The sequence below is a fragment of the Anaerococcus sp. C0059F3 genome (genome assembly GCF_056590475.1).
The window spans coordinates 114,848-172,518 of sequence record NZ_JBWPWE010000003.1 but is presented as its reverse complement, the minus strand read 5'-3'; the positions used below and the strand labels follow the sequence as shown (position 1 = coordinate 172,518).

General features: G+C 32.6%; 56 protein-coding genes and 1 tRNA gene (2 of these 57 running past the window's edge). 48 read left to right on the top strand and 9 right to left on the bottom strand.

Annotated elements, in window-relative coordinates:
* The 6 genes in view from AC1EJ5_RS03230 to AC1EJ5_RS03205 are tightly spaced (at most 11 nt apart) and all read left to right on the top strand, a layout consistent with a single transcriptional unit that may run on beyond the window.
* Window positions 1-384: the 3' portion of an ATP synthase subunit C gene (locus tag AC1EJ5_RS03230; RefSeq protein WP_209772114.1), read on the top strand. The gene continues 48 nt to the left of window position 1, outside the view; only the last 384 of its 432 coding nucleotides appear in the window; the start codon falls outside the window, past its left edge; the stop codon is at window positions 382-384.
* A 1-nt stretch (window position 385) separates the two neighbouring features.
* On the top strand, window positions 386-622 hold the full coding sequence (locus AC1EJ5_RS03225; RefSeq protein WP_223420418.1) for a V-type ATP synthase subunit F: 237 nt from the start codon (window positions 386-388) through the stop codon (window positions 620-622).
* A gap of 11 nt (window positions 623-633) precedes the next feature.
* Window positions 634-1,239 (top strand): ATPase, encoded by a 606-nt coding sequence (locus AC1EJ5_RS03220; RefSeq protein ID WP_223420417.1) that lies wholly within the window; start codon window positions 634-636, stop codon window positions 1,237-1,239.
* Entirely contained in the window at window positions 1,223-2,965 is a 1,743-nt protein-coding gene (locus AC1EJ5_RS03215; protein ID WP_308749157.1) for a V-type ATP synthase subunit A, read from the top strand. The genes AC1EJ5_RS03220 and AC1EJ5_RS03215 overlap by 17 nt, the downstream gene beginning before the upstream one ends.
* Window positions 2,966-2,969: 4 nt before the next feature.
* Window positions 2,970-4,343 carry a V-type ATP synthase subunit B gene (locus tag AC1EJ5_RS03210; RefSeq protein ID WP_223420415.1) on the top strand — a complete coding sequence of 458 codons (1,374 nt, stop codon included), beginning with the start codon at window positions 2,970-2,972 and terminating at the stop codon, window positions 4,341-4,343.
* Window positions 4,336-4,962, top strand: coding sequence for a V-type ATP synthase subunit D (locus tag AC1EJ5_RS03205; protein ID WP_223420414.1), 627 nt, complete (start codon window positions 4,336-4,338; stop codon window positions 4,960-4,962). The genes AC1EJ5_RS03210 and AC1EJ5_RS03205 overlap by 8 nt, the downstream gene beginning before the upstream one ends.
* Window positions 4,963-4,994: 32 nt before the next feature.
* Here the strand turns inward: AC1EJ5_RS03205 and AC1EJ5_RS03200 are convergent, their stop codons facing one another.
* Window positions 4,995-6,161: an FtsW/RodA/SpoVE family cell cycle protein gene (locus AC1EJ5_RS03200; protein ID WP_223420413.1), complete on the bottom strand. Its 1,167-nt coding sequence runs from the start codon at window positions 6,159-6,161 to the stop codon at window positions 4,995-4,997.
* Window positions 6,162-6,262: 101 nt separating this feature from the next.
* Here AC1EJ5_RS03200 and nth point away from each other — a divergent pair, with 101 nt between their 5' ends.
* The 12 genes from nth (at window position 6,263) to AC1EJ5_RS03140 (ending at window position 16,899) form a co-directional block, all read left to right on the top strand.
* Entirely contained in the window at window positions 6,263-6,907 is a 645-nt protein-coding gene (nth, locus tag AC1EJ5_RS03195; RefSeq protein ID WP_223420705.1) for an endonuclease III, read from the top strand.
* A complete protein-coding gene (locus AC1EJ5_RS03190; RefSeq protein ID WP_479814488.1) occupies window positions 6,900-7,742 on the top strand; it encodes an HAD family hydrolase in 843 nt (280 codons plus the stop codon). The genes nth and AC1EJ5_RS03190 overlap by 8 nt, the downstream gene beginning before the upstream one ends.
* Window positions 7,735-8,193, top strand: a complete 459-nt coding sequence (locus tag AC1EJ5_RS03185; protein ID WP_479814486.1) for a tRNA (cytidine(34)-2'-O)-methyltransferase — start codon at window positions 7,735-7,737, stop codon at window positions 8,191-8,193. The genes AC1EJ5_RS03190 and AC1EJ5_RS03185 overlap by 8 nt, the downstream gene beginning before the upstream one ends.
* Window positions 8,194-8,204: 11 nt before the next feature.
* The gene (gene trxB / locus AC1EJ5_RS03180) at window positions 8,205-9,131 is read left to right on the top strand and encodes a thioredoxin-disulfide reductase (protein ID WP_479814484.1); all 927 of its coding nucleotides are present in this window, start codon (window positions 8,205-8,207) and stop codon (window positions 9,129-9,131) included.
* Between the two features lie 66 nt (window positions 9,132-9,197).
* The gene (gap, locus tag AC1EJ5_RS03175; RefSeq protein ID WP_223420409.1) at window positions 9,198-10,205 is read left to right on the top strand and encodes a type I glyceraldehyde-3-phosphate dehydrogenase; all 1,008 of its coding nucleotides are present in this window, start codon (window positions 9,198-9,200) and stop codon (window positions 10,203-10,205) included.
* Between the two features lie 49 nt (window positions 10,206-10,254).
* The gene (locus tag AC1EJ5_RS03170) at window positions 10,255-11,451 is read left to right on the top strand and encodes a phosphoglycerate kinase (RefSeq protein ID WP_311486188.1); all 1,197 of its coding nucleotides are present in this window, start codon (window positions 10,255-10,257) and stop codon (window positions 11,449-11,451) included.
* A 9-nt stretch (window positions 11,452-11,460) separates the two neighbouring features.
* Entirely contained in the window at window positions 11,461-12,213 is a 753-nt protein-coding gene (gene tpiA / locus AC1EJ5_RS03165; RefSeq protein WP_479814481.1) for a triose-phosphate isomerase, read from the top strand.
* A 21-nt stretch (window positions 12,214-12,234) separates the two neighbouring features.
* Window positions 12,235-13,527 carry a phosphopyruvate hydratase gene (gene eno / locus AC1EJ5_RS03160; protein WP_223420406.1) on the top strand — a complete coding sequence of 431 codons (1,293 nt, stop codon included), beginning with the start codon at window positions 12,235-12,237 and terminating at the stop codon, window positions 13,525-13,527.
* Window positions 13,528-13,633: 106 nt separating this feature from the next.
* The gene (gene secG, locus AC1EJ5_RS03155) at window positions 13,634-13,861 is read left to right on the top strand and encodes a preprotein translocase subunit SecG (protein ID WP_223420405.1); all 228 of its coding nucleotides are present in this window, start codon (window positions 13,634-13,636) and stop codon (window positions 13,859-13,861) included.
* A gap of 56 nt (window positions 13,862-13,917) precedes the next feature.
* Window positions 13,918-16,038 carry a ribonuclease R gene (rnr, locus tag AC1EJ5_RS03150; RefSeq protein WP_479814478.1) on the top strand — a complete coding sequence of 707 codons (2,121 nt, stop codon included), beginning with the start codon at window positions 13,918-13,920 and terminating at the stop codon, window positions 16,036-16,038.
* A complete protein-coding gene (gene smpB / locus AC1EJ5_RS03145) occupies window positions 16,019-16,459 on the top strand; it encodes an SsrA-binding protein SmpB (RefSeq protein WP_223420403.1) in 441 nt (146 codons plus the stop codon). Before rnr ends, smpB begins: the two co-directional genes overlap by 20 nt.
* Window positions 16,460-16,464: 5 nt before the next feature.
* Window positions 16,465-16,899, top strand: a complete 435-nt coding sequence (locus tag AC1EJ5_RS03140) for a GNAT family N-acetyltransferase (RefSeq protein ID WP_479814476.1) — start codon at window positions 16,465-16,467, stop codon at window positions 16,897-16,899.
* A gap of 47 nt (window positions 16,900-16,946) precedes the next feature.
* On the opposite strand, the gene AC1EJ5_RS03135 is transcribed toward AC1EJ5_RS03140, so the two are convergent.
* The gene (locus AC1EJ5_RS03135) at window positions 16,947-18,134 is read right to left on the bottom strand and encodes a M20 metallopeptidase family protein (protein ID WP_479814474.1); all 1,188 of its coding nucleotides are present in this window, start codon (window positions 18,132-18,134) and stop codon (window positions 16,947-16,949) included.
* An 81-nt stretch (window positions 18,135-18,215) separates the two neighbouring features.
* Here AC1EJ5_RS03135 and AC1EJ5_RS03130 point away from each other — a divergent pair, with 81 nt between their 5' ends.
* Together AC1EJ5_RS03130 and AC1EJ5_RS03125 are read left to right on the top strand one after the other, a co-directional pair.
* The gene (locus AC1EJ5_RS03130; RefSeq protein ID WP_479814472.1) at window positions 18,216-19,127 is read left to right on the top strand and encodes a serine hydrolase domain-containing protein; all 912 of its coding nucleotides are present in this window, start codon (window positions 18,216-18,218) and stop codon (window positions 19,125-19,127) included.
* 1 nt (window position 19,128) lies between these two features.
* Window positions 19,129-19,431, top strand: coding sequence for a DUF4298 domain-containing protein (locus AC1EJ5_RS03125; protein WP_479814470.1), 303 nt, complete (start codon window positions 19,129-19,131; stop codon window positions 19,429-19,431).
* 38 nt (window positions 19,432-19,469) lie between these two features.
* Here the strand turns inward: AC1EJ5_RS03125 and AC1EJ5_RS03120 are convergent, their stop codons facing one another.
* From AC1EJ5_RS03120 to AC1EJ5_RS03110, 3 genes are all read right to left on the bottom strand, one after another.
* Entirely contained in the window at window positions 19,470-20,207 is a 738-nt protein-coding gene (locus tag AC1EJ5_RS03120; RefSeq protein ID WP_223420398.1) for an ECF transporter S component, read from the bottom strand.
* A 175-nt stretch (window positions 20,208-20,382) separates the two neighbouring features.
* Window positions 20,383-20,458 (bottom strand) — tRNA-Lys (locus AC1EJ5_RS03115).
* Window positions 20,459-20,515: 57 nt separating this feature from the next.
* Entirely contained in the window at window positions 20,516-21,391 is an 876-nt protein-coding gene (locus AC1EJ5_RS03110) for a C39 family peptidase (RefSeq protein WP_311480050.1), read from the bottom strand.
* Between the two features lie 126 nt (window positions 21,392-21,517).
* Here AC1EJ5_RS03110 and AC1EJ5_RS03105 point away from each other — a divergent pair, with 126 nt between their 5' ends.
* Window positions 21,518-22,018, top strand: a complete 501-nt coding sequence (locus AC1EJ5_RS03105; RefSeq protein WP_348938316.1) for a QueT transporter family protein — start codon at window positions 21,518-21,520, stop codon at window positions 22,016-22,018.
* 45 nt (window positions 22,019-22,063) lie between these two features.
* Here AC1EJ5_RS03105 and AC1EJ5_RS03100 read toward each other — a convergent pair whose 3' ends face one another.
* Together AC1EJ5_RS03100 and AC1EJ5_RS03095 are read right to left on the bottom strand one after the other, a co-directional pair.
* Window positions 22,064-22,339 (bottom strand): metal-sensing transcriptional repressor, encoded by a 276-nt coding sequence (locus AC1EJ5_RS03100; protein ID WP_348936897.1) that lies wholly within the window; start codon window positions 22,337-22,339, stop codon window positions 22,064-22,066.
* 3 nt (window positions 22,340-22,342) lie between these two features.
* Window positions 22,343-24,874 (bottom strand): heavy metal translocating P-type ATPase, encoded by a 2,532-nt coding sequence (locus AC1EJ5_RS03095; protein ID WP_479814467.1) that lies wholly within the window; start codon window positions 24,872-24,874, stop codon window positions 22,343-22,345.
* Window positions 24,875-24,962: 88 nt separating this feature from the next.
* On the opposite strand from AC1EJ5_RS03095, the gene AC1EJ5_RS03090 reads away from it, so the two are divergent.
* From AC1EJ5_RS03090 to AC1EJ5_RS03035, 12 genes are all read left to right on the top strand, one after another.
* Window positions 24,963-25,232: an acylphosphatase gene (locus tag AC1EJ5_RS03090; protein WP_479814465.1), complete on the top strand. Its 270-nt coding sequence runs from the start codon at window positions 24,963-24,965 to the stop codon at window positions 25,230-25,232.
* A 37-nt stretch (window positions 25,233-25,269) separates the two neighbouring features.
* Window positions 25,270-26,592, top strand: coding sequence for a MurT ligase domain-containing protein (locus AC1EJ5_RS03085; RefSeq protein ID WP_479814463.1), 1,323 nt, complete (start codon window positions 25,270-25,272; stop codon window positions 26,590-26,592).
* Between the two features lie 5 nt (window positions 26,593-26,597).
* The gene (locus tag AC1EJ5_RS03080) at window positions 26,598-27,230 is read left to right on the top strand and encodes a type 1 glutamine amidotransferase (protein ID WP_479814503.1); all 633 of its coding nucleotides are present in this window, start codon (window positions 26,598-26,600) and stop codon (window positions 27,228-27,230) included.
* Between the two features lie 12 nt (window positions 27,231-27,242).
* Entirely contained in the window at window positions 27,243-27,557 is a 315-nt protein-coding gene (locus AC1EJ5_RS03075) for a YerC/YecD family TrpR-related protein (RefSeq protein ID WP_223420703.1), read from the top strand.
* 54 nt (window positions 27,558-27,611) lie between these two features.
* Complete coding sequence (locus AC1EJ5_RS03070) at window positions 27,612-29,807, top strand: ATP-dependent helicase (protein ID WP_479814461.1); 2,196 nt, start codon at window positions 27,612-27,614, stop codon at window positions 29,805-29,807.
* Window positions 29,808-29,809: 2 nt separating this feature from the next.
* The gene (gene ligA / locus AC1EJ5_RS03065) at window positions 29,810-31,813 is read left to right on the top strand and encodes an NAD-dependent DNA ligase LigA (RefSeq protein WP_479814459.1); all 2,004 of its coding nucleotides are present in this window, start codon (window positions 29,810-29,812) and stop codon (window positions 31,811-31,813) included.
* A gap of 1 nt (window position 31,814) precedes the next feature.
* Window positions 31,815-32,093 carry an Asp-tRNA(Asn)/Glu-tRNA(Gln) amidotransferase subunit GatC gene (gene gatC / locus AC1EJ5_RS03060; protein ID WP_479814457.1) on the top strand — a complete coding sequence of 93 codons (279 nt, stop codon included), beginning with the start codon at window positions 31,815-31,817 and terminating at the stop codon, window positions 32,091-32,093.
* A gap of 8 nt (window positions 32,094-32,101) precedes the next feature.
* Entirely contained in the window at window positions 32,102-33,514 is a 1,413-nt protein-coding gene (gatA, locus tag AC1EJ5_RS03055) for an Asp-tRNA(Asn)/Glu-tRNA(Gln) amidotransferase subunit GatA (RefSeq protein ID WP_479814455.1), read from the top strand.
* Window positions 33,504-34,922 (top strand): Asp-tRNA(Asn)/Glu-tRNA(Gln) amidotransferase subunit GatB, encoded by a 1,419-nt coding sequence (gene gatB / locus AC1EJ5_RS03050; protein ID WP_308749076.1) that lies wholly within the window; start codon window positions 33,504-33,506, stop codon window positions 34,920-34,922. The genes gatA and gatB overlap by 11 nt, the downstream gene beginning before the upstream one ends.
* A gap of 134 nt (window positions 34,923-35,056) precedes the next feature.
* Complete coding sequence (locus tag AC1EJ5_RS03045; protein WP_308749077.1) at window positions 35,057-36,235, top strand: NAD(P)H-hydrate dehydratase; 1,179 nt, start codon at window positions 35,057-35,059, stop codon at window positions 36,233-36,235.
* Window positions 36,236-36,237: 2 nt separating this feature from the next.
* Window positions 36,238-37,356, top strand: a complete 1,119-nt coding sequence (gene alr / locus AC1EJ5_RS03040) for an alanine racemase (RefSeq protein ID WP_479814452.1) — start codon at window positions 36,238-36,240, stop codon at window positions 37,354-37,356.
* Window positions 37,346-37,696 (top strand): type II toxin-antitoxin system PemK/MazF family toxin, encoded by a 351-nt coding sequence (locus tag AC1EJ5_RS03035; protein ID WP_223420384.1) that lies wholly within the window; start codon window positions 37,346-37,348, stop codon window positions 37,694-37,696. The genes alr and AC1EJ5_RS03035 overlap by 11 nt, the downstream gene beginning before the upstream one ends.
* Before the next feature lie 58 nt (window positions 37,697-37,754).
* Here AC1EJ5_RS03035 and murC read toward each other — a convergent pair whose 3' ends face one another.
* The gene (gene murC / locus AC1EJ5_RS03030; RefSeq protein ID WP_479814450.1) at window positions 37,755-39,152 is read right to left on the bottom strand and encodes a UDP-N-acetylmuramate--L-alanine ligase; all 1,398 of its coding nucleotides are present in this window, start codon (window positions 39,150-39,152) and stop codon (window positions 37,755-37,757) included.
* A 148-nt stretch (window positions 39,153-39,300) separates the two neighbouring features.
* Between murC and rpiB the strand changes: the two genes are divergently transcribed.
* From rpiB to AC1EJ5_RS02985, 9 genes are all read left to right on the top strand, one after another.
* On the top strand, window positions 39,301-39,744 hold the full coding sequence (gene rpiB / locus AC1EJ5_RS03025; RefSeq protein WP_479814448.1) for a ribose 5-phosphate isomerase B: 444 nt from the start codon (window positions 39,301-39,303) through the stop codon (window positions 39,742-39,744).
* A 42-nt stretch (window positions 39,745-39,786) separates the two neighbouring features.
* Window positions 39,787-40,506, top strand: a complete 720-nt coding sequence (gene deoD / locus AC1EJ5_RS03020; RefSeq protein WP_479814446.1) for a purine-nucleoside phosphorylase — start codon at window positions 39,787-39,789, stop codon at window positions 40,504-40,506.
* Window positions 40,507-41,892: a bifunctional UDP-N-acetylglucosamine diphosphorylase/glucosamine-1-phosphate N-acetyltransferase GlmU gene (glmU, locus tag AC1EJ5_RS03015; RefSeq protein ID WP_479814444.1), complete on the top strand. Its 1,386-nt coding sequence runs from the start codon at window positions 40,507-40,509 to the stop codon at window positions 41,890-41,892. It abuts the gene before it with no gap.
* A 2-nt stretch (window positions 41,893-41,894) separates the two neighbouring features.
* Window positions 41,895-42,878 carry a ribose-phosphate diphosphokinase gene (locus tag AC1EJ5_RS03010; protein WP_223420379.1) on the top strand — a complete coding sequence of 328 codons (984 nt, stop codon included), beginning with the start codon at window positions 41,895-41,897 and terminating at the stop codon, window positions 42,876-42,878.
* On the top strand, window positions 42,878-43,465 hold the full coding sequence (gene pth, locus AC1EJ5_RS03005; protein WP_308749082.1) for an aminoacyl-tRNA hydrolase: 588 nt from the start codon (window positions 42,878-42,880) through the stop codon (window positions 43,463-43,465). The genes AC1EJ5_RS03010 and pth overlap by 1 nt, the downstream gene beginning before the upstream one ends.
* The gene (mfd, locus tag AC1EJ5_RS03000) at window positions 43,458-46,946 is read left to right on the top strand and encodes a transcription-repair coupling factor (RefSeq protein ID WP_479814441.1); all 3,489 of its coding nucleotides are present in this window, start codon (window positions 43,458-43,460) and stop codon (window positions 46,944-46,946) included. Before pth ends, mfd begins: the two co-directional genes overlap by 8 nt.
* Entirely contained in the window at window positions 46,946-47,992 is a 1,047-nt protein-coding gene (locus tag AC1EJ5_RS02995; RefSeq protein WP_308749084.1) for a peptidylprolyl isomerase, read from the top strand. The genes mfd and AC1EJ5_RS02995 overlap by 1 nt, the downstream gene beginning before the upstream one ends.
* Entirely contained in the window at window positions 47,964-48,872 is a 909-nt protein-coding gene (locus AC1EJ5_RS02990; RefSeq protein ID WP_311480083.1) for a SurA N-terminal domain-containing protein, read from the top strand. Before AC1EJ5_RS02995 ends, AC1EJ5_RS02990 begins: the two co-directional genes overlap by 29 nt.
* 81 nt (window positions 48,873-48,953) lie before the next feature.
* Window positions 48,954-49,232 (top strand): HU family DNA-binding protein, encoded by a 279-nt coding sequence (locus AC1EJ5_RS02985; protein WP_209772003.1) that lies wholly within the window; start codon window positions 48,954-48,956, stop codon window positions 49,230-49,232.
* A 59-nt stretch (window positions 49,233-49,291) separates the two neighbouring features.
* On the opposite strand, the gene AC1EJ5_RS02980 is transcribed toward AC1EJ5_RS02985, so the two are convergent.
* Window positions 49,292-51,034, bottom strand: coding sequence for an Rqc2 family fibronectin-binding protein (locus AC1EJ5_RS02980; RefSeq protein ID WP_479814438.1), 1,743 nt, complete (start codon window positions 51,032-51,034; stop codon window positions 49,292-49,294).
* 93 nt (window positions 51,035-51,127) lie between these two features.
* On the opposite strand from AC1EJ5_RS02980, the gene gmk reads away from it, so the two are divergent.
* The 6 genes from gmk to rpsB form a co-directional block, all read left to right on the top strand.
* Complete coding sequence (gene gmk, locus AC1EJ5_RS02975; RefSeq protein WP_209771996.1) at window positions 51,128-51,727, top strand: guanylate kinase; 600 nt, start codon at window positions 51,128-51,130, stop codon at window positions 51,725-51,727.
* Window positions 51,727-51,912 (top strand): DNA-directed RNA polymerase subunit omega, encoded by a 186-nt coding sequence (gene rpoZ / locus AC1EJ5_RS02970; RefSeq protein ID WP_223420372.1) that lies wholly within the window; start codon window positions 51,727-51,729, stop codon window positions 51,910-51,912. Before gmk ends, rpoZ begins: the two co-directional genes overlap by 1 nt.
* A 4-nt stretch (window positions 51,913-51,916) precedes the next feature.
* Complete coding sequence (gene coaBC / locus AC1EJ5_RS02965; protein ID WP_479814436.1) at window positions 51,917-53,089, top strand: bifunctional phosphopantothenoylcysteine decarboxylase/phosphopantothenate--cysteine ligase CoaBC; 1,173 nt, start codon at window positions 51,917-51,919, stop codon at window positions 53,087-53,089.
* Between the two features lie 4 nt (window positions 53,090-53,093).
* A complete protein-coding gene (priA, locus tag AC1EJ5_RS02960; RefSeq protein ID WP_479814434.1) occupies window positions 53,094-55,460 on the top strand; it encodes a primosomal protein N' in 2,367 nt (788 codons plus the stop codon).
* Window positions 55,461-55,826: 366 nt separating this feature from the next.
* On the top strand, window positions 55,827-56,927 hold the full coding sequence (gene ftsY, locus AC1EJ5_RS02955) for a signal recognition particle-docking protein FtsY (protein WP_479814501.1): 1,101 nt from the start codon (window positions 55,827-55,829) through the stop codon (window positions 56,925-56,927).
* Between the two features lie 130 nt (window positions 56,928-57,057).
* Window positions 57,058-57,671 carry the 5' portion of a 30S ribosomal protein S2 gene (gene rpsB / locus AC1EJ5_RS02950; protein ID WP_311480095.1) on the top strand. Its footprint extends 223 nt past the window's final position, so the window shows 614 of its 837 coding nt (coding positions 1-614); it begins with the start codon at window positions 57,058-57,060; the stop codon falls past the right edge of the window.

Here is a 57,671-nt window from a genome sequence, read left to right as displayed (position 1 = left end):
ATTTATTCAGGTTTATACTTATTAAAGAACAATGAAGACCCATCAAAAGCAAAAATTTCTAAAGCATTAAAGATGAATTTATTTACCTTTGTGCCAGTTATGTTAATGATAGTTGTACTTATGATTCCATCTGCTTCAAAAGCTGCAGAAGGTGCAGCTACAGCTCAAGCAGCATCTGATGGACTTAAATATATAGGTGCAGCTCTTTCAACAGGTCTTGCAGCTATTGGTACAGGATATGCCGTAGGTACAGTTGGTTCTGCAGCTCTTGGTGCTATTTCTGAAGACCAATCTATCCTTGGTAGGACAATCATATTCGTAGGTCTTGCCGAAGGTATAGCTATCTTTGGTGTTATCATTTCAATCATGATCCTAAACGCATAAGATGAAAGCGAAGATTTTAACAGATTCAAATAGCTTGTTAACAATGTTTAGACTTGGTGCGATTGAAGGAGAATTAGTTTCTACTAATAATTTTGAAAAAGTTTTTGATAAATCAATCGATGATGAGAATCTTGCGATATTAATTGTAACTAGATCTGTTTATCAAAAAAATTCTATCAAAATTGATAATTTTAGGAAAGATAATTCCATGCCTTTGATAGTTACCATTGATGGCTGAAAGGATATAATATGCTAGATATAGAAGCAAAATTATCAAGCTTTAGAAAGATGGTTTGGGATGAAGAAAAGGAAAAAACTGACCAAGAATTATTCCAATCCACTGAAAGAAATTCTTCATTTTTAGATAGTAAAAATGAGTCCCGCAAGGAAGATTTTGAGAAAAAAGTTAAAGATAGGGATGTATTTCTAGAAATAAGAAAAAATGAAGAGATTTCTAAAATTAGCCAAGATGAAAAAAATAGGTTTTTTGCTTATAAAGAGCAATTGCTTGATGATTTTTATGAAAAATTAACAGATAAATTGAAAGCCTATAGGAAGACAAGCGATTATAAAGATAAGCTTCAAAAGGAAATAGAAGGCAAAATTAAAAGCCTAGGCCTAAATGAAGATGAGATTATAGTTGCTGTTGTAGATGAAGATTTAAATTTGATTGATTTTAAGCATACAGAAAGTATCGAAAAAACAAATATCGGAGGCTTTATGCTTATTGATATCAATAAGGAATTTAGATATAACTTTACTTATAGGCAAAAAATTAGAGAAAATAAGTATGAATTTGGTAAAAAACTATACCAAGTTCTTGAAAGTGAGAGTTTTAATGAATCCAATAATTAAGACAATAAATGGGCCAGTAGTTTATGCCAAAAATGCTAGGAGTCTTAAGATAAAAGAGATGGTCTCTGTTGGAGGATTAAAGCTAATTGGCGAAGTTATATCAGTTGACGGTGATATAGCTACAATTCAGGTATATGAAGATACTTCAGGCCTTAAGGTCGGCGAAGATATTATTTCAACATCCATGCCCTTATCAGTAAGGTTAGGTCCGGGTCTACTCGGTAATATGTTTGACGGCATTGAAAGACCGCTTAAGGATATTATGGACAAACACGGGGCCTTTATTCCATCTGGAATTGGTTTTGATAATCTTAACCTTGAAAAACAATGGGATGTAAAGATTAAGTTTAAAGTAGGCGATAAGATAAAAAAATCTGATATCTACGCTACAATCAAAGAAACTGAAGTTATAGATCACAGACTTTTATCAAATGTTGAAGGCACTATAATCGAAGCTAAGGAAGACGGACTTTATAGGCTTGAAGATACTATTTTAAAGGTTGAAAATGATGAAGGCATCCATGAGCTTAAACTTTATCAATACTGGCCAGTTAGAAATCCAAGACCGGTTAAAAAGGCTTTAAGTCTTAAGAATTTACTTGTAACAGGTCAAAGAGTTTTGGATGTATTTTTCCCAATTGCTAAGGGTGGTACCGTTGCAATTCCCGGCGGATTTGGTACAGGAAAGACCATGCTCCAACACCAATTAGCCCAATATTCTGATGTTGATATTATTGTTTACATCGGTTGTGGAGAGAGGGGAAATGAGATGACTCAAGTTCTTGAGGAATTCCCTGATCTTATAGATCCAAATACTGGCAAGGACCTTATGCAAAGGACAATCCTTATCGCAAATACTTCCAATATGCCGGTGGCAGCGAGGGAAGCTAGTATCTATACAGGTATAACTATTGCTGAGTATTATAGAGATATGGGCTATGATGTTGCCCTTATGGCTGACTCTACATCTAGGTGGGCAGAAGCTCTTAGGGAAATATCTGCAAGGCTAGAAGAAATTCCGGCTGAAGAAGGTTACCCAGCTTATCTTGCATCTAGGCTTTCGAAGTTTTATGAAAGAGCAGGATATTTTGAAAACCTAAACGGAACTAAGGGATCGGTTACCTTGATTGGTGCGGTTTCTCCATCTGGTGGAGACTTTTCAGAACCTGTAACAGAAGCTACAAGACGTTCAGTAAATGTATTTTTAGGTCTTGATAGAAAACTTGCTTATTCTAGACATTATCCAGCTATAAACTGGCTTACATCTTATACAAACTACCTAGATAAGATAAGAGATTTTTATAAAGAAACCTATAATTCAGATATCATTGGCGTAAGAAATAAATTAATGAATGTTCTAATTGATGAAGAAGAAGTTAAGTCAATTATGATGCTTGTTGGATCTGATGCCCTATCAGATGAGCAGAAGAATATACTTGATGTAGCAAGTTTAATTAGGAATGGTTTCTTGCAACAAAATGCTTATAATGATACTGATAAGTATGTACCAGTCAAAAAGCAAATAATGATGCTAGATGTCATTGAAAAGTACTATGACCTAAGTAAGGCGGCTTTAAAAGATAATATTTCATATGATAAATTTTATAGCTCATCTTTATTAAATGACATAAGCCAAATGAAATACAACGTAGAAAATGATAAGATTGAAAAACTTAATGATCTAAGTTCACAAATTGAAAATCATTTTGCAAGAGTTAGGGGGTAGGCTATTGAGAAAAGAATATACTAAAATTAAAAAAATTGAATCATCAATAATTGAAGTTGAAAAAGTTTCTGATATAGCTTATAACTCCCTAGTTTCTGTTCACGCAGAGGGGATGGAATTTGTTGGTTCTGTTGTAATGGTTAATGAAGATACTGTTACAATTGAAGTTTATGCCAATACTGATAACTTTTCTATAGATGATATAGTTGTTAGTTTCCATGAAAAACCACTTGAATTACCATTGAATGAAAATATCTTAGGAAGAACTTTCAATGGTATAGGTGAGCCTATAGATAATGGCGGCGATATTTATTCAGACGAAACATATCCAGTTGAAGGCCTTGCCTTAAATCCAGTTGCGAGAGAATACCCAAGAGACTTTATACAAACAGGAATTTCTGCTATAGATACACTTACAACCCTTATCCGTGGCCAGAAGCTACCTATATTTTCAGGATCTGGTCTTCCTCATAACGAGATAGCAGCGCAAATTATTAGGCAAGCAAAACTTAAAACAGACGAAGATTTCGCTTTTGTTTTCGCTGCTATGGGAATTAAAAAAGACGAAGCAATGTTCTTTGAAGATGCTTTTTCAAAGGCAGGTGTAAAAGATAAGTTAGTTATGTACCAAAACTTGGCAGATTCTCCAATTATGGAAAGACTTCTTGCACCTAAGTGCGCTCTTACAGCTGCAGAATATTTAGCCTACAAAAAAGGCTATCACGTTCTTGTAATAATCACCGATATGACTTCATATTGTGAAGCTTTAAGAGAAGTATCTTCAATAAGGGGCGAAATCCCATCAAGGAAGGGCTATCCAGGTTATCTTTACTCTAACCTTGCAAGTCTTTATGAAAGAGCTGGCATGATTGAAGGTGTTAAGGGATCAGTAACCCTTATTCCAATTTTAACAATGCCAAACGATGATATAACCCATCCAGTACCTGACCTTACAGGATATATTACAGAAGGCCAAATTGTTATTGATAGGGGTCTATCAAGCAAGGGAGTTTATCCTCCAATTAACGTCCTTCCTTCATTATCAAGACTTATGAAAGATGGTATTGGTGAAGGATACACTAGGGCAGACCATGAAGACGTAATGAACCAGCTTTATGAGTCATATTCAAAGGTAATTGATGTAAGAAATATTGCCCAAATTGTAGGTGAAGAAGACTTATCAGAAATAGATAAAAAGTACCTTGAATTTGGTGAAGTATTTGAAAATAAATTCCTAGCCCAGGGACAAAATGAAAATAGGGAATTAGAAGAAAGTCTAGACCTTGCTTGGGATATATTAAAAATTCTACCAAGGACTGAACTACACAGGGTATCTGAGAAAAATCTTGACAAATTTATAGGTAAGATTGATGAATAATGACGCTATAGCAAGCAAAGCGAATTTAATAAAAGCCAAGGATGAACTTAAGCTTCTAGAAGTCGGTCTTGATATTCTTGACAAGAAGAGAAAGGCCTTGATGAATGCTCACGACAGCAAAATTAAGGATAGGGACAATTTAAATATTAAAGTTAATGAAACCATGGCCAAGGTAAGCCACAGTTTTAACAAGGCGTTAGCCAGTATTGGTGAGGAAAAGCTAGAAAACCTTGCAGGCCTTATTCCTATTGATAATTCTATTAAATTATCCACAAGTAAATTTATGCAAACAGATATAGCAGAGATTGAGTTTGAAGATAAAAAATTAACTCTTTCTTATTCGTTTTATCAGACTAATGCCTTGTTGGATAAGGCTTTGATTGACTTTAATAAATTAAGGTCTGATCTTTTTAAACTCGCCGAGCTTGATAGTACAATAAATAACCTAGAAATTGAGATTAGAAAAGCTAATAAAAAAGTAAACAGTCTAGAAAAGATTCAGATACCAAATAAAACTGATTTAATAAAGAATATTTCTCAAAGCATAGAAGAAAAAGAAAGAGAAGAATTCTCAAAGACAAAAATTGTAAAGAAAAATAAAGAAAAAAAGTCATCGTAGAATATCTACGATGGCTTTTTACTTGCTATAATTTATTTTCTTTTTGACGGTCTTACCATATTTACTTCAAGAGGTGTTACAGTATCATAGTCGATTATTCCATCATCATATTGATTTTTCTGCATTGATGCTGATAGGGCAAAGCCGATACAAACCAAAATTAAAAGTTGGAAGGTACCACCGTTTGAGAAAAATGGAAGTGGTATACCTGTTACAGGCATTATACCAATGGTCATACCAACATTTTCAAAAATGTGGATAAAGATTAATCCAGCTATTCCTGTTACAAGAAGACTTATAAAGGTGTTATTTGATGATTTTGCTATGGCAATTAACCTCAAAATTAAAATTGTGAATAAGGCAATCATTATAATTGCACCAATAAAACCTAATTCTTCAGCCAATACTGAAAATATAAAGTCAGTTTCTTTTTCGGGTATATAGCCATATTGGGATTGGCTTCCATTTAGATAGCCCCTGCCATTTATCATGCCGGATCCTATTGCGATCATACCTTGTTGTTGTTGCCAGTTTGATCCTGATGTATCTCTTGAAGGATTTAGGAAGTTTTCAATTCTGTCGGCCCTGAAACCACTTAAGTTCGCGAGAAGAAAAAGGCCTAGTCCAATTCCAGCTAATGCAAAAATTCCTATCCATTTCCAAGAAAGTCCTGCAACAAATATCATTGCAGCAATGAAAAATACATACACCATGGCTGTACCAAAGTCTGGTTGGAGCAAGATTAAACCGATAGGTATTCCAATGAAAATAATCGTACCAAGCAAGACGAGTGGTGTATTAATAGAATACTTATATTTGTCTAAAAAAGCGGCAAGTGACACAATCAAGACAATTTTACATATTTCAGCAGGTTGGAATGAGAAAGATCCAAAATAAATCCAAGACCTAGCTCCCCATTCATCTAGGCCTCGACCAATGGCTAAGGTTATACCCAAAAGACCAAACATACCCGCATAATATACCCTATAGGGTTTTTTAACAACATCTAAGTCCAAGGTACATATTATTGCGATAAATATGAACCCTAAAATTGTCGAAAATATTTGTGTCTTAATTGACGCTAGTCTTCCACCATAGGCAGAATATAGTACAATGAGGCCATATATAGACAAGGCCAATGTTGAAATTAATAGTAGGATATCAAAATCCTTGAAATTTTTCTTTTTTAAATTAAACATTATATCACTCCAGTTCTTATTTATTATATAACAGAAATTGGGCAAATACAATTTTAGCAGGTAAAAATAAGACTAGTATAATATTAGAGAAGGTTGGTGATATTATTTTAAGTAAGAAAAAGATAGGAGAGGTCCTAGAATTATTAGATAAAATGTATCCTGATGTTGATCGTTCAATGCTGGATTTTACAACTCCGTTTGAGTTATTAGTGGCAACAATACTTTCTGCCCAAGCTACAGACGTCAGTGTAAATAAGGTGACTAAGGAAATGTTTAAAGTTGCCAATACTCCAGAAGACTTTGCTAATATGGATATAAAAGAGCTTGAAAATCACATTAGGACTATTGGAATATATAGAAATAAGGCGAAAAATATTAAGGCAGCAAGCAAGATTTTGATGGAGGATTACAATTCAGTTGTTCCTGCTGATAAAAAGGAATTGCAGAAACTTCCAGGAGTGGGGCGAAAAACAGCTAATGTAGTGTGTGCTAACGCTTTTGGGATCCCATCAATAGCTGTAGATACCCATGTTTTTAGGGTTTCAAATAGGATTGGACTGGCTGATGCTAATAATGTTGATAAGACTCAAGATCAGTTAGAAAAAAATATCGATGAATCTAGGTGGTCAAAAACTCATCATCAAATTATAAGCCATGGCAGGGCTCTTTGTAAGGCAAGAAATCCTCTATGTGAAGAGTGTGAGATAAATAAATTGTGCCAATACTACAGGAGGATTCATGATTAAACTATTTGCTTTTGATATAGACGGAACTTTGCTAGATAATACTTCAAAAGTTACAGACGAAAGCAAGAAAGCTCTAGCAAAGCTTGATGATGCTGGAATAAAGGTTGTTCTTGCTAGTGGAAGAGTTTTTCCATCAATAAAATATAACCAAAAATTGTTAGAAATTTCAGGACCTATTGTGGCAACAAATGGTAGTTTAATAAGTCTTGATGGTAGGGAAGTATATAAATCTTATTATATAGAAGAAAGACTACTAAAAAAATTATATGAATTTTGCCTAGATTATAAAATGGATCTTCATTTTTATGATGAAGAAAATTATTATACAAATAGATTAAATTTGGACAGGATAAAGCATCTAAAAATAGATAATGATTTTGGGATGAATTATCAAGTAGATTTAATAATCAAAAATGATCCAGTTTCATATCTTATCAATCAAGGGAAAAAGGCTATTAAATTTCAAATATCTGGCATAGATGAAAAAGACATGGCTAAAGAAAAAATAATAGATTTATTAGAAAAGGAGTTTGGAGAAGATTTATATATAACGGCTTCTGGAGATTCATTACTAGAGATTGGTAATAAAAATGCAACAAAGTGGACATCGATTGAAGAGATTTGTGATAAACTGGGTATATATACAAATGAAGTTGCAGCCATAGGCGATGCTTATAATGATATTCCAATGGTCAAAGGAGCAGGGCTTGGTTTTGCTATGGGAAATGCAAAGGACAAGCTAAAAGAAGTGGCAGACGTAATTGTAGCAGACAATGAATCTGGTGGAGCTTTGGAGGCTGTAAATTATGTTTTAGAGGCAAATAAAAATGTTTAACATTGTTTTACTAATGCCAGAACATCCTGGAAATGTCGGCAATATTGCAAGAACTTGTGTTTTAACAGAATCAAGACTTCATTTGGTTAGACCTTTTAAATTTAATTTATCAGATAAATATTTAAAAAAGGCAGGAATAGACTATTGGGAATATGTAGATTTAGTTATCCACGATAGTCTTGATGAATTTTTGGAATATTTAAAAGATAAGAATTTCTATTTAGTTGAGACACCAAGTGAAAATAGATATGTTGATGTTGATTTTAAAGATGGTGACTATTTGATTTTTGGCCGTGAAAAGGAAGGTATAGACGAAAAACTCCTTGAAGCATATAAGGAAAAAATCATAACTATACCAATGACACCAAAGATAAATAGGTCTTTAAACTTAGCAAATTCGGTTTCTATTGTTTTGTACGAAGCCCTAAGACAAGTAGATTTTAAATTTTAATAAGGAGATATATGTACGATATAATTATTATTGGCGGTGGTCCTGCTGGTTTATCTGCAGGCTTATACGCCGGAAGAAGTAAGTTAAAAACTTTGATCATAGAAAAAGATGTGGCTGGAGGCCAAATTTCCGGTACAGCCTTTGTAGAAAACTACCCAGGGTCAATAGAAAATCCTACAGGGATGGGACTCTCTGAAAGAATGGAAGAACAAGCAAAAAAATATGCAGAAGTAGTTTTTGAAAATGTAAAAGAAGTTAATCTCGATGGTGAAATAAAAACTGTAAAGACTGATTCTAATGAATATCAAGCTAAGGTTATTATAATTTCTACTGGTGCTAGACATAGGAATCTTGGTGTGCCAGGAGAAAAAGAATTTGCAAATAGGGGAGTTTCATACTGTGCAACTTGTGACGGACCTTTCTATCAAGGCCTTGACATATATGTTGTAGGTGGAGGAGATTCTGCCTTAGAAGAAGCAAATTACCTTACTCGTTATGGAAAATCTGTAACAATCATCCATAGAAGGGATGAATTTAGAGCAAGCGGCGTTGTCGTAGATAATGTAAAAAACAATCCAAAAATAAAGTTTGAATACGATAGCGTAGTTAAAGAAATCAGAGGTGATAAAGAAGTAGATGAATTAGTCTTAGAAAATGTAAAGACTAAGGAAGAAAAAATCATTAAAAATGAAGATGGTTCACCAATAGGAGTATTTATTTTCGTTGGTAATATCGCCCAAACAGAAATTTTTGAAGGTAAGATTAAAATGGAAAATGGGTATATAATTACTGATGAGGATATGAAAACCGACATCGAAGGAGTCTTTGCAGTAGGAGATACTAGGAAAAAAACTGTAAGACAAGTCGTTACTGCAGCAAGTGACGGCTGCATTGCAGCTGTGGTTGCTAACAGGTATCTGGAGAGCAAATCCTGGTAGATATATTGACAAAGTAATAACAAAATGTATATTAATAAATGTAGAAAGAATTTTTAGGAGGCAATAATGACAACAAGAGTAGCAATTAACGGATTTGGTAGAATTGGACGTCTTACCTTAAGAAGAATCGCAGCAGTAGAAGATAATATTGAAGTAGTAGCAATTAACGACCTTATTGACAAAGAAGGTTTACTATATGCTTTCAAATATGATACTGCTCAAGGTAGATTTGATGGTGAAGCCGAATTAACAGAAGACGGATTTAAAATTAATGGTAAAGACATCAAAGTTTTTGCTGAAAGAAATCCAGAAGATCTTCCATGGAAAGATTTAAACGTAGATATCGTTCTTGAATGTACAGGATTCTTTACAGAAAAAGAAAAAGCTGAGGCTCACATCAAAGCTGGAGCAAGAAAAGTTCTTATTTCTGCACCAGGTAAAGGCGATATGAAAACAATCGTATTTGGTGTAAACCACGAAATACTTGATGGCTCAGAAACAGTTGTTTCAGGCGCAAGCTGCACAACAAACTGTCTATCACCAATGGTTAACGTACTATTAAAAGAATTTGGATTTGTTTCAGGACAAATGTCAACAATCCACGCATATACAGCAACTCAAGCTATCCAAGATACACCAGCTAGTAAAAAAGACCTTAGAGGCGGAAGAGCAGCAGCTCAAAACACAATCCCAGCTTCAACAGGTGCAGCAAAAGCTGTTGGTAAAGTACTTCCAGAAGTAGAAGGTAAAATAGATGGATCAGCTCTAAGAGTTCCAACAATTACTGGCTCTATTACTGAACTTTATTCTGTACTTGAAAAGAAAGTTACAGTTGAAGAAGTAAATGCAGCTATGAAAAAATATTCTAACGATGCTTTCGCATACGAAACAGATGATATAGTTTCAAGTGATATTATCGGTTACCCAGCAGGTTCTATATTTGATTCACAACTAACAAAAATAGTTGAAGGAGCAAACGGAACACAAGTTGTTAAGACTGTTGCTTGGTATGATAACGAAATGGGATACGTATCTAACTTAGTTAGAACACTTGATTATCTAGCAAATCTTTAAGAGTATTAAACAGGCGAGATAATATCTCGCCTTTTTTACGAGGTGAATAATGAATAAAAAAACAGTAAAAGACTTAGATGTAAAGGGCAAAAAAGTTCTTGTAAGAGTGGACTTTAACGTACCTTTATCAAAAGAAGAAAAGGGAAAAATAGCAGACGATGCTAGAATTAAAGCAGCAATCCCTACAATTAACTACCTATCGGAAAATGGAGCTAAGGTCATTCTTATGAGCCACCTAGGTAGACCAAAAGGAGAGGCTAATCCAGAATTTTCTTTAAAACCAGTTGCTGATTATCTAGCAAATGAATATAAAGATAAGTTTACTTTTATACCAAGCGATCTTGTTGTGGATGAAAAAGTAAAAGAAGAAGTAAATAAACTTGAAGACGGTCAAATTGCCCTACTTGAAAACACAAGATATAGAAAAGAAGAAACTAAAAATGGTGAAGACTTTGCAAAAGAATTAGCATCACTTGCTGATTTATATGTAAATGATGCCTTTGGTACAAGCCATAGAGCTCACGCTTCAAATGTTGGTGTAGCTAGCATCCTTCCTTCTGCAGTTGGTTTCTTAATTGAAAAAGAAATCGAAGTTATGGGCAAGGCCCTAGAAGCTCCTGACCATCCATTTGTATCAATCTTAGGTGGTGCTAAGGTATCTGATAAGATTGGTGTAATCGAAAACTTAATTACAAAAGTTGATACTATCCTAATTGGTGGTGGTATGGCTTATACATTCCTAAAGGCTATGGGCAAGGAAATAGGAAAATCACTTCTTGAAGAAGATAAGATGGACCTATCTTTAGAATTAATCGAAAAAGCTAAAGCTAATGGGGTAGAGATATTACTTCCAGTTGATGTTGTTATCGCTGATAAAATTGAAGCTGGCGTTGCTACTGAAATAGTTGATATAGACAATATCCCAGTAGACAAGGAAGCACTAGATATCGGACCAAAAACAGCAAAACTTTTTGCAGATAAGATAAAAGAAGCTAAGACAGTTGTATGGAATGGACCAATGGGTGTATTTGAAATAAAAGAATTCTCAAATGGTACCAATGAAGTTGCTAAAGCTCTAGCTGAATCAGACGCTGTAACTATTGTGGGTGGCGGAGATAGTGCACTTGCTATTGAAATGGCTGGCCTAAAAGATAAGATAACCCACGTATCTACAGGCGGTGGAGCAAGCTTAGAGTTCCTAGAAGGTAAAGAACTACCAGGAATAACTGCAATCGAAGACAAATAAGGAGTCAAAATGCGCAAACCAGTAATAGTTGGCAATTGGAAGATGAATAAGACACCTAGTGAAGCGAGACAACTTCTAGAAGAAGTCAAAGCTTTAGATCTTGTTTCAAGTGTTGAAGCAGGATTTTGTGTACCAGCCATAGATTTACTTGTAGCTCAAGAAGTTCTTGAAGGTACAAATATTAATTATGGTGCAGAAAATATGTATTTTGAAGAAAGCGGAGCATATACAGGTGAAATATCTCCACTAATGCTTAAAGATGTTAAGGCAAAATACGTAATTATCGGTCACTCTGAAAGAAGAGAATACTTCAAAGAATGTGATTGCCTTGTAAATAAAAAGGTAAAATCAGCTCTCGCACACGACTTAGTTCCAATTCTTTGTGTTGGTGAAACTCTTGAAGAAAGAGAAGAGAACAAACATGAAGCAAAGGTTAAAGAACAATTAACAAAGAATTTAAAAGATGTAAGCGAAGCAGATATTGAAAAAGTAATCATCGCTTATGAACCAATTTGGGCAATAGGTACAGGTAAGACCGCTTCAGCAGAAGATGCTGATGATATGTGTGGTTTTATTAGAAACTTTATCAAAGAAACTTACAGCGAAGCTGCTAGTGAAAAAATTAGAATCCAATATGGTGGTTCAATGAAACCATCAAACGTAAAAGAATTACTTGCCAAAGAAAATATTGACGGTGGTCTAATAGGTGGAGCAAGCCTTAAAGCAAGTGATTTTGAACAATTAGTTAATTTTAAAAAATAAAAAAATTATAAGGAGAAATAAATGAGCTTAATTACAAGTGTATACGCAAGACAAATTATCGATTCAAGAGGAAACCCAACTGTAGAAGTTGAAGTTGAAACAGAACTTGGCGGTTTCGGTAGAGCTGCAGTTCCATCAGGCGCATCTACAGGTGAATGGGAAGCTGTAGAACTTAGAGACGGCGACAAGGACTACTTCCAAGGAAAATCAGTTCTTAAAGCTGTTGAAAATGTAAATGAAATTATCGCTGAAGAACTTGAATATAACTTTGACGTTACTGATCAAATCGGTATTGACAATGCTATGATCGAACTTGACGGTACAGAAAACAAAGGCAAACTTGGAGCTAACGCTATTCTTGGTGTATCTCTTGCAGCAGCAAAAGCAGCAGCTGATGAACTTGGTATGCCATTATATAACTACATTGGAGGAACAAACGCTAAGCTTCTTCCAACACCAATGATGAACATCCTAAACGGTGGTGAACACGCAGATAACTCAGTTGATATCCAAGAATTCATGATTTTCCCACTTGGTGCTGAAAGCTTTTCACACGCTCTTCAAATTGGTACAGAAGTATTCCACAACCTAAAATCAGTTCTTTCAAGCAAAGGCTATAACACAGCTGTTGGTGATGAAGGTGGATTTGCTCCAAACCTTAAATCAAACGAAGAAGCTCTAGAAATCATCTGCGAAGCTATCAAAGCTGCTGGATATGAACCAGGAAAAGATGTTTATATAGCTATGGACTGTGCTTCATCTGAATTCTACAACAAAGAAGACGGTAAATACCACCTTGATGGAGAAGGTACAGTTAAGACAGAAGATGAAATGATTGACTGGTTAGAAGAATTAGTAAATAAATATCCAATTATCTCAATCGAAGACGGTCTTGATGAAAACGACTGGGAAGGTTGGGCAAAACTAACAGAAAGACTTGGAAAGAAAGTTCAACTTGTTGGTGATGATTTATTTGTTACAAACACAAAGAAACTTGAAAAAGGTATAGCTGAAGGCGTAGCAAACGCAATCCTTATCAAGGTTAACCAAATCGGTACTCTTACAGAAACATTAAATGCAATTGAAATGGCTAAAGAAGCTGGATATACTGCAATAGTTTCTCACAGATCTGGTGAAACTGAAGATACTACAATTGCTGACCTTGTAGTAGCTGTAAACGCAGGCCAAATCAAAACAGGTGCACCTTCAAGAACAGACAGAGTTGCTAAATACAACCAACTTCTAAGAATAGAAGATGAACTTTGGGATGATGCTAGATTTAAAGGCCTAGACGCTCTTTACAACCTAAAATAAGATGATTTTTAAGGACTTGTTTCTAAGGAAGCAAGTCTTTTTTAATAAATATTGAAATACAAGGCAATTTGTGGTATTATAAAACAGTATGAACGGAGGTGTCTATATGTCAAATTTGCTTGCAGTAATTATGATGATTGCATCAGCAATAGTTATAGTTGCAGTTACATTACAAGATCCTAAAACTGACGGGCTAGGAGCTTTGTCTGGAACAAAGACAAATGTTTTTGGTAAAAGTGCACATAAATCAAAAAATGAAATGCTAGACAAGGTTGTTATTTTTGGAGGAGTACTTTTATTTTTAGGAAGTATAATATTTATAGCAATAAATTAGGAAGGGGTCAAGGGTTTTGACTCCTTTTTTTATTAGGAGTCGTAAGGAGAGTAGATATGAATATAAAAGAATTAATATTAAATTTAATATACGATGACGACTACATACCTATGACCTTAAAGGAATTAGAAATTTATTTAAAAGCTGATAGATACACAAGATCAGCTGTGAAGGACATTGTAGACGAACTCGTTAATGAAAATAAAATAAGAATATCAAATAAAAAAAGAATCATGCCTTTAACAGATGATGAACTTAATCTTATTGGTAAGATATCAATGGCAGCTGGCGGCTATGGATTTTTTATTTCTGATAATAAAGACTTTGACGATGTTTATATCTCAAGAGATAGGCTAAATGGGGCCCATAATAATGACAAGGTCAGGATCAAAATTATTAGACAAAAAGAAACAGCAAAGAATGCCGAGGGCGAAGTTTCTGAAATTTTAGAAAGAGCTAATGAGGAATTAATTGGGACATATCAAGCGAGCAAAAAGTTCGGATTTGTAATAGTTGATGATAGGTCTCATACTGATGATATATATATAGTTAAAAATAATTCACTAGGTGCAAAAAATGGAGACAAAGTAGTTGTCGAGATTATTTCATACCCAAAAACAGGCAATCCTGAAGGAAAAATAATTGAAATAATTGGCGGTAAGAATGATAAGAATATAGATGTTTTATCGATAATAAGACAAGAAAAAATCCCTACTGAGTTTTCAAAGCAAACAAAGAAAGAACTTTTGTTTATAGGTGATGAGGTAGGGGATGAAGAACTTATAGGTAGGACTGACCTCAGCGAACTTTTTACAGTAACAATTGACGGCAGGGATTCAAAAGATTTTGATGATGCCATCTCTATAGAAAAAAATGAAGACAATTATGACCTTTATGTCCATATAGCTGATGTTAGCCATTACGTAAAAAGACATACAGCTCTTGATGATGATGCCTATGAAAGGGGTAATTCTACTTATCTTTATAATATAGTTATCCCTATGCTTCCAGAAAAATTATCAAATGGTATTTGTTCTCTAAATCCAGGTGAAATCCGACTTGCTATTACTGCAAAAATGACTATTGATAAGAAGGGTAAGGTTGTAAATAATAATTTTTATGAATCTTTCATTAAATCTGATAAGAGACTTGTTTATGACGATGTAAATGACTTTTTAGAAGGTGATAATGATATCTACGATGATGAAATCCTAAAAGAAAAATTAAGGCTTTTTAATGAACTTTATAAAATTTTAAGAAAATCAAGAGAAAATCGTGGATCAATAGACTTTAATTTTGAGGAAAGCCAAATCGATGTATCAGAAACTGGTAAAGTTTTAAATATTGAAGCTCTTGAAAGAGGACCTGGTAATAAGATGATTGAAGAATTCATGCTTATAGCCAATGAAACTGTAGCAAGTTTATTTGCCTATATGGATTTTCCTTTTATTTACAGGATCCACGAAAAACCAAGCGAAGAAAAACTTGATGGCTTTAAAAGAGCCTTAAATGCCATGGGATATAATATAAAGGGAAATGACCTACACCCAAAAGATTTTCAAAACATCTTAAAAGAAGTAGAGGGCAAGAAGGAAGAAAAAATCATTAATATGCTCATGTTAAGGACTATGAAGAAGGCTAAGTATGCAAACTATAATGATATACATTTCGGTCTTTCTACCAAGTTCTACACCCATTTTACAGCCCCTATAAGAAGGTATCCTGACCTAATAGTTCATAGGATACTAAAATATTTCATAGAAAATAAATTAAATAAGGTAAATCAAACGAGTCTTGAATCAAATCTTGAACAAGCTGCTGATCATCTATCAATTACAGAAAGGCGAAGCGAGGAAGCCGAAAGAGCTGTAGAAGATTTAATGAAGTGTAAATATATGACACGTTTTATTGGAGATATCTTTGATGGTAGGATTTCATCTATCACTGAATTTGGTATGTTCATAGAACTTGAAAATACAGTAGAAGGCTTATTTATGTATAAATTTTCTGACCATAGATATGACTTTATAGAAGACAGTCTGAGAGCCTTTGATGTTGATTCTAAGAAATATTATTCAATCGGCCAAGAAGTTAGGATAAAAGTTATAAATGTAGACCTAGTTAAAAGAGAAATAGACTTTTATTTGGAGGATGAAGATGAAATTATTAGCCAATAATAAAAAAGCCTTTCATGATTATTTTATAGAAGAAAAATACGAGGCAGGACTTGAGCTAAAAGGAAGCGAAGTAAAATCTATAAAAGCTGGCAAGGTTTCGATTAAAGAAGCTTTCATTTCTGACCGAAAGGGTGAAATGTTTGTTTATGGTATGCATGTGACTCCATATACGGAAGGATTCGATAAGATAGACCCAACAAGGACTAGGAAACTTTTGCTCCACAAAAAAGAAATAAATAAATTAATAGGCAAAAAAACAGTTGACGGTTATACCCTAGTACCACTTAAAGTTTATGAAAATAATGGTCTAGTAAAGATTGAAATTGCACTTGCCAAGGGTAAAAAAATGTACGACAAGAGAGAATCAATCAAGAGAAAAGACGATAAGAGGCGTATGGAAAGAGCCCTTAAGAATTACTAAAAATTATGAATTATATTAGAATGAGCGAAAAAGATTTGGATATTATTACAAGTCTTTACGTAAGATACTATAATGAAAATGAAGATGGAACTTGGACTTTTGAGAAAGCCTACAAAAGGATTAGGCAAGTATTGCTTACTTCTGACTCTTATTGCCTAATTCAAGAAGTTAATGGCCTCTATACAGGATTTTTGATGGGCTATATTAAAGAATATGATGATTTAAAATCTTATTTCCTAGAAGAAATCGTAGTTTTTAAAGATTATCAAAATAAAGGACTTGGGACCTTATTCATTAGTGAACTTCAAAAGCAATTAATGAATAGGGACGTAAGTATGATTGAATTAATGAGCGTAAATGATGCCAAGCACTTAAATTTTTATGAAAAATTTTCATTTGAGAAGTCAAGTAACCTCTTAGTTATGAGTAAGTTTATATAAAAAAGTCCTCTATTTAGTAAAGACTAAGTAGAGGAATTTTTATTCTATTACAAATTGTTTAAATACATATAACAAACGTCGGCCAAAAGACCGCTGCCAAGATACAGTGTATCTTCATATATATCAAACTTAGAAGAATGATGAGGATATGTTTGGCCATCAGAATGTGGTTTTAGATTATTTAAGGAAATGTAAGTTCCTTTTGCTTTTTTTAAGAAAAAGGCAAAATCGTCAGCACCCATTGTTGGATTTTTAAGATTAATCACTTTATCAATTCCAAATAGATTTGTTGCAGTCTTCAATACAAAATCTGTGAAATCATCATCATTAATTAATGATGGGTAGTATCTTTTATAAGAGAATTCCGCCTTAGCCCTATAAGCTTGGGCAATATTTACCGATACTTCTTTCATCCTACTTTCTAAGAAATCTCTAGTTTCATCGTTAAAACACCTAACAGTTCCTTCTTCGAAGACGTGATCAGGAATAACATTTTGGTTAACACCTCCATGAATTTGACACACAGATATTAAAGCAGGGTTTAGAGGGTCAATCTCTCTTGAAATTATCTTATAAAAGGCATTGTTAATCTCGCTTATAATTGATATAGGATCTATAAATGATTCTGGCCTAGCTCCATGACCACCCTTGCCAATAATTTTTAAGGTGAAAGCATCCATACTTGACATCATTTCGCCTTTTTTAATAGCGATAGTTCCTTTCGGGTATTTTCCAAAAAGTCCTCCTTCATGGATAGCGATGACCCTATCGACCTTAGGATTTTCCATACAGCCTTCATTAATCATAGGTTCTGCACCACCGGGAATTTCCTCACCTGGTTGGAAAAATACCTTGACTAAGCCTCCTAATTTGTCCTCGTTCGCCTTTAAAAGTTCACATGCACCTAATGCCATGGCAACATGTCCATCGTGACCACAGGCGTGCATAAGGCCCTTATGGAGGGATTTAAACTCCAAATCAGTTTCCTCTTTGATTTCTAGACCATCCATATCAGCTCTGATTGCTATACATTTGTCCTTGTGATTTCCAATATAGGCAACAAGAGCATTACCACCGATGAGTTTATCATAAGAGATTCCCATTTCATCTAATCTTTTACAAATATAAGCACTTGTCTTCGGAAGATTTAATTCAAGCTCTGGTATTTGGTGAAGTCTTCTTCTATCATATATTATTTTATCTTCAATTTCTTTTGCTAGTTCTAAAAAATTCATACCAATCTCCTGGTTTTATTATAACACATTAGTATTTCTTTATTTAGAAAATTTGTCTTGTATAGTAGAAGAGAGGTAGAAATGAATATTAGAAATATAAATAAAATTGAAATGGATTCTCTTATAATTTTTTCCAAAGATGAGGGAATTTTATTTGAAAAAACTAATGAAGAAAAAATTAATATAAGGTCAATTGCTAAGTTTGTAACTAGCCTTGCTTGCGGTATTCTAATGGACAAATCAAATGGTGATTTTAATGAGGATACACTTATTTATGATATTTTAAAGGATAAAGTTAAAATTTCTAATAAGAAAAATCTTCCAAAGCTTAAAAATATACGTGTCAAAGATTGTCTGACCCACACCATGGGTTATAGAGATATAATTTTAATGAGTAAGGATATAGGGGATATGAATAAGGATACACTCATAGAATATGCCTTATCATATCCTTTATATTTTAAGCCAGGTGAAGAGTTTTTATATTCTAATGCAGGTTATTATGTACTCTCAGCGGTTATGCAGGAATATCTCGGTTATGACTTATATGATTTTATAAATGATAATCTATTTAAAAAATTAGGAATTGATAATTCACGCTGGGACAGGTATGGAAAGTACCTTGTAGGTGCTAGCAAATTATATTTAAGTGCGGATGACCTTTTAAAGCTAGGAATTTTAGTAATGAATGATGGAGTCTACAAAGGAAAAATGGTAGTGTCTTCTGAGTGGATAGAGAAGATTTCTAGTAAAGTATATAAAAACGAAAAGGATTATGAAGATCAATTCTATTTATCAAATGATTATTATGGCTATGGACTTTGGAGTGGTAAGGATGGAGTGACATATGCATCAGGAACTGGCGGTCAATATGTTATTTTTTTAGAAAAAGAGGGTATTATCATAGTGACTTGTAATGGAGGATACCCAAATAAGGTACCGACCACTAAAAATCAACTTGATTCTATTATAAAAAGCGTAAGAGAGGAATAAAATGGATTATAATTACTTAATTAAACACACTGAAACTTATGAAAATTATAAGGAACTTTTGGTAAGAGTTAACGAGATTTTAGATAAACTAGAAAGTGATAGGGAAGATTTTGATAAGCTTGTAGAATATTACTACAGTGATCAATTTCAAAAAGATTACGATGACTCAAATCAAGGCAAGATAGATTCTTCAATTAACCAAGGAATTTTAACTGAAGATGCCATATATGATCTTATGGGCGATGATTATTACCTTGCCTTAAGATTTTTAGACCTTGCTAATAAAATGATTCAACAAAAATAAAAAAATGCACTCAAGCTTAGGGCGAGAGTGCATTTTTCTTATCTTCTTCTTTTGCTAAATGAAGTAACAACAGCGCTTGCTACAAGGATTGCAACAATAGCTTCTGGTATAGCGTTGGTGACAAAAGCAGAAAAAATAGTTTTTGCTGCAAGATCTGGACTTATACCAATAGCTTCAGCATATTTTTGCGCATATAGGATATAAATTAGACCTAGAACTAAACCTGAGTTGGTTAGAGTTCCCATAAATGAACTAACAGCTATGGCAAAATTTGCCTTTTTATTTTTGACAGATAAGTAAAGCATAGTACAAGCAATTAGTAAAAATATAACTGAAAATATTTTATTTATTAATGCTACTTCTGTCATAAAGGACTTTATGGTTACATAGCTAAGGATAATTACAATTACAGACCAAAAAATATTCATAAATAAACGAAGTTTATTATTATCCTTATCCTTAAGAGCCTTGTAGATTAGTCCAGTGACCACACCGATCAATATTCTAGGTAATATAGAAATAAGCGGGTTATAAAAGACGAAAGATATTGGCCCTGGTCTAGTCATTGCATTAAATAGAGAGAAAAAACCAAATATCATGCCAACTAGTCCGCCTACAACAGGTCCTTGAAGGATGCCCGCAATTATAACAGGAATATGTAAGCTAGTTATAGATAGCATGCCTAGAGGTATAAATCCTAGGGGAGTTAGGCCAAGCATTATAACAATTGAGCCCAGAATACCAACAGTGGTGAGATTTTTTGTTTCTAATTTCATTAATTCCTCCTAAATCTCAAACTTTCTTATATTATACGACGAAAAATGAAAAGTAAAGGCCTAATTGATAAAAAATTAATAATTTATTTTAATTTATAAAATTAGAAATTTTCAAAATGAATTCTAAGAAAATAAAAACAAAAAAAGAAGGCGATTGCCTTCTAATTTTAATATTTGGTGCACCATCAGGGATTCGAACCCTGGACGCCCTGATTAAGAGTCAGGTGCTCTACCAGCTGAGCTAATGGTGCATACTTTCTGTTGACTACCTTTATAGTATAACACCATATATAGCTTGTGTCAAGTTTTTATTTAGAAAATTTCCAAATTTTTAGTATTTGATCTGAGATATCGTTATAGTCCCATTCTATGATAGAATTTTTCACGCTATTTGGATCATTTATAATAAATTTGCCGTCCTTATAGGAATCAATTACTAATATATGGCCATAGAGAGTAAAGTATCCTCTACCAACAGATATTAATAAGGGACCTTCTTCTAGTGCCTTAATCATTTTATCCTTATCTAGGTTAACGTCCTCGACTTTCACCTTGTATTCTTTGGAAATGTGATCAATAAATGCCCAGTCCATGCCACCATCATTCATAAATTTGGAAGCTTTCTTAGCCATCTCATTTGGATAGATTAAATTACCTGTCATCCTTGACATAATCATAGCCATTGATGTTGGTCCACAACCTGAAATACCGATATTGGTAGGGTAAAGTGTATCATAGGCCCATCTATTATCCCATTGGATAAAATATGGGGTTTTTCTTTTTAGCTTTACAGATTCACCCTTATAAAAATTGAAGTCGGTAAAATTATGGTTCTTATTGTATACGAATTCTATAGTATCTGGATCATTACCAGTTAAATATGCGTCAACATTGTCCAGATTATAAAAATTATCATAGACCCACTCGGCTTTTTTGTCTTTCTTTGCTGCCTCTTCAACATTTTTTATTAAATCTTCTTTAACTTCAGATTTTTTCTTTGGTTTAACTTCGTATGTAAAGTCCAAGAAATCTTTTCTTTTAAAGGTGTCGCTGGCTAGGGATTTTAAATCTTCAATTATTTTTACACTTTCTTCATCTATAAAGCCTTTGATATCAATATCAGGTCCTTTGGAACAAGATGTAAGGCTAAATAAAGATAAAAGTACTATTAATAGTTTTTTCATACTTACATTTTACTAGAAATAAATTTTGCTTCAATTAAATAAAACTTTAAAATTTTTATTTTTAGTATATAATATACGGGTAATGTTTCTTGGCACCCATTACTAAAAAAAATCAAGGAGAAAAAAATGAAAGAAAAGTTTATTAGTTTAGACGATACTAATTTTTTAGTTAAGTCTGCAGGTGTAGCAGCTTTATATGCTGTATTGACACTTTTATTGCCAGTTGCGTCCTATGGTCCAATTCAATTTAGGTTTAGTGAAATTTTGGTACTATTAGTATTTTATAACAAGAGATTTATACCAGGACTTGTTTTAGGATGTGCTATAGCAAATTTATTTAGTCCAATGATGTTATTTGACGTCGTATTTGGGACACTTTCATCATATATAGCTTTTATATTAATGCAAAGAGCTAAAAATCTATACGTTGCATCAATATTTCCAGTTTTATTAGTTTCAGTACCTGCTATTGGAACTTGGCTAATCTTAGCTAGTGATGAAGTATTTTTCGTACTTTTGATGCAATTTATGTTAAGTGAATTCGTTATGGTTTCAATTATCGGTGTATTGTTATTTAAGATACTTGAAAAAAATGAAGGATTCATGTCATATATATATAATTTTTAAGAAAAAACTCCTCCAGCCAAATAGGCTAGGGGAGTTTTAATTATATTAGATCTTGTTTAGTTTATCGATTATTTTTTCAATCTCTTCAATTTTTTCTTTGATGTCTTCTTCATTTTCTTGCTTAAGACTATCATAGACGCAATGTTCAAGGTGACCTCTTAAAACATCTTTATTTATGTTTTTTAGAATTGAAATTGAGGCCATAACTTGATTAGATATATCAATACAATACCTATCGTCTTCTATCATTTTTATCAAACCATCAATTTGACCACTGACAGTTTTTAACTTTCTGATAGTTTTATTTTTATCAGCCTTCATTTACTACTTTTGAAGACCCTTATATTCGTAACCTGCTTCGTTAATTGCATCACTAACTACTTTTTCATCAATATCACCTTGGTAAGAAACCTCAGCATTTTTATTATCTAAGTTTACAATAACTTCATTTACGCCATCTATTTCTTCTAAAGCGTTTTTAACATGCTTAGCACAGTTATTACAGCTCATTCCATCAACATTTACAATCATTTTTTTAATTTCGTTCATTTCATTCTCCTTTAAAATTTCGTTTTTATTATCTGTTTCATTAGAATATGTTTCTGACTTTGACTTAAATCCTCTAAGCCTAAGTGAGTTTAGACATACAAATACTGATGAGAAACTCATTGCAAGTGAAGCAAACATTGGATTTAAAGTTAGACCAAATTTTGGATACAAGAGACCTGCAGCGAGAGGGATTAGGATAATATTATAAAAGAAAGCCCAGAATAAGTTTTCTTTTATAGTTTTTATTGTTGCCCTTGATAAGTCAATTGATTTTACAAGGTCTAGCAGACTATTCTTAACCAAAACTACATCGGCAGAATCAATTGCAATATCTGATCCTTTGCCAATAGCGATACCAATATCAGCTCTTGCGAGGGCTGGGGCATCATTTATACCGTCACCAACCATTGCAACTTTTTTATCTTCTGCTTGGAGTGTCTTTACAACCTTATCCTTATCTTGCGGAAGTACTTCAGAAAATTTTTTATCAATATTTAAACTTTTCCTAATGGCTTCTGCAGTAATTTCATTATCTCCAGTAACCATGGTAATTTCGAATCCTTCTTTTTTTAGAATATCAATAGCAATTTTAGAAGAATCTTTAGCCATATCTTTTGCTGCGATTAAGCCTATAACTTCTATATCATTAGCAAAATACATTGAAGTCTTGCCATCTTTGGAAAGTTTGTTGTTTAGTTCTTGATAATTATCTAGATTTATATTATTCTCTTCCATAAGCCTGAGGTTACCAGCATAATAAAGATTATTATCAATTTCCCCCTTAATACCTCTTCCAACAATAGATTCGAAATCATCTACTGGTAGGAGCTGTATGTTTTTTTCTGCTGCATAAGTATTAATAGCATCAGATAGGGGATGTTCTGATAAATGCTCTAAAGATGCTGCAATCTCTAAGAAAGATTTTTCATTAATTTTTGTAATTATATCTGTGACAACTGGTTTCCCTTCAGTTATTGTTCCTGTTTTATCAAGTAGGATTGTATCAACCTTATGAAGGTTTTCTAGACTTTCAGCATTCTTAAATAAGAGTCCAAGCTCTGCTGACTTACCAGTAGCAACCATGATTGCCATTGGTGTTGCAAGTCCAAGTGCACATGGACAAGATATAACAAGAACTGAAATCATAAGATTTAGTGCAAATTCAAAGTCTTTGCTAATTATATACCAGCTTATAAATGTAATTAATGAAATAATAATTACAGCAGGTACAAAAATTGCAGAAATTTTATCGGCAAGTTTTGCAATAGGTGCCTTAGTCTCATTAGCCTCATTTACAAGGCTAATAATCTGGGAGAGTGTTGTATCTTCTCCAACTCTAGTTGCCATAAATTTAAAGGAACCTTGCCTGTTGATAGTTGCAGAAATTACTCCATCTCCTATAGTTTTGCTGACTGGAATTGATTCGCCTGTGATAGCTGCTTCGTCAACTAGGGAAGAGCCTTCTGTAATTTTTCCATCGACAGGTATTCTCTCACCGGGCCTTATAACAATAATGTCCCCTTTTTCTATATCAGCAGAGTCAATCTCAACTTCTACATTATTTCTAATTACTCTTGCTCTTTCTGGAGCCAGGTCCATTAGGTTTTTTAAAGAAGCCTTGGTTTCTCCCTTACTTCTTGCTTCAAAATATTTTCCTAGCGTAATCAATGTAAGAATCATTGCTGAAGATTCAAAATATAGGTTATGCCTGTAAGCATCTATTGTTTCAAAATCACCTAGTCCTGCAGCATGTGCCATTCTCATAATTACAAAAATACCATAAACTAAAGCCGATGATGATCCAAGGGCTATAAGAGTATCCATATTTGGATTTCCATTTTTAAGGGACTTAAATCCGGAAACAAAGAATTTCTTATTTACAAATATTACAGGAATAGTTAATAAGAATTGAACAAAGGCATTATTTATAGCACCTTGACTTCCTACTAAAAAACTTGGAATAGGTAGACTTATCATCGGTCCCATTGAAATATACATTAGGATAATCATGAAGAAAAAGGATACCTTTAGCCTAAACTTTGTATTATCTTCTTCAAGTTCTTTTAAGTTTTCCTTTTCATTTTTAAAAGAATTTTCATTATTTTTAAGCCTAGCCTCATAGCCTGCTCTTGAAACTGCTTCAATTATATCGCTATCTGAAATTTTATTTGGATCGTATTCTACACTCATTGATTCATTTATAAGGTTTACATTCACTTCATTAACACCAAGTTTTTTCACAGCCCTATCTACAGCTGCCTGACAAGAAGCACAAGTCATCCCATAAACGTCAAATTTTTGTTTCATTAAACCTCCTTTCACACCCCTAGGGGGTATATATAAACTATATTTACTGAATATATTTTGTCAAGTATAATGTATTAAAGGAGTAAATATGAAAAGATACCATATTATTTTTAAGGGTAGGGTCCAAGGAGTAGGTTTTAGGTTTCAAGTAAAAATGCTAGCGGATAGTCTAGGTGTTACGGGAACTGTTAGGAACATGTATGATGGTAGTGTAGAAGTTTGTATCCAGGGAAATAAAAATCAGCTTATGAATTTTTTTAAAGGACTTGAAAATATAAACTTTGCACTCATAGACAGCAAAAATATTCATGAAGTTTCTGTAATAGATGGAGAATCTGACTTTCAAATAGTTTATTAATATTGAAATATTGGTAAAAAAAGGATATAATAGTTGCATGAGTTTAAAAAGCAAATGGGTTAAAGTATTAGCCAAATCAATTAGAAGTACATTAAAGTTATTTAATAGGAAAGCAACATCCCTACCTGGTTATATAGCTTATAAATTAGATAAGGACATATTAAAGGAATTATCTAAAAATACTAAGTTTATATTTGTTACAGGTACGAATGGCAAAACAATGACAACCCACTTTTTAGTATCTATACTAAGAGAACATTATCCAATAGTTTTGACTAATGAGTCTGGATCAAATATGGTTCAAGGAATAATCACTTCCCTACTTGATAACCCTGCTGATAAGGAGACTGTAGCAGTTCTTGAAGTAGATGAGGCAAACATAGTTAGGATTGGTAAATATATCAAGGCTGATTATGTTGCACTTACAAATATTTTCAGGGATCAGATGGATAGGTTTGGCGAGATTTATAATATATTAGATAAGATACTAGAAGGTCTCGACCTTATGCCAAATGCAAAAATAATTGCTAATGGAGATTTACCAGTTTTCTCATATGATAATTTAAAAAAGTTTGATCCAATTTATTTTGGAATCAGAGCTGATGAAAACAAAGGCTATGATAAAGATGCTGAATTCAACTCGGATGGTATACTTTGTCCATCTTGTCACAGCGTACTCAAATATAGGACAGTAAATTATTCTTCCTTGGGAGATTTTTCTTGCCCTAACTGTGATTTTAAATCGCCTGAAATAAGGTATGAAATAGAAAAAATCTCAAGTCTTGATCCTAATCATTCTAAGTTTGAAATTTCTGGCAAGCCATATGAAGTTAATGTTGGCGGGGTTTATAATATTTATAACGCCCTGACAGCTGTTTCAGTTGCCTATGAATTAGGACTTACTTATGAAGAGATATGTAGGGGATTAAAAAAACAAAAAAATGTCTTCGGTAGGCAAGAAAATGTAGATATTTTAGGTAAAAATCTTGTCATTAATTTAGTTAAAAATCCTACTGGGTTAAACCAGGTTATAGATCTTGTTATGCTTGAGGAAAAACCAGTTAGTCTTATTTGCTTGTTAAATGACAATTACGCTGATGGACTTGATGTAAGTTGGATTTATGATTCGTATTACGAAAAACTAAGAAATTTAGATATAAGAGATGTATATGTATCTGGCAAGAGAAAAAAAGATATGAAAAGAAGACTTGAAATAGCGGAGATTTTTGAAGGTGAGATTAAAGAATTTGATTATGAAGAAGAAATAAAAGACCTTATCAAAAATGCGAAGACAGATAATATTTACATCTTATCGACCTATACAGCTATGCTTAAGTTAAGGGAGGTGCTTGCCTTATAAGAAAGATAAGAATATGCCACCTATATGGTAACCTTTTAAATACCTATGGAGATGTTGGAAATTTAATGGCTTTTGAGTATGAACTTAAAAAAAAGGGTATAGATTCTGAAAGAAAGATTGTATCAATTGGCGATGATTTCAAAGCTGAGGATTATGATTTCGTATTCTTTGGTGGCGGCCAAGATTATGAGCAGTCAATAGTAAAAGATGATCTTCTAAAAAAAAGAGAGGAACTTGTTAAATATATAAATAACGATGGATTATTCCTTGCAATTTGCGGAGGATATCAACTTTTGGGTAAGTATTATTATAACGCCGAAGGTGAGAAAATTGAAGGCTTAAATATCTTTGACCACTATACTTTAAATCAAGATTCCAAGAATCGTTTCACAGGTCAGATAAAAATTTATGTAGAAAAATTTGACGAAACTTGTTTGGGATTTGAAAATCACGGCGGAAGAACATTTTTATCTGAAAATCAAAAACCATTTGGAACTGTAATTGAAGGAAATGGCAACAACGGAGAAGATAAAACTGAAGGTTTTATCTATAAAAATACTATTGGGACATACTTGCACGGTCCGATTTTAGCAAGAAATGAGAATTTGTGCAAAAAAATCATAGAAATAATTTTATAAGGAGCAAATATGATGAGTGAATCAAAACTAAGAACACAAGAAGCAGATGAATTATTTGAAGCAATTTTAATGCTCAAAGACGTTGAAGAATGTTATCAATTTTTTACTGATATATGTACAGCAAGAGAAATTCAATCTATTTCTCAAAGACTTCATGTAGCAAAACTACTTAAGATTAGAAAAACATATTCAGTAATTGAGGAAGAGACTGGAGCATCAACAGCAACTATATCTAGAGTTAACAGATCTCTAAACTATGGTGCAGGCGGTTATGACCTAGTTCTTGAGAAACTAATTGAAAAAGATTTGAAAGAATCAAAAGAGTAAGGCCACTTACTCTTTTTTTATGGTATAATGTTATGGTTAAGGAAGGATGTGTAGATGAATTTAGATAGGTTAAATGATAGGCAAAAAGAAGCTGTTTTACATAAGGATGGACCTCTTTTGGTTTTGGCAGGAGCTGGAAGCGGGAAAACTTCCGTCCTTACATCGAGTATTGCCTACAAAATAAAAGAAGAATCTGTAGATCCTAGAAATATATTAGCCATTACCTTTACTAACAAGGCTGCAAACGAAATGAAAGAAAGGGTAAGTAATCTACTTGATATGGATGTATCATATCTATGGATTGGGACATTTCATTCAATATGCGCCAGAATCCTTAGAATGAATATAGATAAGATTGGTTATTCAAATAATTTTACAATTTATGATACACAAGACCAGAGAACTCTTATAAGGGATATTATAAAAGAATTGGGATATAAGGATGATATAAATCCAAGGCTTGCTCAGAGCATCATTTCTAATGCTAAAAATAAGTCTTTAAGTCCTGCAGATTTTTTAAAAATGAATTTCTATATGCAAAATGCTGATGAAATCGCAGAAATTTTCAAAGTATATGAGAAAAAGAAGTATGAATACAACGCTTTAGACTTTGATGATTTAATAGAAAAAGTTTTAGATCTTTTTGCTAAAGATAGAGATACACTTAAATACTACCAAGATAAATTTGATTATATTTTTGTAGATGAATTTCAGGATACAAATAACTCCCAATATGAATTAATAAAATTTATTTCTGGAAAGAAACAAAATGTAGTTGCAGTTGGTGATGCTGACCAATCAATTTATTCTTTTAGAGGAGCTGATATTAGAAATATTCTGAATTTTGAAAAAGACTTTTTAAATACAAAAATTATCAAGCTTGAACAAAACTATAGGTCTACATCAAAGATTTTAAATGCTGCAAATGAACTAATTGCAAATAATTTAGAAAGAAAAGAAAAAAATCTTTGGACAGATAAGGGCGATGGATCAGATATCATATACAAAGAGACATCTGTAGAAAGCGAAGAAAGTAAGTTTGTGATAGATACAATCAAAGATCTATTAAAAGAAGGCCATAAAGAGAGTGATATTGTTATTCTTTATAGGACTAATGCCCAATCAAGACCTTTTGAAGAAGCTTTATTGAAAAATCTAATTGACTATAAGGTGGTTGGTGGACTTAAATTCTACGACAGAAAAGAAATCAAAGATTTAATTGCCTACCTAAATATTTTGGTAAACAGCAAGGACGATGTAAGCCTAAAAAGGATTATTAATGAACCAAAACGTGGGATTGGCGATAAGTCTATCGAGCAAATCGAAAAAATTGCAACTAGCCATGGCATTTCTATGTTGGATTTGATAATAGATCCAAATTTTTCAGTACTTTTAACAGGCAGACTAAGAAAATTAACAGATAAATTTTATAAGCCTCTCGAAGATATTTTTAAAAATGTTGATAAGTATCAGATTGTGGATCTAATTAATGATGTACTTGATAAGACTGGATATTTAAGAACTCTTGAAAAATCACTTCTTGTAGAAGATAGAGCAAGAATTGACAATATTAATGAGTTTATTTCTTCCGCAGCTGACTATCAGGAGTCAAATCCTGGAGACTCCCTAAGAGATTATCTAGAAAATCTCTCCCTTTTGTCAGAAATAGATAAGACTGAAGAAAGTCTAGAATCTGTATCCCTAATGACCATGCATCAAGCTAAGGGACTTGAGTTTCCAATTGTCTTCATAGTGGGTCTTGATGAAGGACTCTTTCCAGGAAAGAGAAGTCTGGATGAAGGAAATCTTGAAGAAGAACGTAGACTTTTTTACGTAGGAATAACTCGTGCAGAAGAAAAGCTTTATATGACTAGTTCTCAAATGAGAAGAAATTATGGCAAAGTAAATTATTACAAGCCATCTCGTTTTCTAGATGAAATCAAGGATTTAATTCATAAAGAGGCCAATAAAGATTTTATTGAATATAATACTAGATCATATGAACGAGCAATGAATGAAGACTATATGAGAGAAAAGGCCAGACAATCTATTCTTGATTTAAAGAAAAAGCCTTTAAAGAAAGATGACTCAACCTACCTGGTAGGAGATACTGTTGAACACAGTAAATGGGGTAGGGGAATGGTCGTTCAGGTAAAGGAAAGTCCAGATGGCAATGAATTGATAATTGCTTTTGATAAAAAAGGACTTAAAAAACTGAATCAAGATTATGCGCCAATAAAAAAGGTATAGATATGAACAAATTTGATGAACTTAATAATTTAATAGAACAAATCAATGACCTTGACTATAACTATTATACTCTCGACAAGCCTTTAGTCTCTGATGGCGAATACGACAAAATTTATGATAGTTTAGTGAAATTACAGAAAGAGCTTAATTATATACCAGAAAATTCACCAACAAATAGAGTTGGAGGGCAAATTTTAGACAAGTTTGAAAAGCATTTTCACATTACAAGGCTTCTAAGCCAGGACAAGGCTCAGTCCTATGATGAACTAAAAGACTGGATTGAAAGGTGTCAGAGATTAAAAGAAACTTATGAAGTAACGAATGGAGAAAAACTCCCAGACTTAGAATTTATTATGGAATATAAGTTTGATGGTCTTACAATAAACCTTACTTATGAAAATGGTATACTTAAAACTGCGGCTACTAGAGGAAATGGTATTGTTGGAGAAGAAGTAAAGGCCCAGGCAGAGACAATTAGGTCTATTCCTTTTACAATTAAGGAAAAGTCGCTTCTTGAAATTCAAGGTGAGGCTCTAATGCCATTGTCAGAGCTAGCTAGGTATAACAAGGAAAATGAAATCCAGCTTAAAAATGCAAGAAATGCTGCAGCTGGCGCTATCAGAAACCTTGATACCAAAGAAACTGCAAAAAGAAGACTTACTGCATATTTTTATGCCGTTCCAACTAATAATCTTGATTTCAAAGATGAAGAAGAGATGCTAGAGTTTTTAAAAGAAATGAAGCTTAATGTTCATCCTTACCATAAAAAAGTTAAAAGCTTAGATGAAATAATCTCAGAGCTTGAAAGGATTGAAAAGGAGAGAAAAACTCTAGATGTACTAACAGATGGGGTAGTAATAAAAATAAATGACAAGAAAACTCAACGAGCGCTTGGCTTTACAGAGAAATTTCCAAGGTGGTCTATTGCTTATAAATTTGAGGCAGAAGAATTTACTACAAAACTCCTTGATGTAGTTTGGAATGTAGGAAGAACTGGAAAGGTAACACCTTCTGCAATTCTTGAGCCTGTTGATTTTTCTGGGGTTACAGTATCTAGAGCAACTCTAAATAACTACGACGATATTGAAAGAAAGAGAGTAAGGATTGGATCTGATGTCTTCATTAGAAGGTCAAATGATGTTATACCTGAAATTCTAGGCGTTGTTGATGAAGACCAACCAGGGACAAGAAAAATTGAAAAACCAACTCATTGTCCATACTGTCATAGCGATTTAATTCAGGAAAAAGTCCACATTGTTTGCCCTAACTCCATTTCATGTACTCCTCAGCTTCTAGCTAGGATGGAACATTTTGCTTCAAGAAATGCTATGGATATAGAAGGCTTATCAGAAAAAACCATTGGCCAACTTATAGAAGAATTAGGTATAAAAGAAATTTATGATATATATGATTTGACCTATGATGAGTTAATAAAACTTGAAAGGTTTGGGTCAAAGAAAACCCAGAACTTACTAGAAGCTATAGAAAATAGCAAAAATAGAGATTTAAATGCATTTATTTATGCTATAGGAATTCCAAATGTGGGAGAGAGAACAGCAAGAGATTTGGCTAATAAATTTAAATCTTTTGATAAATTGAGGAATGCAAAAGTAGATGAATTAGTAGAGATTGACGATATCGGGGAAATTACTGGAGAAAATATAGTAGAATTTTTTCACGATAAAAATATAGTAGATTCTATAGACATACTTTTATCTAAGGGTATCAAACTTAATAATCCAAGTGGAGATTCAAATAATTCAAGGAAATTGGAAGGAATTAATTTTGTAATCACTGGTACTATCGACGGTTACAATAGAGATGATATTAAGAAGATGCTAGAAGATAATGGTGCAAATGTAAGAGGCTCTGTTTCAAAAAACACAGACATAGTTCTTGCAGGAGAAAAAGCTGGTTCTAAAAAAGATAAGGCTATAGAATTAAATGTTGAAATATATGAAGATAAGAAATTATATGATTTCTTATCTGGATTAAAAGGAGAATAGAATGGATGTAAAAGAAGTAGAGAGAATCTATAACCTAAGCCATTTAAGTTTGGAAAATCAAGATAAAGAAATGATTGCCCAAAAATTTAATAGAGTACTAGATTTTATAGAGGGAATCTTTGTGGTTGACACAGACGATGTAGAGATGACTGAATATATCAAAACCCATAAGGCTGTATTTAGAGAAGATAGGCCAAAAGAATCCTTAGCAAGGTCAAAGGCTTTAGAAAATGCTAAGGACACAGAATATGGTTATTTTAGATTAGATTGGAAGCTATAGGAGCAATAATGGATATAAAAGCTATTATAGAAAAATATAAAAACAAAGAAATAAGTGTAGAAGAAAATACAAAAAACATATTAGATAAAATCAAGAATGATAAGACAAACGCCTACATCACCTTTGATGAAGAAGATTCGCTAAAAAGAGCTAAAGAACTTGATGAGAAGTTAGCCAAGGGTGAGGAATTAGGTTCACTTTTTGGACTTGCAGTTGCAGTTAAGGATAATATTTCATATAAAAATATGGATATGACCTGTGCTTCAAAGATGTTAAAAGGCTTTAGACCTATGTTTGATGCTAAGGTTGTAGATAATCTTTTGAAGGAAGATGCAATTATCATTGCAAAAACAAATATGGATGAGTTTGCTATGGGTGCTAGGGGTAAGACATCTGTCTACGGTCCAGTAAAAAATCCTATTGATGAATCAAGAGTAACAGGTGGATCTTCATCAGGCTCAGCAGCTGCTGTTGCCAAAGGAGATGTTCTTGTAGCACTTGGAACTGATACAGGTGGGTCTGTTAGATGTCCTGCAAGTTATTGTAATATTATAGGCTATAAGCCAACATATTCAATGATGAGTAGAAATGGTGTTGTTTCAATGGCTAACACTTTAGACCAAGTGTCTGTATTTGCTAGAAATGTTTCGGATGTAAGAACTGTTTCTCAAACAATAGAAGGACCAGATTCAAACGATATGACAGTAAGGCTTGATGATTATAAGTATGAAATTGAAAATTATGATTTTAAAGGCAAAAAAATTGCCTATATTCCTGCAGATGACGAGATGCATAAGGATATCGACCCTACTGTTGTAAAAGATTACAATTTTGCTCTAGATGAACTTAAAAAACTAGGTGCAGACTTAGCTCCTATTAATTTAAAGTATTCTAATTATGCTAACCAAGTTTATAATGTAGTTATGTCTAGCGAAGTATCATCAAACATGTCAAGGTTTGACGGAATTAGGTTTGGATATCAAAGTGATAATTACACCTCCGTTGAAGAATTATTTATAAATTCAAGAACAGAAGGTCTTGGTGAGGAAGTTCAAAGAAGAATTGCCCTTGGAACTATGTACCTATCCGCTGATGATAATCAGAGAGTTTTTAAACAAGGCCTTAAACTTAGAACTTTAATTAAAAAAGAATTAGAAGAAGTTTTTGAAACTTACGACCTAATTATTACTCCAACTGTTACAAACTTACCACCATCTCTTGATGATGATTATATGGATCCTTTGAGTGATTTTAAATCTGATGGTTTTAATGTTATTGTAAATCTTTCAGGCATGTGTGGTTTATCAGTCCCTGTTAGGGAGGGTATATCAGGATCAGTTCAATTTATTGCAAATGCAAATGAAGATAGCAAATTATTAAATGCTGGCGAAGAATTTTTAAGGAGTTTAAATGAAAACTAAAACAATAATAGGTCTTGAGATCCACGTTGAGTTATCAACAGCTACAAAAATGTTTTGCTCCTGTAAAAATGAATTCGGAGCAGTTCCAAATACAAATGTTTGTCCAATATGTTTAGGCCATCCAGGCACACTTCCACAAATGAATAAAAGAGCTGTGGAATACGCTGTAATGGCAGGTCTTGCCTTTAATTGCAAGATTAGAAATGACCAAAAGGTTGATAGGAAAAAATATTTTTACCCAGACCTTGTTAAGGGCTACCAATTAACCCAATTTGAAAAGCCATATGCTTACGAAGGCTACCTTGAACTTACAAGCGGCAAACACATAAACATTAGAGAAATTCATATGGAAGAAGATACTGGTAAGTCAAACCATAACGATGATGACACAGTTCTTATGGATTATAACAGAGCGGGAGTTCCTTTAATTGAAATAGTTACAGATCCAGATATGTCATCACCAGAAGAAGCAAGAGAGTTTGTTGAAACTCTTGCATCTACTTTAAAATTCCTTGGTGTTTCTGACTGTATAATGGCGGAAGGATCTATGCGTGTTGACGTAAACGTAAATATCAAGGACGAAGAATCAGGTCTTAGAACAGAAATAGCTGAGATTAAAAATATTAACTCAATAAGGGCTATAGAAAACGCCCTTACTTTTGAAGTTCAAAGACAGACTGCACTTCTTGAAAAAGGTCAAACAGGTGTTAAAGAAACCAGAAGATGGGATGATATCGAGCTTGAAACTATCCATATGAGAAATAAAGAAGTAGGCAATGACTATAGGTTTTCTGCTGATGGTGATATACCAGATATTTACCTATCTGATGAATTTATTGAAAATATTAGAGAGAACTTACCAGAACTTCCAAGTAAAAAACAAGCTAGATATATGAAAGATTACAAACTTTCTGAGTACGATGCAAACCTATTAAGCCATGATAGGAATCTTGCAAGTTTATTTGAATCAACTGATAAATTAGTTAAAGATTCAAATACAACAGCAAATTGGATCCTAACTGAATTATCTAGAAGACTTAACGAAGCCGAAGAAACAGCAGATAATATGGCATTATCTGTAGAAAATTTTGCAAAATTGATAAACCTTGCTAAGAATAACAAGATCAATAATAATGTAGCAAAAAAATTGTTAAGAGAAATATATACTTCTAATGAGGATCCAGAAAAACTTGCAGAAGAAAGAAACCTTCTACAAATCTCAGATTCTTCTTTCCTAGAAGATATTGTTAGTGAAGTTCTTCGCGAAAATCCTCAATCAATTGAAGATATCAAAAATGGTAAGGATAGGGCCTTTGGTTTCTTAGTTGGACAAGCTATGAAGAAGACAAAAGGTAAGGGTAATCCTCAGGAAATCAATAAATTACTAAAAGAAAAATTAGGAGAATAGGAAGTGCTAAGGCGCTTCCCTTTTTCTAATGAAGACACTGATAAAAGAATGATTTTAGGATTTAAAAATATATTTAATTTGCGTAATGATAAGTTCTCTAGTGAGAAAGAATAAACAAAAAGGCCAGGTTTGTAATGATTGGTATTGATATAATTTCTATACATAAAATTAAGGGAAAATCAGATAATTTTCTAAAAAAAGTCTTTAGTAGATATGAGCTTTCTTATGCTTTTAAAAAAGAAAACCCTTTTCAGACTCTAGCTGGAATTTATGCTCTAAAAGAAGCGGTTATAAAAGCTTATAATCTTGATTTATCCTATATAAAGAGTCTGAGAATAGAAGTAAAACACAAATCATACACGCCATTCATTTTAATTGACGGAAATATAGTTGATGCAGAAGTGTCAATTTCACATGACTCTGATATAGCTGTTGCTATTTGCATAAATAATGAAGTTAATAAAATAAAAATTTCTGAACAGATGAAAGATATTTTGCCGCTTAGAAAAAAAACTAGTCATAAGGGGGACTACGGCAAGGTTGCAATTTTGGGTGGATCTGAGGGTATGGCAGGTTCCTGCTACCTTGCTTCTTCTGCTGCTTTAAGGGTTGGAGCTGGTCTTGTTTATCTACTTGTGCCTTCATCTATAAGTGATATTTTGCAAATTAAGTCTTGTGAGCAGATAATAAAAACTATTGATTCTTATAATTTAAAGTATAATAAACTTATATTTAAGCAGATTTTAGGATACTTAGATGATAAGAACGTTCTTGCGATTGGTCCAGGAATGGGACAAGATTCAAGTTTAAATGAACTTATTGGTAATATAATAAATAATTTTGATGGCAAAATTATAATCGATGCAGACGGATTAAACGCGGTAGCTAAAGATAAGTCCGTTCTACATAAAAAAAATATAATCCTAACCCCACATCTGAAAGAATTTTCGAGATTAAGTGGCTTATCAATTAGTGAAATTAATGCTGATAGGATTGGTAATGCAAAAGATTTTGCAAAAAAATATGGGATTATTCTTGTCTTAAAATCTGAAGAAACTATAGTAACAGACGGTAATGAGTTATATATAAATAAGCTTGGAAACCCTGGTATGGCAACTGCTGGTAGTGGTGATGTTTTAACTGGAATTATTTCTGGACTTTTGCCAATACTGGAAGAATTTGATGCAGCAAGACTTGGCGTCTATTTACATTCCCTTGCTGGTGATTTGGCAAGTGCTGATTTATGCGAGGAATCCTTAATTGCGAGTGATATTATAGCTTATTTACCAAAGGCAATCCGACTTTTGAGGTAGGTATGCAAGAAACATATTTAGAAATAGACTTAGATGAAATAAGAAATAATATATTAAAAATAAAAAACTTAAGTATAAATTCTAAATTCTGCGCAGTCGTCAAAGCTAATGCCTATGGGCTTGGAGCTGACGTTATTTGTAGAGAAATAGAAGATATAGTTGATTATTTTGCTGTAGCAAGACTAAGCGAGGCTCTTTTACTAAGACGAGCATGTATTAAAAAACCAATTTTAATATTAGGATATGTTGGTTTAGATGATATAGAAAAGTGTTCAAGAAATGATATTGATATTTCAATATATGACTTTGGTTTAGCCCAAGAAATAAATAAATTAGGCTATAAAATAAAAGGTCATCTTGTCCTAGATACAGGCCATGGTAGGATTGGTTTTAGGGAAGATGAAATTTCCCAAATCAAGAAGTTAAAAGATTTAAAAAATATAGATATAATTTCTGCTTTTAGCCATTTTGCAACAGCTGACGAAGAAGATAATAGCTTTACTATTAAGCAAGAGGAAATATTTGATAGGATTATTGACCAAGTTAAAGATGATTTTGCTTTTGAATTTGTACATCTTGCAAACTCTGCAGCTACTATAAGACAAAAAATCTTTAAGGGAATGAACCGAGTTGGTATATCTCTTTATGGCTTATATCCGTCAATAGTGGTTAAAGATAATACAGAAATAGAACTAGAGAAAATTTTCAAACTCTATACATATGTTCATTTTGTCAAAGAGATAGAGGCTGGCACTCCAATTTCCTATGGAAGAACTTTTGTAAGTGATAAACCAATGAAGGTAGCCTCAGTTGCTATTGGATATGCAGATGGTTACAATAGGTTATTCTCAAATAAAGGTCAAGTTTACATAAAAGGTAAAGCTTGTAAGGTATTAGGCAGGGTTTGCATGGATCAGATGATGGTTGATGTAAGTGGACTTGATGTTAAGATTGGTGAAAAAGTAGAATTATATAGGGACATAGATAGAGATGCTGACTTAATAGGCACTATTTCCTATGAGTTAATGACAAATATATCAATGAGAGTTAAGAGGATTTACATAAAAAACGGAGAAGTGATTGAAGCGCGTGATTATTTAGGAGAATTAAATGAAAGTTAGAAGAGGAGATTTATATTACGCAGATCTTTCTCCGGTAGTTGGTAGTGAGCAGGGAGGAGTAAGACCTGTTATTGTAGTTCAAAATGATATAGGAAATAAATATTCGCCTACAATTATTGTTGCACCTGTGACAAGTCAAATGAATAAGGCGAAACTTCCGACTCATGTAAAATTAAAGGGTAATAAATACGGCTTACCTAAAAATTCTGTAGCCCTTATGGAACAATTAAGAACAATAGACAAAACTAGGCTTAGGGAAAAAATAGGAACATTCTCTGCTGATATAATGAATAAAATTGATGAAGCTATTGGAATTTCTCTAGCGATTGAACAAGATTAAAAAAACCAGTCCTATAAACAATAATATATGTTTATAAGGCTGGTTTTTATTTTAGATATCAACTAATTTTTTGACCTTCTACAATCATTTTTGCAAGTTTATCAGGATTGCCACAACCTGTAGTTATAACTAAATCGTCGTCTTTAATTATCTTATAAATATAATCTCTGGCTTCTTCAAATGTTCCAAGGTATTTGGCATTTAAACCTTTTTTAACCATAGCATCTACAACATCTTTTGAGTGGATAGTTGGGTCAAATTTTTCCCTTGCGGCATAAATATCTGTAACAATTATTTCATCAGCTGAATCAAAACTATTTAAAAAGTCATTAAACAAAGTCTTAGTTCTTGAATAGGTATGAGGTTGCCAAACACAAATAAGCCTGCCTTTTGTATGCTCTGCAAGGGCATCTAAGGTTACAAGAATCTCAGATGGATGATGACCATAATCAGTCATAATAGTTGTTTTATTTACATGACCAATAACTTGCATTCTTCTGTCAAGACCAGTGTATTTTAGTATATTATTTCTAATTGTATCTATATCAATTCCATTTTCATAGGTAGCTATAATTGATGCCATGGCATTGTTAATATTGTGCCTACCGATGACTCCAAGTTTGAAATGCTCAGTATTTCCATTTTTCATAACAAGATCAAAACTTGGCCTTCCAATTTCATCAAAAGTGATATTTGTAGCATAGTAATCAGCGTCTGGATTTTCTTGTCCATAGGTAATCAATTCCCCTTGGACAGCATCTAAGATAAGCTTATTATTTTCTTCATTAAGGTTTAATATTGTCTTTGAATTTTTGTCTTGGTTTCTAAGATAAACTTTGAAAGTTTCAACGATATCGTTTAAATCCTTGTAATAGTCTAGGTGGTCTTCGTCAATATTTAAAATAATTACTGTTTGAGGGTAATAATATCTTATATTTCCCTTATATTCACAGGCTTCAGTAACAAGGAAGTCTTCATTTCCAACTTTTACATTTCCCTTCATATCATCTAGATTTCCACCAAGTAAAATAGTGGCATTTTCATCTGAATGAAGAAGAATTTTAGAAATCATGCTTGTTGTAGTTGATTTACCATGAGAACCTGATATTGCAATGGAATTCTTATAATTCCTCATAAGAGCTCCTAAGAATACACCTCTTGTAACAACAGGTACATCAAGTTTTCTTGCTTCAATTAATTCTTCGTTATCATCTGCAATCGCATCTGTATATACAACCAAGTCTGGGTTTTTGATGTTTTCTTTTCTCTGACCAATGAAAACTTCTATGCCAAGATCTTTTAGGATCTTAACTGTATCTGATTCGCTCCTATCAGATCCAGTAACCTTATATCCTTTTTCAAATAAAAGGTGGGCGAGTCCACTCATGGAAATTCCACCTATTCCAATGAAATGAACATATTTATAATCGTGTCTATCTAAGTTAAATTCAAACATATATTGATAATCTCCTTAATAGTTAAGTCTTTAAGTATATTTACTACATTATACCATATTTAATAAAGAAAACTTGTCAAGTTCTACTTTGAATATGGGAATAGATGACGTATATTTATATTATAATGTAAAGTTTAAAGGAGGGGCCATGAAATTTGTAGTAGCTAATGATCATGGGGGCATTGATCTTCAACCAGCTGTTTGTGAAAAACTTGAAGAATTAGGTCATGAAGTTATTCATTTAGGTACTTATGACAAGGAATCTTGTGATTATAGTGATTTTGCTGTCAAGGCTTGTGAAAAAGTTGTCAATAAAGAAGCTGATTTTGCTATCCTTATTTGTGGTACAGGATTAGGAATGTCTATGTCAGCAAACAAAGTTAAGGGAATAAGAGCAGCATGTGTTTCTGAGACATTTTCTGCAAGAATGAGTAGGGCTCATAACAATGCTAATGTATTATGTATTGGGGCTAGAGTTATAGGAACAGAAGTTTGCAAAATGATTGTAGAAGAATTTGCAAAAACTCAATTTGAAGGTGGTCGTCACCAAATACGTGTAGATAAAATTTGTAAAATAGAAGAAAATAATTGAGACTATTTGAGTCTCTATTTTTGTTTATAAAAAGGAGTATATATGACAATACCAACACCGCACATTTCTGCAACAAGCACAGATCAAATAGCAAAAACTGTGTTAATGCCAGGTGACCCTTTAAGGGCAAAATTTATTGCAGATAATTTTTTAGAAGACGTGACTCAATTTACCGAAACTCGTGGTATGCTAGGATTTACAGGCTATTACAAGGGAAAAAGAGTCTCTGTAATGGGTAGTGGTATGGGTATCCCATCTGCTATGATTTATTATAATGAACTTTTTGATTTTTACGATGTTGATTGCATCATAAGAGTTGGTACAGCAGGTTCTATGCAAGAAGATGTAAAACTTCATGACATAGTAATTGCTCAATCAGCATGTTCTGAGTCATCTATTAACGATAATTTATTTGGAAATATTCATTTTTCTGTAACTCCAGATTTCGATTTGTTAGTAAAAGCTGTTGAGAAATCAAAGGAACTAGGATATAGGACCCATTGCGGTCAAGTACATTCTTCCGACCAATTTTATAATGAAATGGATCCTAAAGTATTTGAGAATTTAAGAAAATATGGCATCCTATGTGTAGAAATGGAATCTTATGGTCTATTCATGGCTGCAAGAAAACATGGAAAAAAAGGTCTTGGTATCTTTACTATTTCTGATTCGCTTATAGAAAATGTTGCAGATAGTGCAGAAAATAGGCAAAAATCATACACAAATATGATGGAGCTAGCACTAGAGGTAGCTGAAGCTTAGATGATTAAAACAATAATTATGGCAGCAGGTGAAGGAACTAGGATGAAATCCGAAAAATCCAAGGTTCTTCATAAGCTTATCAATAAAGAAATAATAAGATATGTAAAAGAAGCAAGTGATTTCGAAAATTCGGAAACTATAATAATCGGAGGAAATAATAAATCTAAGCTAGAAGATTTATTTTCTAATGTAAAAATAGTAGAGCAGAAAATAGGACCGGGTATTCCTTATGGAACTGGCTATGCAGCAGGCCTAGCCTTTGACTTTGTGGAAGATGATGACCAAGTTCTAATTTTAAATGGAGATATACCATTAATAAAAAAAGAATCCCTGGAAAAACTTATTAACTATCATAATGAATCAAACGCTGCTTGCACAATTCTTTCTACCTTGATTGATGAACCAAAGGGTTATGGAAGAATTATTAGAGATGAAAATAATTACTTTATAAAAATTACTGAAGATAGAGATTTAAAACCGGGCCAAGAGACAATAAATGAAATTAATGTAGGCATTTATATATTTAAAGCTAAAGACTTAAAAGATTCTCTTTCAAAAATAGATTCAAATAATGACCAAAATGAACTCTACTTAACAGATTGCATAGGGATTCTAAAAAACGATGGTAAACTAGTAAATGCCTTTGTTAGTAAAAATCACGAAGAATTTTATGGCATAAATAATAAATACGAGCTATATAAAGCAGAAAAAATCCTTCAATCTAGGATAAATAATGAGCACATGATTAATGGTGTAATAATTGAAAGTCCTGAAACAACTTTTATTGAAGATGGAGTTGAAATTGGGATTGATACTGTAATATCAGGTTTTGTAAAAATTTATGGTAAGTCTAAGATTGGAAAGTCTTGTTTAATTGATGGGTCAACACGAATTATCAATTCAACCATAGAAGATAATGTTAAAATAGATAATGCAGTTATAGAAAATTCTTATATGGAAGAAGGTAGTAATATAGGTCCTTTTGCAAGACTGAGACCTAATGCACACATAGGAAAAAAAGTCCATATTGGTAACTTTGTTGAGGTTAAAAATTCTAGCCTTGGTGAAGGAACCAAGGCGGGCCATCTTGCCTACATTGGCGATAGTGACCTAGGTAAAGATATAAATATTGGTTGTGGAGTTGTTTTTGTAAACTATGATGGTAAGTTTAAGCATAGGTCGGTTATAGAAGATGGTGCTTTTATAGGATCAAACGCGAATATAGTTGCCCCTGTTAAGGTAGAGAAAGAAGGCTTTGTTGCTGCTGGTTCTACAATAACAGAAGATGTTAGTACTGGCGAGTTGATTATAGAAAGGGCAGAACAAAAACACATTAAAGGTTATGTTGAAAGAAAAAAAGAAAGAGATAAAAATCACAAGGAGTAGAAATGTCAACTAAAACAAATAAGTATATCCAAAGAGGGGAATTAAAACTATTAACAGGAAATTCCAACATCAAATTAGCAGAAAGTATGGCTAAAAATCTTGGAACTGAACTTACAAAGGCTGATATTGAAAAGTTTAAAGATGGTGAAATAAGCATTAAAATCAACGAATCAGTTAGAGGTAAGGATGTATTCATAGTACAACCAACTTCAAGCCCTACTAATGATAATTTGATGGAATTATTGATAATGATTGATGCTTGTAAAAGAGCTTCTGCTGGTTACATAAACGCAGTTATTCCTTACTACGGTTATGCTAGACAAGATAGAAAAACAAGAGGAAGAGAGCCAATAACAGCAAAACTAGTTGCTAACTTACTTACTATTGCGGGAGCTAATAGAGTTATAACCATGGATCTTCATGCTGGTCAAATACAAGGTTACTTTGATATTCCAGTTGACCATTTCTCTGCAATTAGATTACTTTCAACTCACTTCCAGTCATTCGCTTTTGATAAACCAGAGGAATTTGTAGTAGTAAGTCCTGACCTTGGTGGTGTAAGACGTGCTAGAGAATTTGCTGACTACTTAAAATTACCAATAGCCATAATCGAAAAAAGAAGACCTATGCCAAATGTTTCTGAAGTAATGTCTGTAATTGGTGATTTCAAAGGTAAGCACGCTATTATCGTTGATGATATGATAGATACTGCTGGAACAATTACAAATGCGGCAGACTTCCTAGTTGAAAATGGCGCAAAAGATGTTTATTTAGTAGCAACTCACGGTGTATTCTCTGGAGATGCTGTAAAGAAACTTCAAAAACCATCTGTTAAAGAAGTTATAATTACAGACACCATAGCCCAACCAGAAGAAAAAAGAATAGACAAGATAACCCAACTATCAATAGCTCCACTTCTTGCTGAAGCTATTAACAGAATTAATACTTATGAATCAATAAGTGGTCTATTTACGGTTATTGAATAATGTATTTTATTGTAGGACTAGGCAATCCTGGATTACAATATGAAAATACTAGGCATAATGTAGGTTTTATGACTATTGATTATTTGGCAAACAAATATGATATAGATGTAAGAAAATTAAAATTTAAATCACTCTATGGTCAGGGAGAAATCTCTGGCCATAAAGTTATGCTCATAAAACCACAAACCTATATGAATAATTCGGGTGAAGCAATTAGAGAATTAAAAAATTTCTATAAATTTGATATAGATAAGTTAATTGTAATTTATGACGATATAGATATTGACTTTGGTACAATTAGGATTAGGAAGAAAGGCTCTGCAGGTAGCCACAATGGAATGAAGTCTATTATTTATCAAATCCAAGATGATCAATTTCCAAGAATAAAAGTTTCCATTGGTAAGAAGCCTGAAAGGTGGGATCTTGCTAAATTTGTCTTAAGTGGTTTTAGTCAAGAAGAGGTAGGAGTACTCGAAGATGAAATCAGACTTGCTGCCGAAGGAATCGAAATAATCTTAAAAGATGATATAGATAAGGCTATGAATAAGTGTAATTCTATCAAGTTGGTGAAAGAAGATAATGAATAGATTAATTGAAAGATTAATTAATGTCGACCAAATTAATAAAATTAAATATCAACTCGAAGATTATTCTCCTCTTTATATACAAGGATTAAGTGAGGGGATCAAGGCCCATCTTGTTTTAAGCCTTTTTGAATTATTAGATAAAAATTTAGTTGTTGTAGCTGAAAATCCAAAAAGGGCAGAAAGATTTATTGATGATATAAATGAGGTATCGGATACTGCTAAAAATTTTCCAGCACTAGATACTAATTTTTATAATATAAAATCAATTGATGATAAAAAAATTAATCAGAGGCTAGATACACTAATTAGTCTAGCTAAGGGTGAAAAATTTATTACTGTAACAAGTATTGACGCTCTTAAAAATAAACTCACGCCTTTAGACAAATTTAACAAGTCTTTTGTTAGAATAGATGAAGAGAGCATAGTAGACGTTGATGATTTTGTTTCAAATCTCTTAGCTCTTAATTATAATCCTTCGGACTTTGTAGAAGAAAAAGCTGACTTTGCAAAAAGAGGTTCGATTATTGATATCTGGCCTGTAAATTATGCCAACCCAATCAGAATTGAACTTTTTGATGATGAGATTGACTCTATAAGAATTTTTGATAAGAACAACCAAAGAACTATAGTAAAAATAAAAAGTGTTGAAATAGGACCAGCTAATGAGCTTTTATATGATAAGGATGACTATCAGAAGATTATAAAAGCAATCTCAGTTGACCTAGATAATAAAAAAATATCGGATACTAGTGACCAAAAGCTTATTGATAAGTATAGACAAATCATATCTTTTTTGGACCAAAGCATGTATATAGCAAACAAAGATTTGATAAATGCTTATAAGGAAGATAATTATGACACATTTGTTGACTATCTTCCTGAGGATACTGTTTTTATCTTTGATGATGTTTCTAGGATCTATGAGTCTGTTGTAGCTAGCGATGAAAAATTTTTAGAAGATTTAACCTATCAGATGGAAAATGGTGAAGTATTTTCTAGTTTTTCAAATTATTTGGTGGAAACTACAAAAATTTATGAGAAAATTTCTGACAAAAAGATTATAAATCTTACATCAATTCTCAAAAGAACAAAGCTGTTTTCTCCCAAAAAAATCGTTGAACTTAAAACAATAGAGGCTGAAAATTTTAATAAAAATGTTGAAGAATTTATAAATACAAGCATTGACCTTGTTAATAGAGAACAAAAAGTATTTGTTTTTGCTGGTTCTAAGGCACGTAAAGAAAAACTTCTAGAAAGTTTTATAGACAATGATTTTCTTCTTGCAGGATTTGAAGAAAGTGTTTCGGATTTTGATAAATTTCCAATAATTATTTCAGAAAAAAAGTCAAGTGAAGGTTATTTTGTAAAAGATTTAGGCCTTTATGTATTTACTAGCAGAGAAATCTACGGGAAATCAGCAACTAGAAAACAAAAACCTAAAAAACTTTCATCAAAGAACATTATAAACTACTCTGACCTTGAAATTGGAGACTATGTTGTTCATGAAAATAATGGTATCGGAATTTATAAGGGGCTTACAAAGATTGAAAGAAATGATGTTGAAAAGGACTTCATTCTAATAGAATACAGAGGGAATGACAAGCTCTATATACCTGTAGACCAGATGAATTTGGTTAGTAAGTATATAGGTAATAGGGGTGAAAAACCCAAGTTATCTGCTCTAGGTTCTGTTCAGTGGCAAAAGTCCAAACAAAGAGCCAAAAAGGCTGTTGATGAAATTGCAGATGACCTAGTTAAGCTATATGCAAAAAGAGCTAAGGAAAAAGGCCATGCCTTTTCAAAGGATACCAGTTGGCAAGATGAATTTGAAAATTCCTTTCCTTATGATGAAACCTTATCTCAGTTAAGAAGCCTTGAAGAAATTAAAAAGGATATGGAAAGCGAAAATCCAATGGATAGATTACTGTGCGGGGACGTTGGTTATGGCAAAACTGAGGTCGCTCTAAGAGCAGCCTTCAAGGCCATTATGGACGGTTATCAAGTGGCTTTCCTTGTTCCAACGACAATATTAGCTAATCAGCATTATCATACAATGCTTGAAAGATTTAAAGATTTTCCTGTAACATGTGCTATGCTTTCAAGATTTAATACAAAAGCCAAGGATGAGAAAATTCTTAAGGATATTAAAACTGGAAAAGTTGATATCGTTGTAGGAACTCATAGACTTTTGTCAAAAGACATCAAATTTAATAAACTTGGGCTTTTGATAATTGACGAAGAGCAAAGATTTGGAGTAAAGCATAAGGAGAAATTCAAAAAACTAAAGTCATCAATTGATGTTCTTACCCTATCAGCTACACCGATACCAAGGACCCTTCAAATGTCATTGTCTGGTATTAGAGATTTATCTACATTAGATGAGCCGCCAGAAGACAGACTTCCTGTTAATACCTATGTTTTAGAATACGATTCAGGAATAATAAGAGATGCGATTTTAAAGGAAATAAATAGGAATGGACAAGTTTATTTTGTTTATAACAGGGTAAATAATATTGAAAAGCTCTATCTTCAAATAAAAGATCTAGTCCCAGAAGCAAGTATAGATATCGTTCACGGGCAAATGAGTCCAAGACAAATTGAAAATATAATGCTCGACTTTATTGAAGGAAATACCGATATTTTGCTTGCTACAACTATAATAGAAACGGGGATGGATATTAAAAACGTAAATACCATAGTGATTTATGATGCTGACCTTATGGGTCTTTCTCAGCTCTATCAGCTAAAGGGAAGGATAGGTAGGGGATATAGATCTTCATATGCATATTTTACTTACAGGACAGGAAAAATTTTAACTGAGATTGGTGAAAAGCGATTAAAATCAATCAGAGACTTCTCTGACTTTGGTTCAGGTTATAAAATTGCTATGAAAGACCTAGAACTGAGGGGAGCAGGAAATCTCTTGGGGGAAAGTCAATCTGGCCACGTAGAAGCTGTCGGTTATGATCTTTATGTAAAATTTTTACAAGAAGCAGTCGAAAAGGCATCTGGCAAAGAGGTTAAAATCAAAGACGAAAATCCAACTTTCATCGATATTAAGGTCGATGCCTATATTCCAAATTCATATATTAGTGATTCTTCACAAAAAATAGAGATTTACAATCGTATAGCCAACATAGATGATAAGAGAGATTATGAGGCTTTGGTTGAGGAATTAATCGACGTTTATGGCGATATTCCTATAATCGTGGATAATATAATGTATGTATCTCTAATCAAAGCTCTTGGATCGGCAAATGGTATTACAGAGATTAGAGAGGTGGATAACAAGATTTGTTTATTCTTCTCTGATAGAGATTTTTATTCCTTTGAAGAGCTTAAGGGTATAAACGAATCTTATAAGGGAGAGATGAGCTTAGATTTATCAAGCAAACCAGCCTTTAAAATCCCTGTTACAAAGAGTAAATTACTTGACACATACGAACTTTTAGATACAATTAACAAAATAAGGAGTAAATGATGAAAAAGAAATTATTAATTGCAATGTTAGCATCAACAATGGTGCTAGGAGCTTGTGGAAACCAAGCAAAGGATGATAAGAAAGATACAAAAGTAGAAGAAAAGGCTAACCAAGTTAAAGAACTTGATAAAGGAACAATTGCCATTGTTAATGGAGATAAAATTTCAAAAGATGATTACAAGGCAGAAATGAGTTTTTATGGAGCTATGCTTGCAAGCAGACAAAACCTTAAAAATTCTATTGTTCAAATGATGGTTCAAGATAAGCTTATATCAGATGATATGAAAGCAAACAAAATTGAAGTTGATGATAAAGAAGTTAATGAGGCTTTCCTTAATTCAGTGAAACAATTTGGTGGTCAAGAACAATTTGACAAGATGCTTGATGACTACAATATGGATGTAGAAAAATTCAAAGAAACTGTTAAAAAAGATTTAATGTATAAAAAACACAGAGAATGGTTTGAAAAGGAGCATCCAGTAACAGAAGAAGAAATTAAACAATACTATGAAGATAATAAGGATCAATTTGCAAAACGTGATGCATCTCATATCCTTGTAGCTGATGAAAAAACAGCTAAAGAAGTAAAAGAAAAACTTAATAATGGTGAAGATTTCGCAGCCCTTGCTAAAGAATATTCAACAGATACAGCAAACGCCGCAAACGGTGGTGAACTAGGAACATTCTCTAGGGGACAAATGGTAAAAGAATTTGAAGATGCTGCTTTTGCCTTAAAAGAAGGTGAAATTTCTGAACCAATCAAAACTCAATTTGGTTATCATATTATAAAACTAAATAAAGTTGCTGATTCTATTGAAGATAATAAAGATGCAATTATAAAGGCTCTTAATGACAAGAAATATGCTGACTACATTAAAGAATTAAATGAAAAGGCAAATGTAGTTACAGAAGCTACTATTGCAGAAAATAAAGCTGAAGACAAAAAAGAAGAATCAAAAGAAACTGAAGAAAATAAAGATAAATCAGAAAAAGAAAAATCTGACGAAACTAAAGAAAATGAAGAAGATAAAAAAGATAATAATTAGTTTATTATCTTTAAGTCTTTGCCTCGTATATTTTACATCATGTAAAAAAAATAATACTGATAAAAATGCTATAGCATTAGTTGACGGTGAGGCAATTGAAAAAGAGGTTTTTGATAAAGAATTGGAGTTTTATCTAACATTCTATACTAAAAAGTATGGCGACACTTACCTGGAAGAGAAGAGTTCTAAGGGCAAGACCAATAAGGAAGTTCTTAGAGACGATCTGCTTGATTCGATGATAAAAGATCAGGTAATGTTGAATGATTTGGCAAAGAAAAAAATAGAAATAGACGATAATACAGCCAATAAGATAAGAAGTGATATGGAAAAAGAATTGGGCGATAAAAATTCACTTAAAGCAAATATGAAGTCTCTGAATATTAATGAAGGGGACTTCTCAGATGTAATTTTTAACGATTCAATTAGAAAAATACACTACGATTATTTTTTAACCCATAACAAGATTAAGGATTCAGAAATCCTGGAATATTACAAGGCTAATGAAGATCTTCACAAATTATATAAGTACAATGTATTGGTTTTTGACAATAAGGATGGAGCTGAGAAGGCTAAATCTAATATAAAAAATCAGTTGGACTTTAGAGAAGCCTTAAAAAATCCGGTTAGAAACTATGAGATTATAAATTCAGATTTTGTTTATAAAGATGATCCTATGCTTGTAGAATCTAAAATGAGTGAGAAGGATAAGGTTAGTGATATATTTGAATATAACAATAAGTACATGATTTTAATGATTAACTCATATAATGAGAATGAAAATGAGCTTTTGATGCATACAAAGGATAAATATCTTAGGGATGCCTATAATCAGTACTTAAATAAATTAGTAAAATCTAGTAAAATTAAGGTATTTATTTGAAAAGGCTTGATTTTATTGAATTTGTTATGTATAATCATTCTTAGAGTTAAACAGAATACATGTTGATTTATAGGAGGAAATATGAATAAATCAGAATTATTAAATAGCATATCAGAAAAAAGTGGTCTTAAAAAAGTTGAATCTGAAAAAGCACTTAACGCATTTTTAGAAACAGTAGAAGAAGCACTTGTAGCTGGCGACAAAGTTCAACTTGTTGGTTTTGGTACTTTCGAAGTTAGAGATAGAAAAGCTAGAGAAGGTAGAAACCCAAGAAAACCTGAAGAAGTAATCCAAATCCCTGCTTCTAAAGCTCCAGTATTCAAAGCTGGTAAAACTCTTAAAGAAGCTGTTAACAAATAAGAAATTTGAAATTTTAAAAAACCGGATCTTGAAATAAAGAACCGGTTTTTTTATTGTTTTTATAGTTTTTCAAGTTTTAAGTCGATTTTTTGGTCTAGGTCAATTCTTATGGTTGAAAAATTGTCATAGTAAACCATGCCATCTTTAGCGCCCTTGGCTTTGTTTATATTTTTCTTTTCTGTATAGTCAACATCAACCTTATTATCATTGGCCAAAGAAGAGTTAATAGCTGCAAGATAAGCTGCTACCATAATGTCATCATCGCTGATCTTATCAGTCTTTAAAATAACGTGGCTGCCCGGGCTATCCTTAACGTGAAACCAGAGGTCATCCTTCCTAGCAACTTTTAGAGTAATATAGTCATTTTGTTTTGAGTTTTTCCCGACATATATGTCAGCTCCATGTTCAGTTTTATAATGAAGGGGCTTTGAAGGTTTGGATTTTTTCTTATCTTTACTCTTTTTCTTTATCAACCTATTATCAATCATTTCTTCTCTAATTTCATCTAAATTAGCAATAGAATTCGACCTTTGTATAAAGTCTTCTAATTGATTTAAGTAGGATAGAAGATTTTCTTGATTAGGTAAGTCTTTGTTAGCGTAAGTTATTGCAGTTTTTATCTTTTTTGCCCTATTATAGTAATCATTTATATTCTCCCATGGGGTTTTCATCGGATTTAGAGTTATTTTTACTGGTTTATTTTCATTATAAAAATCTTCCAGGATAATTTCTTTGGATTTTTCTTCAATTCTATATAGGTTAGCTGCTAATAAATCGGCATTTTTCTTTGCAATTTCTGCTTGATTTTTCTTTGAAATATTAGTATTTAAAATGCTTATCTTTTTATTTACAGCTTTTTTATGATTATTAATTTTTTTTATAAGATTTGCCTTAGCTTGGTCTAATCTATCATTTGATTTATTTATAGAATAAAAATCGTCTATAGCCTTACTCATTAAATCATAGGAGTTTTCACTAAAATTTAAGTGGCTTAACTTAAGGGTATGGTATTCTTTGATTTTTCTATCATCTCTATAGTCGTATGCACCTAAATTATCTTCAAGGATGTCTTCTCTTAATTTAAGGAGTATATGATTTAATTCATTTTTATCAGCTTCACTTACAAGACCCCAGTTTATCCTAGGATCGATGTTAGCTCTATTGATTAGTTCCTTACCAATTACAGGAGAGAATCCCTCATAATAGGTATAAAAGATCTTATAAGGCTCAATTCCATTGGGAATCTTTGTATCTATAGCAGAGATGTTTTTATTAAAATAATCGTCACTTAAATCTATCTTGTCACTTTTAATTCTCTCATAAGTTAATGATGGAAAAATTTGCCTAACTGAGGACATTTGGTCATTTACTCTCTTAATTGCATCAATAATTTTATAATTATCATCAGTTAAGATAATATTTGAATGTCTACCCATAATTTCGATTATTAATTTTTTGCTGGTATCAAAGCCCATTTCATCAATTGACCCTATGGAAAATTCCACAACCCTGTCTAATCCGTATTGTTTTATATCCAAAATCTTTCCTTGACCAATATGTTTTCTTAAAACCATGCAAAAATTATCAGGTTTCTCAGGATTTTCATATTTTTTTTCAGTTAAATTGATTCTTGCCTCATTATTATTAGCACTTAACAATAATTTTACTGATTTACCCATTGAATATATGTTAAAAACAAGGTCGTTCTTAGATGGTTGGGATATTTTTTGAATTTTTCCACCAAGAACCTCTTTTTTTAGTTCGTTTACAATTTTTCTTGTTACTATTCCGTCAAAACTCATAATTCACCTCGATTGTATTATACTCTTTGCCATCAAACATGATACTTGAAGTAAAAACATATAAAAGTAAAATGATTAAGATAAGGGGGAGTGATGAAGAAGGGATTTTTATTAGTAATATCAGGACCGTCTGGAGTCGGTAAAGGTACTGTTCTTCATGATTTGATGAACACACAAACAAACTTAGTATATTCTGTATCTGCCACCACTAGAAAGAAAAGGGACGGAGAGATAGAGGGAGTTAGTTATTTTTATCTAGACCACGATCAGTTTGAAAAGATGATCGCTGAAGATAAATTCCTTGAATATGCTCAAGTCCATAATAATTATTATGGAACACCCAAAGAATTCGTAGAAAAAAAGATAAACGAAGGAAAAATCGTAATACTAGAAATAGACGTACAAGGAGCTCTGAATATCAAGAAAAATACTGATAATGGAGTCTTTATTTTTTTAGCCCCACCTAGTCTTAAGGAATTAAAAAAGAGAATTGTAGGCCGAGGCACAGAAACTGATGAAGATATTAAAATTAGGATGAATAATGCTAAAAAAGAGCTACAGTATATTAAGGATTACGATTATATAGTTGTCAATGACCACCTAAATTCTGCTATAACATCTGTTAATGAAATAATAAACGCAGAAAAACATAAAGTATTTAGGGAAGAAAATTTAGTATTTGAGGAGGATTAATGAAAAATCCATCATTTAAAACATTATCTGAAGTTAGCCCAAGTAGGTACGAAATTTGCATGATGTGTGCCAAAAGAGCAAGAAGAATTGTAAATGGTTCTGCGCCATTAACCAAACATGTAGAAGCCAAACCAGTAACACAAGCCCTAAATGAGATTATTGAGGGCAAGGTAAGAAAAAAATAATAATATGCTAGAAAATAAAAATATTCTCCTAGGGATAAGTGGGGGGATAGCTATTTATAAGGTTTTGGATTTATGTTCACGCCTTAAGAAAAGAAATGTAAATCTTAAGATAATTATGACTAAGTCTGCAACAGAATTTGTTAATCCTCTTAGTTTTGAAACTATGGGAAGATGCATGGTTTATACAGATTTATTTTCTGGTCATCATGAAGAAGTTCATCACATAGAGCTTGCCAAATGGGCAGATGTAATGCTAATAGCTCCAGCTAGTGCTAATACAATTGCGAAGATGGCTCACGGAATAGCTGATAATTTTCTTTTGTCAACCTATCTTGCCTGTGATAAGGATGTAGTAATAGCACCTGCTATGAATACCAATATGCTAAAGGCAAAAGCAACCCAAAGAAATCTTGAAATTTTAAAAGATGATGGTGTTAGGATTATAAAACCTGAACCAGGTCTCTTGGCTTGTAATACAATAGGGGATGGAAGGCTTGAAGAGCCTGAGGAGATTGTAGATTTTCTTGATGATTATTTTACAGAAAAAGATCTCTTGGGCAAAAAAATAATAGTAACTGCAGGGCCAACTGTTGAACCTATTGATTTTGTAAGATACATAACCAATAATTCTAGTGGCAAGATGGGTTATAATATAGCTAATGAGGCTAGGAAGCGTGGGGCCGAAGTTGTTTTGATTTCTGGTCCAGTAAATCCTATTAAGGTTAATGGAATTAAGAGAATAGAAATTAAAACTAATTTTGAAATGAAAGATGCTATTGAAAGAGAATTTCAAGATGCCGATGCCCTTATAATGTCAGCAGCACCTGTTGATTATAAGGTTTTAAATCCAAGCGATAGGAAAATAAAAAAAGATGGTTCTAATTTAAGCTTAGAATTAATCGAAAATATTGATATAATAAAATATTTCGGCTCAATAAAAAAAGACCAAACTATAATAGGCTTCGCTGCAGAAACTGACGATTTAATCGCTAATGCAAAGAGTAAACTTTCTAAGAAAAATTTAGACTATATCATTGCTAATGATTTAACCAAATGGGGAGCAGGTTTTGATGTAGACACAAATGTTGCCTCAATAATTTCTAAGGATGAAATAATCAACTTGGATATTATGCCAAAAAGCCAGCTAGCCAATAAAATATTAGACCTCTTAAGGTGAAAATTTGTACGCGAAAGTAATTATAGATAGTAAAAGCAGATTTTTAAATAGAGCTTTTACTTATCACATTCCAGAAAAATTAAATAATAAATTACAAAGAGCAATGAGGGTATTAGTTCCTTTTGGTAAGGGAAACAAGACTGTCGTTGCTTTTGTTTATGAAATTGTAGAAGATTTTGAAGCTGAATATGAAATAAAAGATATAATATCAATTATTGATGAGAACAAACTAGTTAGTGACGAGTTATTAGATCTAGCATTCTTCATGTCTAAAGAATATCTTTCTCCAATTCAACTATCTCTTAAGCAAGTTCTACCACCAACAAGTATCGACAAAATAAAAGTTTTTTATTTGGCAAATGCAAAAGAAGACGATGAAATACTCAATTATTTACAAATTGAGAGGAATAAAGAGGAAATATTAAATAAATTTCCCAATTCTTTAGATACATTAAACAAATTAGTTAAAGATAACAAAATAAAGGTCTTGTATGAGGCAAGTGATAAAATTAAAATCACCTATGATACTTATATAAAAATAAAGGATTCTAATACTAAACTTTCAAAGAATGCCAAAAAGCAACAGGAAATCATTGATTATCTTAAGTCTCATGGACAAACAAAGCAAAGTGACTTACTCAAAAATACTTCATCTTCATTATCGTCTTTAAAATCACTTATTGATAAGGATATGGTTGAACAAATCCATAAAGAAGCTAATAAGGAAATAAAATTAGATACAAAAAAATATGAAAAACACGTATTAAATGAGGACCAAGAAAAAGCCTTTAATCAGGTTCTAAAAAAAATAGACGGACAATTTTTGCTTTTTGGTGTTACAGGATCAGGAAAAACGGAGATATTTTTACAAGTAGTTGAGGAAGTTATCAAAGAAGGAAAAGAAGCAATTATCTTAGTGCCAGAAATATCTTTAACTCCACAAACAATAGAGAGGTTTTCCGGTAGGTTTAATGAAAAAATAGCAATTATCCATTCAAGGCTCACTCCTAAAGAAAAATTCAATCAATGGATGATGATAAAAAACGGAGAAGTTAAAATTGCTATCGGAGCAAGATCCGCTATATTTGCACCCTTTGAAAATTTAGGAGCAATAATTATAGATGAAGAACATGATAATTCTTATACATCTTCAAAAGACCCTAAGTATCATACAAGAGAAATAGCAAAATATAGGGCATCTTATCATTCCTGTAATCTGATAATGGCTTCAGCAACTCCTTCAATCGAAACTATGAAGGAAGTAAAAGATGGTAAACTAGATCTCTTGCACCTAAGCACCAGGGTTAATAATACAATGCCAGACATTAATTTGATCGACATGAGAGAAGAGCTTAAAAACTCAAATTACTCCATGCTTTCATACAAACTACAAGAAGAAATCAGGAAAAATCTTTCCAATAAAGAGCAGACAATTTTATTTTTAAACAAAATAGGTCATGATTCATTCACCTTTTGTAGAGCCTGCGGGTATGTTGTAAAATGCGAAGCCTGTGATGTCGCGATGACTTATCATAAAAATGTAAACAAACTTGTATGCCATTATTGTGGTAGAACTAAAAATCAAGTAAGAGTATGCCCAAACTGCCATTCAAAAAAGATTAAAGAATTTGGAGCAGGTACAGAAAAGCTTGAAGAAGAAGTAAGGCAACTTTTCCCAGATGCAAATATTCTTAGAATGGATTCCATGGTAGCAACTAATAAAGCGAAGTATGACCACATGTATAAGTCGATGAAGGAAGGCAAGATTGATATCCTACTTGGAACACAGATGATTGCTAAAGGCCTTGATTTTGAAAATGTAACCCTTGTTGGGATAATATCAGCGGATCTTTCTTTAAACGTTGGAGATTTTTCTGCGCAGGAAACAAGTTTTCAACTTTTAACTCAAGTCGCAGGCAGGGCGGGAAGGGCCGATAAGCCAGGTAGGGCAATCATTCAAACCTATAAGCCAGAAAATTTTGTAATACAAGCCGTTAAGGAAAATGATTATGAAAGATTTTTTGCTAGTGAGCTTAAAATTAGAGAGGCTTTTTCCTATCCGCCTTTTAAAAATATAATTACGATTAAAATTATAAATGATGATAGGGTTAAGACCATAGATATTTCTAGAGAATTTACAAATGAATTAAAGGCTTTGATGAATTCTCAATTAAATGTTGAAATAATAGGCCCAAATCCTTGCAAAATATCAAGAATAAATAATAAATACAGGTATAATATTCTTGTAAAGGTTTATGACAAGGACCTTGATATTTGTAGAGATACCATAGGCAGGATTAGGAATTCTTTAATCAATAAATACAACGATACATCATTTGTAGTTGCATTTAATCCTGTAAATATTAATTAAGGAGTCGGTATGTTTAATTTTTTTAAAAGAAAAAAGAATAAATCTGGAGAATTAGAAAACAAAGAAGTCGTAAGAGAAGTTGGCCAAGAATTAGCTAATGATAATAGTAATTCAAATAGCGACGATAGGACTAACGAAGAATTTAATAAGTTTAATGAAGCAAACAAACACAACAACTTGATTGAAGGAATAGAAGAAAATATTGCAGAAGTCAAAGAAGGCATTTTATCAGAATTTGAAGAAGTTAAAGATAAAGCTGAAGAAATCTCTGAGGATATTAAATCAGAGTTAGAAGAAAAGTCTGAAGAAGTTTCAGAAGAGGTTAAAGAAGTTGAAAAATCAAGTAAAATCAAAGCTGGAAGATTTATAGACTTAACTCACACAGAAAATACGGAAAAAAAAACTCTAAAAATTGAAGATATAAAATTTAAAGAGCAAGAAAAAGAAGAAGAAGAGCTTGATGAAAACAATAAAGGAATTTCAGAATATGAAATTCCAACAACTGAAAACCTTAGTACAAACCTTGAGGTGACAGAAGAAGTTGTAGAAAAAGAATCAATTTTTGATAGGTTAAAAAAAGGGCTAAGTAAAACTAGAGACAGCTTCACATCTAGTCTAACAAATCTTTTTACAAGAAATGTTAAAATAGACGATGACCTCTATGATGAACTTGAAGAAATCCTAATCTCTGCAGATATTGGTATGAACTCAACAATTGAGATTGTTGATGAATTACGTGGAGAAATCAAGAAAAAGTCAATTAAAGAAGCTGATAAAATTTATCCTGTCTTAAAAGAAATCATGATTAAAAAGCTCGATGAAAATAACCTTGATAATAAGATTAAGTTTGAAAAAGGTAAGTTAACAGTAATTCTAGTTATAGGTGTAAATGGAGTAGGAAAGACTACTACTATTGGTAAACTAGCAAATAATTTCAAAAATGAAGGTAAAACTGTGATGCTTGCAGCAGCAGATACTTTTAGGGCTGCTGCCATCGATCAACTACAAGAATGGGCCAAAAGAGCAGATGTTGAACTTATTTCACACAAAGAAGGCGCAGATCCATCTGCAGTCATTTTTGATGCTATAAAATCTGCTCGTAGCAAAGAAGTTGACGTTTTAATATGCGATACTGCAGGAAGACTTCATAACAAAAAGAATTTAATGCAAGAGCTCGATAAAATAAATAGAACAATTGATACTCACGCAATTAATTCAAATAGGGAAAACCTATTGGTACTTGATGCTACAACAGGTCAAAATGCAGTAAGTCAGTTAAGAGAATTTAAAAATGTCACTGATATTACAGGGTTAATTCTTACAAAGCTTGATGGTACTGCAAAAGGTGGAGTGATTTTTCCACTTCAAGTAGAGGTAGAAGTGCCAGTTAAATATATTGGTGTCGGTGAAGGAATTGATCATTTACAAAAATTTGACTCAAAATCTTTTGTAGAAGCTATGTTTTGATGTTGAAATGTAGGTTTTAAGTGGTATATTATACAGGTACTACAACAATCACACTCATGGATGGGTATTACGTTGCCAATTGTGGTTTAATATCCAGTTGAGATGAGTGGAAGAAAAAACGGAGGTAAATATGGCAGTAGTTTCAATGAAAAAATTATTAGAAGCAGGTGTACACTTTGGACACCAAACCAGAAGATGGAATCCAAAAATGTCTAGATTCATCTTCACAGAAAGAAATGGTATCTATATTGTAGATCTACAAAAAACAGCTAACCAAATTGAGGAAGCTTACAAGGTAATGAGAGACATCGTTGCTGATGGTGGTAGAGTTCTATTTGTAGGTACAAAAAAACAAGCACAAGACTCAATTCAATCAGAAGCTAAGAGATCAGGTCAATACTATGTATCTCACAGATGGTTGGGTGGTATGCTTACTAACTTTAAAACAATCAGAAAAAGTGTAGAAAAACTTCAAAGATATGAAAGAATGGAAGAAGATGGAACATTTGATCTTCTACCAAAGAAAGAAGTTCTTCAATATCAAAAAGAAATGGATAAGCTAGAAAGAAACCTTGGTGGTATCAAAGACATGGAAGAACTACCAGATGTACTATTTGTAGTAGATCCAGGTGAAGAATCTATAGCAGTACATGAAGCTAAAATACTAGGAATTCCAGTAATTGCTATCGTTGATACAAACTGTGATCCTGATGAAGTTGACGTTCCAATACCAGGAAACGATGA

Coding starts and splice junctions, on each gene's coding strand:
- AC1EJ5_RS02980 (WP_479814438.1), bottom strand. CDS start 51,034: ATGAGTTTTGACGGAATAGTAACAAGAAAAATTGTAAACGAACTAAAA.
- AC1EJ5_RS03045 (WP_308749077.1), top strand. CDS start 35,057: ATGATTGGTATTGATATAATTTCTATACATAAAATTAAGGGAAAATCA.
- murC (WP_479814450.1), bottom strand. CDS start 39,152: ATGTTTGAATTTAACTTAGATAGACACGATTATAAATATGTTCATTTC.
- ligA (WP_479814459.1), top strand. CDS start 29,810: ATGAACAAATTTGATGAACTTAATAATTTAATAGAACAAATCAATGAC.
- AC1EJ5_RS03075 (WP_223420703.1), top strand. CDS start 27,243: ATGAGTGAATCAAAACTAAGAACACAAGAAGCAGATGAATTATTTGAA.
- rpiB (WP_479814448.1), top strand. CDS start 39,301: ATGAAATTTGTAGTAGCTAATGATCATGGGGGCATTGATCTTCAACCA.
- AC1EJ5_RS03010 (WP_223420379.1), top strand. CDS start 41,895: ATGTCAACTAAAACAAATAAGTATATCCAAAGAGGGGAATTAAAACTA.
- eno (WP_223420406.1), top strand. CDS start 12,235: ATGAGCTTAATTACAAGTGTATACGCAAGACAAATTATCGATTCAAGA.
- gap (WP_223420409.1), top strand. CDS start 9,198: ATGACAACAAGAGTAGCAATTAACGGATTTGGTAGAATTGGACGTCTT.
- AC1EJ5_RS03205 (WP_223420414.1), top strand. CDS start 4,336: ATGAATAATGACGCTATAGCAAGCAAAGCGAATTTAATAAAAGCCAAG.
- AC1EJ5_RS03125 (WP_479814470.1), top strand. CDS start 19,129: ATGGATTATAATTACTTAATTAAACACACTGAAACTTATGAAAATTAT.
- AC1EJ5_RS03105 (WP_348938316.1), top strand. CDS start 21,518: ATGAAAGAAAAGTTTATTAGTTTAGACGATACTAATTTTTTAGTTAAG.
- coaBC (WP_479814436.1), top strand. CDS start 51,917: ATGCTAGAAAATAAAAATATTCTCCTAGGGATAAGTGGGGGGATAGCT.
- gatA (WP_479814455.1), top strand. CDS start 32,102: ATGGATATAAAAGCTATTATAGAAAAATATAAAAACAAAGAAATAAGT.
- trxB (WP_479814484.1), top strand. CDS start 8,205: ATGTACGATATAATTATTATTGGCGGTGGTCCTGCTGGTTTATCTGCA.
- AC1EJ5_RS03110 (WP_311480050.1), bottom strand. CDS start 21,391: ATGAAAAAACTATTAATAGTACTTTTATCTTTATTTAGCCTTACATCT.
- AC1EJ5_RS03035 (WP_223420384.1), top strand. CDS start 37,346: ATGAAAGTTAGAAGAGGAGATTTATATTACGCAGATCTTTCTCCGGTA.
- tpiA (WP_479814481.1), top strand. CDS start 11,461: ATGCGCAAACCAGTAATAGTTGGCAATTGGAAGATGAATAAGACACCT.
- AC1EJ5_RS03170 (WP_311486188.1), top strand. CDS start 10,255: ATGAATAAAAAAACAGTAAAAGACTTAGATGTAAAGGGCAAAAAAGTT.
- AC1EJ5_RS03095 (WP_479814467.1), bottom strand. CDS start 24,874: ATGAAACAAAAATTTGACGTTTATGGGATGACTTGTGCTTCTTGTCAG.
- AC1EJ5_RS03085 (WP_479814463.1), top strand. CDS start 25,270: ATGAGTTTAAAAAGCAAATGGGTTAAAGTATTAGCCAAATCAATTAGA.
- AC1EJ5_RS03200 (WP_223420413.1), bottom strand. CDS start 6,161: ATGTTTAATTTAAAAAAGAAAAATTTCAAGGATTTTGATATCCTACTA.
- AC1EJ5_RS03135 (WP_479814474.1), bottom strand. CDS start 18,134: ATGAATTTTTTAGAACTAGCAAAAGAAATTGAAGATAAAATAATATAT.
- AC1EJ5_RS03220 (WP_223420417.1), top strand. CDS start 634: ATGCTAGATATAGAAGCAAAATTATCAAGCTTTAGAAAGATGGTTTGG.
- smpB (WP_223420403.1), top strand. CDS start 16,019: ATGAAATTATTAGCCAATAATAAAAAAGCCTTTCATGATTATTTTATA.
- rpoZ (WP_223420372.1), top strand. CDS start 51,727: ATGAAAAATCCATCATTTAAAACATTATCTGAAGTTAGCCCAAGTAGG.
- AC1EJ5_RS02990 (WP_311480083.1), top strand. CDS start 47,964: ATGAAGAAGATAAAAAAGATAATAATTAGTTTATTATCTTTAAGTCTT.
- gatC (WP_479814457.1), top strand. CDS start 31,815: ATGGATGTAAAAGAAGTAGAGAGAATCTATAACCTAAGCCATTTAAGT.
- secG (WP_223420405.1), top strand. CDS start 13,634: ATGTCAAATTTGCTTGCAGTAATTATGATGATTGCATCAGCAATAGTT.
- AC1EJ5_RS03070 (WP_479814461.1), top strand. CDS start 27,612: ATGAATTTAGATAGGTTAAATGATAGGCAAAAAGAAGCTGTTTTACAT.
- AC1EJ5_RS03140 (WP_479814476.1), top strand. CDS start 16,465: ATGAATTATATTAGAATGAGCGAAAAAGATTTGGATATTATTACAAGT.
- gmk (WP_209771996.1), top strand. CDS start 51,128: ATGAAGAAGGGATTTTTATTAGTAATATCAGGACCGTCTGGAGTCGGT.
- gatB (WP_308749076.1), top strand. CDS start 33,504: ATGAAAACTAAAACAATAATAGGTCTTGAGATCCACGTTGAGTTATCA.
- alr (WP_479814452.1), top strand. CDS start 36,238: ATGCAAGAAACATATTTAGAAATAGACTTAGATGAAATAAGAAATAAT.
- deoD (WP_479814446.1), top strand. CDS start 39,787: ATGACAATACCAACACCGCACATTTCTGCAACAAGCACAGATCAAATA.
- AC1EJ5_RS03120 (WP_223420398.1), bottom strand. CDS start 20,207: ATGAAATTAGAAACAAAAAATCTCACCACTGTTGGTATTCTGGGCTCA.
- AC1EJ5_RS03090 (WP_479814465.1), top strand. CDS start 24,963: ATGAAAAGATACCATATTATTTTTAAGGGTAGGGTCCAAGGAGTAGGT.
- AC1EJ5_RS03100 (WP_348936897.1), bottom strand. CDS start 22,339: ATGAAGGCTGATAAAAATAAAACTATCAGAAAGTTAAAAACTGTCAGT.
- AC1EJ5_RS03185 (WP_479814486.1), top strand. CDS start 7,735: ATGTTTAACATTGTTTTACTAATGCCAGAACATCCTGGAAATGTCGGC.
- AC1EJ5_RS03190 (WP_479814488.1), top strand. CDS start 6,900: ATGATTAAACTATTTGCTTTTGATATAGACGGAACTTTGCTAGATAAT.
- AC1EJ5_RS03130 (WP_479814472.1), top strand. CDS start 18,216: ATGAATATTAGAAATATAAATAAAATTGAAATGGATTCTCTTATAATT.
- AC1EJ5_RS02985 (WP_209772003.1), top strand. CDS start 48,954: ATGAATAAATCAGAATTATTAAATAGCATATCAGAAAAAAGTGGTCTT.
- mfd (WP_479814441.1), top strand. CDS start 43,458: ATGAATAGATTAATTGAAAGATTAATTAATGTCGACCAAATTAATAAA.
- AC1EJ5_RS03225 (WP_223420418.1), top strand. CDS start 386: ATGAAAGCGAAGATTTTAACAGATTCAAATAGCTTGTTAACAATGTTT.
- glmU (WP_479814444.1), top strand. CDS start 40,507: ATGATTAAAACAATAATTATGGCAGCAGGTGAAGGAACTAGGATGAAA.
- AC1EJ5_RS02995 (WP_308749084.1), top strand. CDS start 46,946: ATGAAAAAGAAATTATTAATTGCAATGTTAGCATCAACAATGGTGCTA.
- rnr (WP_479814478.1), top strand. CDS start 13,918: ATGAATATAAAAGAATTAATATTAAATTTAATATACGATGACGACTAC.
- AC1EJ5_RS03215 (WP_308749157.1), top strand. CDS start 1,223: ATGAATCCAATAATTAAGACAATAAATGGGCCAGTAGTTTATGCCAAA.
- pth (WP_308749082.1), top strand. CDS start 42,878: ATGTATTTTATTGTAGGACTAGGCAATCCTGGATTACAATATGAAAAT.